The organism is Sphingomonas sp. DG1-23, from assembly GCF_030730875.1.
Lineage (GTDB): Bacteria > Pseudomonadota > Alphaproteobacteria > Sphingomonadales > Sphingomonadaceae > Sphingomonas.
The window spans coordinates 57,672-113,707 of the sequence record NZ_JAVAMA010000001.1 but is presented as its reverse complement, the minus strand read 5'-3'; the positions used below and the strand labels follow the sequence as shown (position 1 = coordinate 113,707).

The 56,036-nt window shown below is 67.0% G+C and carries 51 protein-coding genes and 1 tRNA gene (2 of these 52 cut by a window edge); 18 read left to right on the top strand and 34 right to left on the bottom strand.

The features are described 5' to 3' along the window. On the top strand, nt 1-195 hold the 3' portion of the coding sequence (locus Q9Q95_RS00465; RefSeq protein WP_306093100.1) for a hypothetical protein. 15 nt of this gene lie to the left of the window's left edge; only the last 195 of its 210 coding nucleotides appear in the window; the start codon falls outside the window, past its left edge; the stop codon is at nt 193-195. 34 nt (nt 196-229) lie between these two features. Next, on the top strand, nt 230-2,095 hold the full coding sequence (locus Q9Q95_RS00460; protein ID WP_306093099.1) for an ABC-F family ATP-binding cassette domain-containing protein: 1,866 nt from the start codon (nt 230-232) through the stop codon (nt 2,093-2,095). A 202-nt stretch (nt 2,096-2,297) separates the two neighbouring features. Here Q9Q95_RS00460 and Q9Q95_RS00455 read toward each other — a convergent pair whose 3' ends face one another. Next, a complete protein-coding gene (locus Q9Q95_RS00455; RefSeq protein ID WP_306093098.1) occupies nt 2,298-2,561 on the bottom strand; it encodes a DksA/TraR family C4-type zinc finger protein in 264 nt (87 codons plus the stop codon). 116 nt (nt 2,562-2,677) lie between these two features. On the opposite strand from Q9Q95_RS00455, the gene Q9Q95_RS00450 reads away from it, so the two are divergent. Continuing rightward, the gene (locus tag Q9Q95_RS00450; RefSeq protein WP_306093097.1) at nt 2,678-4,264 is read left to right on the top strand and encodes an MFS transporter; all 1,587 of its coding nucleotides are present in this window, start codon (nt 2,678-2,680) and stop codon (nt 4,262-4,264) included. A gap of 10 nt (nt 4,265-4,274) precedes the next feature. Beyond that, complete coding sequence (locus Q9Q95_RS00445; RefSeq protein ID WP_306093096.1) at nt 4,275-5,300, top strand: alanine racemase; 1,026 nt, start codon at nt 4,275-4,277, stop codon at nt 5,298-5,300. On the opposite strand, the gene Q9Q95_RS00440 is transcribed toward Q9Q95_RS00445, so the two are convergent. The 4 genes from Q9Q95_RS00440 to Q9Q95_RS00425 all read right to left on the bottom strand — a co-directional run bounded on the left by Q9Q95_RS00440 (nt 5,297) and on the right by Q9Q95_RS00425 (nt 12,121). Then, a complete protein-coding gene (locus Q9Q95_RS00440) occupies nt 5,297-6,280 on the bottom strand; it encodes a 2OG-Fe(II) oxygenase (RefSeq protein WP_306093095.1) in 984 nt (327 codons plus the stop codon). The two genes, Q9Q95_RS00445 and Q9Q95_RS00440, sit on opposite strands and share 4 nt — an antisense overlap. An 82-nt stretch (nt 6,281-6,362) precedes the next feature. Continuing rightward, a complete protein-coding gene (locus tag Q9Q95_RS00435; protein WP_306093094.1) occupies nt 6,363-9,596 on the bottom strand; it encodes a TonB-dependent receptor domain-containing protein in 3,234 nt (1,077 codons plus the stop codon). Nucleotides 9,597-9,849: 253 nt separating this feature from the next. Further along, nucleotides 9,850-11,022 carry an acetyl-CoA C-acetyltransferase gene (locus Q9Q95_RS00430; RefSeq protein WP_306093093.1) on the bottom strand — a complete coding sequence of 391 codons (1,173 nt, stop codon included), beginning with the start codon at nt 11,020-11,022 and terminating at the stop codon, nt 9,850-9,852. 34 nt (nt 11,023-11,056) lie between these two features. After that, entirely contained in the window at nt 11,057-12,121 is a 1,065-nt protein-coding gene (locus Q9Q95_RS00425; RefSeq protein WP_371876646.1) for an alpha/beta hydrolase, read from the bottom strand. A gap of 14 nt (nt 12,122-12,135) precedes the next feature. On the opposite strand from Q9Q95_RS00425, the gene phaR reads away from it, so the two are divergent. Next, nucleotides 12,136-12,702 (top strand): polyhydroxyalkanoate synthesis repressor PhaR, encoded by a 567-nt coding sequence (gene phaR / locus Q9Q95_RS00420; RefSeq protein WP_306093092.1) that lies wholly within the window; start codon nt 12,136-12,138, stop codon nt 12,700-12,702. A gap of 117 nt (nt 12,703-12,819) precedes the next feature. Here the strand turns inward: phaR and Q9Q95_RS00415 are convergent, their stop codons facing one another. Both Q9Q95_RS00415 and Q9Q95_RS00410 read right to left on the bottom strand, forming a co-directional pair. Continuing rightward, nucleotides 12,820-13,860, bottom strand: coding sequence for a methyl-accepting chemotaxis protein (locus Q9Q95_RS00415; RefSeq protein WP_306093091.1), 1,041 nt, complete (start codon nt 13,858-13,860; stop codon nt 12,820-12,822). Between the two features lie 88 nt (nt 13,861-13,948). Further along, the gene (locus Q9Q95_RS00410) at nt 13,949-14,764 is read right to left on the bottom strand and encodes a class I SAM-dependent methyltransferase (protein WP_306093090.1); all 816 of its coding nucleotides are present in this window, start codon (nt 14,762-14,764) and stop codon (nt 13,949-13,951) included. Between the two features lie 48 nt (nt 14,765-14,812). Between Q9Q95_RS00410 and Q9Q95_RS00405 the strand changes: the two genes are divergently transcribed. Together Q9Q95_RS00405 and Q9Q95_RS00400 are read left to right on the top strand one after the other, a co-directional pair. Then, nucleotides 14,813-15,001, top strand: a complete 189-nt coding sequence (locus tag Q9Q95_RS00405) for a hypothetical protein (protein WP_306093089.1) — start codon at nt 14,813-14,815, stop codon at nt 14,999-15,001. Between the two features lie 184 nt (nt 15,002-15,185). Continuing rightward, nucleotides 15,186-15,989 carry a DUF6454 family protein gene (locus Q9Q95_RS00400; protein ID WP_306093088.1) on the top strand — a complete coding sequence of 268 codons (804 nt, stop codon included), beginning with the start codon at nt 15,186-15,188 and terminating at the stop codon, nt 15,987-15,989. Nucleotides 15,990-16,042: 53 nt separating this feature from the next. On the opposite strand, the gene Q9Q95_RS00395 is transcribed toward Q9Q95_RS00400, so the two are convergent. Beyond that, nucleotides 16,043-17,185 carry an aspartyl protease family protein gene (locus Q9Q95_RS00395; protein ID WP_306093087.1) on the bottom strand — a complete coding sequence of 381 codons (1,143 nt, stop codon included), beginning with the start codon at nt 17,183-17,185 and terminating at the stop codon, nt 16,043-16,045. A 44-nt stretch (nt 17,186-17,229) separates the two neighbouring features. Further along, nucleotides 17,230-18,792: a CpaF family protein gene (locus tag Q9Q95_RS00390; RefSeq protein ID WP_306093086.1), complete on the bottom strand. Its 1,563-nt coding sequence runs from the start codon at nt 18,790-18,792 to the stop codon at nt 17,230-17,232. Between the two features lie 184 nt (nt 18,793-18,976). On the opposite strand from Q9Q95_RS00390, the gene Q9Q95_RS00385 reads away from it, so the two are divergent. After that, nucleotides 18,977-19,405 (top strand): DUF6265 family protein, encoded by a 429-nt coding sequence (locus Q9Q95_RS00385; protein ID WP_306093085.1) that lies wholly within the window; start codon nt 18,977-18,979, stop codon nt 19,403-19,405. A gap of 83 nt (nt 19,406-19,488) precedes the next feature. Here the strand turns inward: Q9Q95_RS00385 and Q9Q95_RS00380 are convergent, their stop codons facing one another. From Q9Q95_RS00380 to Q9Q95_RS00355, 6 genes are all read right to left on the bottom strand, one after another. Then, nucleotides 19,489-19,740: an ATP synthase F1 subunit epsilon gene (locus tag Q9Q95_RS00380; RefSeq protein ID WP_294817049.1), complete on the bottom strand. Its 252-nt coding sequence runs from the start codon at nt 19,738-19,740 to the stop codon at nt 19,489-19,491. A 161-nt stretch (nt 19,741-19,901) separates the two neighbouring features. Then, nucleotides 19,902-21,374, bottom strand: coding sequence for a F0F1 ATP synthase subunit beta (gene atpD, locus Q9Q95_RS00375; protein WP_371876645.1), 1,473 nt, complete (start codon nt 21,372-21,374; stop codon nt 19,902-19,904). Between the two features lie 19 nt (nt 21,375-21,393). Then, on the bottom strand, nt 21,394-21,963 hold the full coding sequence (locus Q9Q95_RS00370; RefSeq protein ID WP_306093084.1) for a hypothetical protein: 570 nt from the start codon (nt 21,961-21,963) through the stop codon (nt 21,394-21,396). Then, nucleotides 21,963-22,853, bottom strand: a complete 891-nt coding sequence (locus Q9Q95_RS00365; RefSeq protein WP_306093083.1) for a F0F1 ATP synthase subunit gamma — start codon at nt 22,851-22,853, stop codon at nt 21,963-21,965. The genes Q9Q95_RS00370 and Q9Q95_RS00365 overlap by 1 nt, the downstream gene beginning before the upstream one ends. A 100-nt stretch (nt 22,854-22,953) precedes the next feature. Further along, nucleotides 22,954-24,483, bottom strand: coding sequence for a F0F1 ATP synthase subunit alpha (gene atpA / locus Q9Q95_RS00360; RefSeq protein ID WP_306093082.1), 1,530 nt, complete (start codon nt 24,481-24,483; stop codon nt 22,954-22,956). An 11-nt stretch (nt 24,484-24,494) separates the two neighbouring features. Further along, nucleotides 24,495-25,049: a F0F1 ATP synthase subunit delta gene (locus Q9Q95_RS00355; protein ID WP_306093081.1), complete on the bottom strand. Its 555-nt coding sequence runs from the start codon at nt 25,047-25,049 to the stop codon at nt 24,495-24,497. A 185-nt stretch (nt 25,050-25,234) separates the two neighbouring features. Between Q9Q95_RS00355 and Q9Q95_RS00350 the strand changes: the two genes are divergently transcribed. After that, nucleotides 25,235-26,143 carry a hypothetical protein gene (locus Q9Q95_RS00350; protein WP_306093080.1) on the top strand — a complete coding sequence of 303 codons (909 nt, stop codon included), beginning with the start codon at nt 25,235-25,237 and terminating at the stop codon, nt 26,141-26,143. 146 nt (nt 26,144-26,289) lie between these two features. Here the strand turns inward: Q9Q95_RS00350 and Q9Q95_RS00345 are convergent, their stop codons facing one another. Then, on the bottom strand, nt 26,290-27,750 hold the full coding sequence (locus Q9Q95_RS00345; RefSeq protein ID WP_306093079.1) for a DEAD/DEAH box helicase: 1,461 nt from the start codon (nt 27,748-27,750) through the stop codon (nt 26,290-26,292). Between the two features lie 312 nt (nt 27,751-28,062). Here Q9Q95_RS00345 and Q9Q95_RS00340 point away from each other — a divergent pair, with 312 nt between their 5' ends. After that, nucleotides 28,063-28,545: a PilZ domain-containing protein gene (locus Q9Q95_RS00340; RefSeq protein ID WP_306093078.1), complete on the top strand. Its 483-nt coding sequence runs from the start codon at nt 28,063-28,065 to the stop codon at nt 28,543-28,545. Here Q9Q95_RS00340 and Q9Q95_RS00335 read toward each other — a convergent pair. After that, on the bottom strand, nt 28,542-30,173 hold the full coding sequence (locus Q9Q95_RS00335; protein WP_306093077.1) for a glycoside hydrolase family 43 protein: 1,632 nt from the start codon (nt 30,171-30,173) through the stop codon (nt 28,542-28,544). The two genes, Q9Q95_RS00340 and Q9Q95_RS00335, sit on opposite strands and share 4 nt — an antisense overlap. Next, nucleotides 30,170-31,660 (bottom strand): MFS transporter, encoded by a 1,491-nt coding sequence (locus Q9Q95_RS00330; RefSeq protein ID WP_306093076.1) that lies wholly within the window; start codon nt 31,658-31,660, stop codon nt 30,170-30,172. Before Q9Q95_RS00330 ends, Q9Q95_RS00335 begins: the two co-directional genes overlap by 4 nt. A 111-nt stretch (nt 31,661-31,771) precedes the next feature. On the opposite strand from Q9Q95_RS00330, the gene ada reads away from it, so the two are divergent. After that, nucleotides 31,772-32,812, top strand: coding sequence for a bifunctional DNA-binding transcriptional regulator/O6-methylguanine-DNA methyltransferase Ada (gene ada / locus Q9Q95_RS00325; RefSeq protein WP_306093075.1), 1,041 nt, complete (start codon nt 31,772-31,774; stop codon nt 32,810-32,812). Then, entirely contained in the window at nt 32,809-33,276 is a 468-nt protein-coding gene (locus Q9Q95_RS00320) for a DUF1203 domain-containing protein (protein ID WP_306093074.1), read from the top strand. The genes ada and Q9Q95_RS00320 overlap by 4 nt, the downstream gene beginning before the upstream one ends. 110 nt (nt 33,277-33,386) lie before the next feature. Here Q9Q95_RS00320 and Q9Q95_RS00315 read toward each other — a convergent pair whose 3' ends face one another. From Q9Q95_RS00315 to Q9Q95_RS00300, 4 genes are all read right to left on the bottom strand, one after another. Further along, complete coding sequence (locus Q9Q95_RS00315) at nt 33,387-34,928, bottom strand: S1C family serine protease (RefSeq protein ID WP_306093073.1); 1,542 nt, start codon at nt 34,926-34,928, stop codon at nt 33,387-33,389. Nucleotides 34,929-35,016: 88 nt separating this feature from the next. Next, nucleotides 35,017-36,570, bottom strand: a complete 1,554-nt coding sequence (locus tag Q9Q95_RS00310; RefSeq protein ID WP_306093072.1) for a hypothetical protein — start codon at nt 36,568-36,570, stop codon at nt 35,017-35,019. Between the two features lie 68 nt (nt 36,571-36,638). Beyond that, the gene (locus Q9Q95_RS00305; RefSeq protein WP_306093071.1) at nt 36,639-38,801 is read right to left on the bottom strand and encodes a primosomal protein N'; all 2,163 of its coding nucleotides are present in this window, start codon (nt 38,799-38,801) and stop codon (nt 36,639-36,641) included. A 313-nt stretch (nt 38,802-39,114) separates the two neighbouring features. Next, nucleotides 39,115-39,801, bottom strand: a complete 687-nt coding sequence (locus tag Q9Q95_RS00300) for a DUF2490 domain-containing protein (protein WP_306093070.1) — start codon at nt 39,799-39,801, stop codon at nt 39,115-39,117. Between the two features lie 165 nt (nt 39,802-39,966). On the opposite strand from Q9Q95_RS00300, the gene Q9Q95_RS00295 reads away from it, so the two are divergent. The 3 genes from Q9Q95_RS00295 to Q9Q95_RS00285 all read left to right on the top strand — a co-directional run bounded on the left by Q9Q95_RS00295 (nt 39,967) and on the right by Q9Q95_RS00285 (nt 42,091). Beyond that, nucleotides 39,967-40,362, top strand: a complete 396-nt coding sequence (locus tag Q9Q95_RS00295; protein ID WP_306093069.1) for a hypothetical protein — start codon at nt 39,967-39,969, stop codon at nt 40,360-40,362. A gap of 17 nt (nt 40,363-40,379) precedes the next feature. Next, nucleotides 40,380-41,036: a fructose-6-phosphate aldolase gene (gene fsa / locus Q9Q95_RS00290; protein ID WP_306093068.1), complete on the top strand. Its 657-nt coding sequence runs from the start codon at nt 40,380-40,382 to the stop codon at nt 41,034-41,036. Between the two features lie 161 nt (nt 41,037-41,197). Continuing rightward, nucleotides 41,198-42,091 (top strand): tyrosine recombinase XerC, encoded by an 894-nt coding sequence (locus Q9Q95_RS00285; protein ID WP_306093067.1) that lies wholly within the window; start codon nt 41,198-41,200, stop codon nt 42,089-42,091. Here Q9Q95_RS00285 and Q9Q95_RS00280 read toward each other — a convergent pair. From Q9Q95_RS00280 to Q9Q95_RS00270, 3 genes are read right to left on the bottom strand one after another with little or no spacing between them, the layout of a single operon-like run. Further along, nucleotides 42,088-42,678, bottom strand: coding sequence for a DedA family protein (locus Q9Q95_RS00280; protein WP_306093066.1), 591 nt, complete (start codon nt 42,676-42,678; stop codon nt 42,088-42,090). The two genes, Q9Q95_RS00285 and Q9Q95_RS00280, sit on opposite strands and share 4 nt — an antisense overlap. Continuing rightward, a complete protein-coding gene (gene gshB / locus Q9Q95_RS00275; RefSeq protein WP_306093065.1) occupies nt 42,678-43,637 on the bottom strand; it encodes a glutathione synthase in 960 nt (319 codons plus the stop codon). Before gshB ends, Q9Q95_RS00280 begins: the two co-directional genes overlap by 1 nt. Nucleotides 43,638-43,680: 43 nt before the next feature. Then, nucleotides 43,681-44,055 carry a YraN family protein gene (locus tag Q9Q95_RS00270; protein WP_306093064.1) on the bottom strand — a complete coding sequence of 125 codons (375 nt, stop codon included), beginning with the start codon at nt 44,053-44,055 and terminating at the stop codon, nt 43,681-43,683. A 111-nt stretch (nt 44,056-44,166) separates the two neighbouring features. On the opposite strand from Q9Q95_RS00270, the gene Q9Q95_RS00265 reads away from it, so the two are divergent. Continuing rightward, complete coding sequence (locus Q9Q95_RS00265; RefSeq protein WP_306093063.1) at nt 44,167-44,364, top strand: hypothetical protein; 198 nt, start codon at nt 44,167-44,169, stop codon at nt 44,362-44,364. Here Q9Q95_RS00265 and rsmI read toward each other — a convergent pair. Further along, nucleotides 44,361-45,197: a 16S rRNA (cytidine(1402)-2'-O)-methyltransferase gene (gene rsmI / locus Q9Q95_RS00260; RefSeq protein ID WP_306093062.1), complete on the bottom strand. Its 837-nt coding sequence runs from the start codon at nt 45,195-45,197 to the stop codon at nt 44,361-44,363. The genes Q9Q95_RS00265 and rsmI overlap by 4 nt on opposite strands. A gap of 11 nt (nt 45,198-45,208) precedes the next feature. Here rsmI and Q9Q95_RS00255 point away from each other — a divergent pair, with 11 nt between their 5' ends. Further along, entirely contained in the window at nt 45,209-46,420 is a 1,212-nt protein-coding gene (locus Q9Q95_RS00255; RefSeq protein WP_306093061.1) for a penicillin-binding protein activator, read from the top strand. A gap of 102 nt (nt 46,421-46,522) precedes the next feature. On the opposite strand, the gene hemW is transcribed toward Q9Q95_RS00255, so the two are convergent. The 4 genes from hemW to Q9Q95_RS00235 all read right to left on the bottom strand — a co-directional run bounded on the left by hemW (nt 46,523) and on the right by Q9Q95_RS00235 (nt 50,409). Next, on the bottom strand, nt 46,523-47,668 hold the full coding sequence (hemW, locus tag Q9Q95_RS00250) for a radical SAM family heme chaperone HemW (RefSeq protein ID WP_306093060.1): 1,146 nt from the start codon (nt 47,666-47,668) through the stop codon (nt 46,523-46,525). A 120-nt stretch (nt 47,669-47,788) separates the two neighbouring features. After that, nucleotides 47,789-47,862 (bottom strand) — tRNA-Gly (locus tag Q9Q95_RS00245). Nucleotides 47,863-47,893: 31 nt separating this feature from the next. Continuing rightward, nucleotides 47,894-48,877 carry a glycoside hydrolase family 43 gene (locus tag Q9Q95_RS00240; RefSeq protein ID WP_306093059.1) on the bottom strand — a complete coding sequence of 328 codons (984 nt, stop codon included), beginning with the start codon at nt 48,875-48,877 and terminating at the stop codon, nt 47,894-47,896. After that, the gene (locus tag Q9Q95_RS00235) at nt 48,877-50,409 is read right to left on the bottom strand and encodes an MFS transporter (RefSeq protein ID WP_306093058.1); all 1,533 of its coding nucleotides are present in this window, start codon (nt 50,407-50,409) and stop codon (nt 48,877-48,879) included. The genes Q9Q95_RS00240 and Q9Q95_RS00235 overlap by 1 nt, the downstream gene beginning before the upstream one ends. Before the next feature lie 101 nt (nt 50,410-50,510). On the opposite strand from Q9Q95_RS00235, the gene Q9Q95_RS00230 reads away from it, so the two are divergent. Further along, entirely contained in the window at nt 50,511-51,815 is a 1,305-nt protein-coding gene (locus tag Q9Q95_RS00230; RefSeq protein WP_306093057.1) for an oligogalacturonate lyase family protein, read from the top strand. 96 nt (nt 51,816-51,911) lie between these two features. Here Q9Q95_RS00230 and Q9Q95_RS00225 read toward each other — a convergent pair whose 3' ends face one another. The 4 genes in view from Q9Q95_RS00225 to Q9Q95_RS00210 are tightly spaced (at most 35 nt apart) and all read right to left on the bottom strand, a layout consistent with a single transcriptional unit that may run on beyond the window. After that, complete coding sequence (locus tag Q9Q95_RS00225) at nt 51,912-53,300, bottom strand: glycoside hydrolase family 28 protein (protein ID WP_306093056.1); 1,389 nt, start codon at nt 53,298-53,300, stop codon at nt 51,912-51,914. Continuing rightward, the gene (locus tag Q9Q95_RS00220) at nt 53,300-54,415 is read right to left on the bottom strand and encodes a glycoside hydrolase family 105 protein (protein ID WP_306093055.1); all 1,116 of its coding nucleotides are present in this window, start codon (nt 54,413-54,415) and stop codon (nt 53,300-53,302) included. The genes Q9Q95_RS00225 and Q9Q95_RS00220 overlap by 1 nt, the downstream gene beginning before the upstream one ends. Nucleotides 54,416-54,450: 35 nt before the next feature. After that, complete coding sequence (locus Q9Q95_RS00215) at nt 54,451-55,644, bottom strand: glycosyl hydrolase 53 family protein (protein ID WP_306093054.1); 1,194 nt, start codon at nt 55,642-55,644, stop codon at nt 54,451-54,453. Continuing rightward, on the bottom strand, nt 55,641-56,036 hold the 3' end of the coding sequence (locus Q9Q95_RS00210; RefSeq protein WP_306093053.1) for a beta-galactosidase. It continues 2,592 nt past the right edge of the window; only the last 396 of its 2,988 coding nucleotides appear in the window; its start codon lies beyond the right edge, outside the window; its stop codon occupies nt 55,641-55,643. Before Q9Q95_RS00210 ends, Q9Q95_RS00215 begins: the two co-directional genes overlap by 4 nt.

Here is a 56,036-nt window from a genome sequence, read left to right as displayed (position 1 = left end):
TTTTTTCGCGAGGTCTACGGATTCAAAGAGCACGAGCCGAGCGTCGCACGGCAAATCCTACATTGGAAGCCGCATGAGCGCATTCTCGTGCTTCGGCGCAGGCCGGAGCCATGGCCGCCGGGCGATGCACTCCAGCGCTCCGGCCTGCGCCGCACCATGGTTTCTTCCAATGCGGCGGCGCTGGGCGTGGGGTGACGCTCGGCGCGGAATAGGCTAGGCGGCCGCCATCATGCTCAATCTGACCGACATCACGGTGCGCCTCGGCGGGCGCACGATCATCGATAGCGCGACCGCCAAGCTGCCGCCCAAGGGCCGGATCGGGCTGATCGGGCGCAACGGCGCGGGCAAATCGACTCTGGTCAAGGTGATCGCCAGCCAGCTCGAGCCCGATACCGGCAGCGTCGAGATGCCGCGCGGCGCCAGGCTCGGCTATATCGCGCAGGAGGCGCCGCACGGCGACGCGACGCCGTTCGAGACGGTGCTCGCCGCCGACACCGAGCGCGCCGCGCTGCTCGCGGAAAGCGAGACCAGCCAGGATCCCGACCGGCTGGGCGAAGTCTATGAGCGGCTGATGGCGATCGACGCGTACACCGCGCCGAGCCGGGCGTCGCAGATCCTCGTCGGGCTCGGCTTCGACGAGGAGATGCAGCACCAGACGCTCGACAGCTTCTCGGGCGGGTGGAAGATGCGCGTGGCGCTGGCGTCGCTGCTGTTCTCGCAGCCCGACATGCTGCTGCTCGACGAGCCTTCGAACCATCTCGATCTCGAAGCGGTGCTGTGGCTCGAGGATTTCCTGAAGAGCTATCCGGCGACGATCCTGCTGGTCAGCCACGAACGCGACTTCCTCAACAATGTCGTCGATCACATCCTCCACCTCGATCGCGGCAAATTGACGCTCTATCCGGGCGGATACGACGCGTTCGAGCGCCAGCGCGCCGAGCGCCAGGCGCAGCTCGCGTCGGCGCGGGCCAAGCAGCAGGCGCAGCGCGAGCATCTCCAGGCCTATATCGCCAAGAATTCCGCGCGCGCCTCGACCGCCAAGCAGGCGCAGTCGCGCGTCAAGGCGCTCGCCAAGATGCAGCCGATCGCCGAACTGGTCGACGATCCGACGCTCAGCTTCGACTTCCCCAATCCCGACGAATTGCGCCCGCCGCTGATCACGCTCGATCTGGCGACGGTCGGCTATGGCGAGACGCCGATCCTCAAGCGGCTCAACCTGCGCATCGATCCGGACGACCGGGTCGCCTTGCTCGGGCGCAACGGCAACGGCAAGACCACGCTGGCGCGGCTGCTCGCGGCGCAGCTGACGCCGATGGAAGGCGCGATGAACGCCAGCGGCAAGATGCGGGTGGGCTATTTCACCCAATATCAGGTCGAGGAGCTCGACCGCGACGAGACGCCGCTCCAGCACATGACCGTGCTGATGAAGGGCGCGACGCAGGGCGCGGTGCGCGGCCAGCTCGGGCGGTTCGGCTTTTCGGGGCAGAAGGCGACGACCGAGGTCGGCAAGCTCTCGGGTGGCGAGCGCGCGCGGCTGGCGCTGGCGCTGATCACCCGCGACGCGCCACACATGCTGATCCTCGACGAGCCGACCAACCATCTCGACGTCGATGCGCGCGAGGCGCTGATCCAGGCGCTCAACAATTATACCGGCACGGTGGTGCTGGTCAGCCACGATCGCCACATGCTCGAAATGACCGCCGACCGGCTGGTGCTGGTCGATCAGGGCACCGCGAAGGAATTCGACGGGTCGCTCGACGATTATATCGCGTTCGTGCTGTCGAAGGACGGGCAGGGGCCCAAGCTGTCCAAGGCCGACAAGAAGGAGGCGCGCCGCCTCGCCGCCGAGGCGCGCGAGAAGGGCACCGAATTGCGCAAGGCCGCCAAGGCGGCCGAGACCGAGCTGGCGAAGCTGACCGAGCAACGCAGCGCATTGGAGCGCGCGATGTTCGATCCTTCGGCCGCGGATGCGGCGCTGACGAGGCTCAGCATGACCGAGCTGATGAAGCGCCGTGCGGAGCTAAACGACAGGATCGACACCGCCGAGGCGGCGTGGATGGAAGCGAGCGAGGCGCTGGAGGGGCTGGAGAGCTGAGCCTTCCGGGTCGGGCTGACCAGCTTTAGATGACGGCTGGCCTTGCCACATGCCACCCGTCACCCCGGCCTTGTGCCGGAGTCCACCGGGAGGCAAGTGCCGATGTAGATGGTCTTGTTCAGCGGGCGCGGCACTGTGACCCCGGCACAAGGCCGGGGTTACGGTGGCTTTGCCAAGCGTCGTCCAGGTCCGGGACGCAGAATTACCTGAGCTGGCTGTCCTTGCTGCCGCGGCGGTTGATTCCGGCGCTGCGGACATTGGCGTCGCGGTCCGACTGGCAGGGGACGCAGGTGCGCACGCCGGGCAGTGCGCGGCGCCGCGGTTCGGGGATGTCGTCGCCGCATATGGCGCAGTATCGCGCGCTCTCGCCCGAGGGCATGCGCGCCCGCGCGGCGCTGACCGCGTCCGATACCGTGTCGTCGATCTGATCCTGTACGGCGCCATCCTGCGCCCAGCCATTGGCCATTGCGGCTATCCCATTCACTTTAAACTAAAATAGATATCGAAGCCCGGGGTTCCAAGCCCGGCCTTGCCGCTCGGCGCCAGCGCGCTACACCAATCCGCAAAACAGGGAGGGTGACGATGGCCAGTGCGGCGGCCGAACCGAGCGCGAAGGACATGCGGCTGGTGATCAGCGCATCGTCGCTGGGCACGGTGTTCGAATGGTACGATTTCTTCATCTACGGCACCTTGGCCGCTTCGGGGATCATCGGGCGGACCTTCTTCCCCGCCGGCAACGAAGTGCTGCAGACCCTGCTGGCCTGGGCCGGCTTCGCGGTCGGGTTCGGCTTCCGGCCGTTGGGCGCGGTACTGTTCGGCTATCTCGGCGACAAGCTCGGCCGCAAATACACCTTCCTCGTCACGATCACGCTGATGGGCGTGGCGACCGCAGGAGTCGGGCTGGTGCCGAGCTATGCGGCGATCGGCATGGCCGCGCCGGTGCTGATCATCCTGTTGCGCATCTGCCAGGGCCTCGCGCTGGGTGGCGAATATGGCGGCGCGGCGATCTATGTCGCCGAGCATTCGCCGGCCGGGCGCGCCGGCTTCCACACCAGCTTCATCCAGGCCAGCGTGGTCGGCGGGTTCATCCTCAGCCTCGCCGTGGTGCTGGTCTCCAAATTCGCCCTGGCCGGCGTGTGGGACGGCTGGGGCTGGCGGGTGCCGTTCCTGTTCTCGATCGTGCTGCTCGGCATCTCGCTGTGGATGCGATTGAAGCTCTCCGAGAGCCCGGTGTTCAGGGCGATGAAGGAAGCGGGCGAGACCGCGGCCAATCCTTTCCTCGAGAGCTTCACCTATCCCGGCAACGGCAAGCGGCTGTTCGTCGCCTTGTTCGGCATCGCCGCGGGACTGACGGTGATCTGGTACACATCGATGTTCTCGGTGCTGTCGTTCCTGTCGGGGCCGATGCGACTCGATCCGACTGCGGCGCAATTGATCACCGGCGGCTCGGCGATCATCGGCATGGGCTTCTTCCTGTTCTTCGGCCATCTCTCCGACCGGATCGGGCGCAAGATCCCGATCGTCGCGGGCTATGCGCTGACCCTCGTGCTGCTCTTTCCCTTGTTCTGGGTGATCGGCAGCGCCGCCAATCCCGAGCTGGCCAAGGCCGCCCGCCGCGCGCCGGTGGTCGTCTCGGGCCCGCATTGCGGCTATGATCCGTTCGCGGCGAAGCAGGCCGACGAATGCGGCAAATTGCTCGACCATTTCTCGAAGAAGGGCGTCGCCTATACGACCGACCGGGCGCCGGCGGTGACCGTGTCGATCGGCGGCGTGCCGGTCACCGACACCGCCCCGGCGGGGCTCGACGCGGCGCTGGCGAGCGCGGGCTACGATCTGGAGCCGGCAGTGCCGCCGATCGGCAATATCGCGATCATCATGCTCGCGATCCTCGCGCTGATGGCGCTTTCGGGTGCGACCTATGGGCCGGTCGCGGCTTTACTGTCGGAAATGTTCCCGTCGAAGATCCGCTACAGCTCGATGTCGATCCCCTATCATATCGGCACCGGCTATTTCGGCGGATTCCTGCCGCTGATCAGCCAGTATATCGTCGCGCGGACCGGCGACCCCTATGCCGGGCTGTGGTACACCTTCGCCGTGGTGGCGATGGCGCTGGCGGTGACCGCCTGGGGTCTCAAGGAGACGGTGGCGCGCGCACCCGCCAGGCGCTAACCGCGCTGGCATGACCTGTTCCCCTCTGAGGCTGAAGCTCGACGGCGATGCGCTCGTCGGCAATTGGCACCTGCTGCGCGACCTGAGCGGCGGCGCTGCGTGCGGCGCGGCGGTCAAGGCCGATGGCTATGGACTGGGCGCGCGCGAAGTGGTGCGGCGGCTGGTCGAAGCGGGCTGCCGCGATTTCTTCGTCGCAGTGTGGAGCGAGGCGCGGGCGCTCGCCGATATCGGCGTGTCGGTGTCGGTACTCCACGGCGTGCGCGATGCGGACATGGCCGACCGCCCGGCCAATGCGCGCCCGGTGCTCGACACCGTCGAGCAGGTGCGGCGCTGGCGTGAGGCGGGGGGCGGGGCCTGCGACGTGATGGTCGATACCGGCATGAACCGGCTGGGCGTGGCGGCCGAGGATGTCGCGGCGGGGCTGCTCGACGGGCTCGCGATCGACACGCTGATGAGCCATCTCGCCTGCGCCGACGAGGATGTGCCGCTCAACGCGCAGCAGCGCGCGGCGTTCGCAGGATTGCGCGAACGAACCTCGGCGAAGCGGATGAGCCTCGCCAATTCGGCGGGGATCGCATTGGGGTCGGACTATGCCTTCGATCTGACCCGGCCGGGGATCGCGCTGTATGGCGGCCGCCAGCGCGCGGCGCATGACGGCATCCGGCAAGTGGCGACGCCCGAGGCACAGATCCTCCAGCGGCGCCGGGTGCGCGCGGGCGAGATCGTCGGCTACAACGCCACCTTCACGGCGCCCGCCCACATGGAAGTGGCGGTGCTCAACCTCGGCTATGCCGACGGCTATCTGCGCTGCTTCTCGGGCAGGGGACGCGCCCGGGCCGGCGATGCGGTGCTGCCGGTGATCGGGCGGGTATCGATGGATCTCACTGCGATCGCAGTCGATGCGGCGCCGGGCCTTGCCGAAGGCGATTGGGTAGCGATCGACTATGCGCTGCCCGAGACGGCGGCGCTGAGCGGCCTGTCGCAATATGAGTTGCTGACCGGGCTGGGCAGCCGTTTCGAGCGCGTCTGGAGCTAGTCGGCGCGGATCGTCCAGGGATCGACGGGCGCGGCGCGGATCCAGCGCGTAGCGAGCCATTTGGCGCCCGCGGTCACCGGCGCGCCGGCGTGCAGGGCACGGGTGTCGGGCGATCCGTCGGGAAGAACGGTGTCGAAGACGATCGCGTCGCCGCCGCGCGGACGGATCGTGAGCCCGGGCACGGGGAACAGCGTCTCGCCGCCGCCAAAGCCGTGATTGAGATAGACCAGCACGGTGCGGATCCGCTGGTTCGCGGCGCCCGCGATCGTGTCGAGATGGCGGCGATATTCCTGTCCCGGACGATAGCGCAGGACGGTGAGCGGCTCGCCCTGCTCGACCCGCGTGCCGCTCGCCGCCGCGATCCTCAGATTGAGCGCGCGGATCACCAGGTCCTCGCGCGTCGGCCCGATCGCGCCGCCGTCCGAAGTGCGGATGGGGTGCGGGACCAGACGGCCGGTCTGCGGGTCGATCACTTGCGCGGGTTCGAGCAATTCGGCGCCGACCGAGGCGACATGCGCGCATTCGCGTTCGCTGAACAATGCGGGAAAGTGGACCATTCGCGGCGCCGTGCAGATCACCTCGCCTTGCGGAAGCTGCAGCGGGGCGCCGTCGGCGGCGAGCGCCATCGCATCGACCAGCGCGCGCTGCGCCGCCGCGACCGGATCGCCGGCCGCGGCCTTGTCAAGCAACGCGATCGCGGCGGGCCAATCCGGCGCCCGCGCATTGCCGTTGCCGCTGGCGGTCAGCGCGACTTCCATCAGCGCGCCGTCGACATGGCCGATCGCGACGGCGCGGCGCAACGCCGTGCGGGCGGCGTCGAGATCGCGCGGCCCATGCGTGCCGACGAGATGCCAGACGGCGAGTTGCATCCACGCCTGTGCGTCGCCGGCCTCTCCGGCCGCCTCGAGCAGCGCGACTGCCGGCACCGTCTGGCCGCGCGAAGCCAGCAGATGCGCCTGCTCGATCGGATTGCTGGTCATGGCCCCCGTCTAGCGCGGATCGCGCGCAAAGAAAAAGGGCCGGGGAATGCACCCCGGCCCTTCATCGTCGGTCGTGTCGCTATCAGAACTTCGCGGTGACGCCCGCGTAGAAGAAGCGGCCACGGTTGTCGTAGATGCCCGAGCCCGCACCGACGCCGGTGAGGCCGTATTGCGGCTTGGTATCGCCGACGTTGGTGATGCCGCCGTAGAAGTTGAACTGGTCGTTCACTTCCAGATCGAAGCGCACGTCGTGATACGTGGTCGACGGATACATCTGGAGGTCGGCATAATCGATGTTCTGGGCCGGCTGGCCGTTCACAGCGTTATAGTCCTCCCACGTGTTGAGGTACATGCGGCCGATATAGCGGAAGCTGTGGCCCAGCGTCAGGATGCCGAGCTTCAGATCGGTGCTGACGTTGAAGTTGTCCTCGGGATCGCCAAGCTCGCCGGTGAGGACGTTCTTGAAGGTCGGACGTGCCGGATCGGTGAAGTTGTCGCGCTGGATGGTGTGCGTCCAGACGCCCTTCATGCTCAGGCGACCCCAACCGAAGTCACGATTGTACCCGATCTGCGTGTCGATGCCGCGTGCCTTGAACTGTGCGTAGTTCTGCGGCGAGTCCTGATACGAACCTTCGAGGATGCGGAAGGGCTGCTCGCCGCGGGGGCCGCCGGCGGCACCCGCACGCTGGAACAGTGCGCAGAACTGGTTGTTCAGATCGGGCGCGTCGTAGCAGGCGTTGAGGGCCGACTGCACGGCAGGCGAGGTGATCACGTCGTCCACGGTGATGTCGTAATAGTCGACCGAGATCGCCAGGCCGGGGATGAAGCTCGGCTGGTACACGCCACCGAGGGTGAGCGACTTGGAAGTCTCCGCCTTCAGGTTGGTGTTGCCGCCGCTGAGGATCTCGAGCGACGCCGTGTAGACATAGTCGTAACCATCGGGACGGCCGGCCGCCGCGCAGTTCGCCGCACGGGTTGCCGAACCGGTGTTGATGTTACGTGCCGAGCACGGATCGTTCGGAGCGGGGGTGAAGTTCTGGCCCGGAACCGAATAGAGATCGCCCAGATACGGCGCGCGCACCGACTTCGAGTAGGAACCGCGGAGCAGCAGGTCGCGGATGGGACGCCAGGTGGCGCCACCGCTGAACGCGTACACGGTGCCGGCACCGCCCTTGTAATCGGCGATACGGCCAGAGCCGTTGATCGTCAGTTCCTGGAGGAGCGTGACGTCCTTGATCAGCGGCAGCGAGATTTCGCCGAACACTTCCTTCACTTCGAACGACGGTGCCTCGAAGCTGGGGATCGCGTTGTAGAAGGCGTAACCGGCCTGGGTCAGATCGTCGAGATCGTAGGAGAGCGTCTCCTTGCGATACTCGGCGCCGAGCGAGACGCCGATGGCGCCGCCCGGAAGGTTGATCGGCAAGCTGCCCGACACGAAGCCGCTCGCGACGAACTGGCTGGACTTGCCGGTCGCCGTGGTCGGGGTGACGAGATAGTTGAGCGCGGCCTGGCTGACCGAGCCCTGGCCGAACGGATTGAGCGGAACGCAGGCCGCGACGTCGGCCGCGAGCTGCGCGGCGTTGCCGGCGACGTCGTCGCCCGCATAGGCCGCATCGACCTGCGAACGGCAGACGATCTGCCCTGCACCGTTGGTGGTCGTGTCCAGTGCCAGCAGATAGCGCTGGGTGTTCACGTTGCCGGTGATCACGCTCGATTCTTTGTGCTCGCTGTAATTGGCCGAGACTTCGTAGTTCCACTCGGAACCGAGGTCGCCCCGGACGCCGACGACGGCGCGGTACAGCTCGCGCTTCATCTGTTCGTCGCGCATGCCGAGATCGACCCAGTTGCGACGCAGCGAGAAGCGGTAGGTGCCGGCAGCGATTTGCGCGAGCGTCGTTGCCTGATTGGCGAGGCCCGCAGCGCTGGTGCCGTAGGCGGTGCCGGTGTTCGGGTTGACGCCCGAGTTGACCGCCGCGATCAGCTGTGCCCGGATCGTGTCGCGGGCCGCAGTCGACAAATACGGGTTGTCGAGGCGGATGCCTTCGCGGTTGACCACGCCACCCGCCGGGCCGCCGGTGGCCGAGGCGTAGGAGCGATCGTTGAAGCCCGCGATGGAGATGCCGTCGCCCAACGTCTGGCCCTGCGAGAAGAACGGACCGCTCTGCGAACCGAACGCTTCGGTGCGGACATACTTGGCTTCGAAGAACGGCACGAATGCCGGCGAGATCTCGAAGTGGCCGAGCGCGTTGAAGACGTAGCGCTTCAGGTCCGGCGAAAGCACGGTCAGCTTGCCTTCGCGGCTGCTGGTGCCGTTGCCGCCGACATAGTTGCCGTTCGGGCCGAGGCCGATGCGAAGACCGGTCTGCGAGACGAGGTTGCCGCCCGGCAGGAACTGGAAGCCGCAGGTATACGACGAGCCGACTGCGTCATTGCCGCAGGGCGCGCCCGGGGTGTTGGCATAGCGGAAGCCGAGCTGACCGCCGAGGCCGATCGTCGCGCTGCGGATGTCGCGATAATAGAGACGATCCGGAACGCTGTCGAACGAGGCGCCGGTGTCGGTGTCGACCACGACGAAGGCATTGTTCTGGCGCAGGTTCGGGCGGCCCGAGGCGTAATAATCGTCCTGGTGCGCGAATTCGGCGTTGAACGCGATGTTGCCGCGGCCTTCAGCGAAGTTCTTGCCCGCGACGAGCGAGACATATTGGTTGCCGGCGTCGCCATAGGTGCTGATGCCCGACTGCGCGCGGATCTGGATGCCGTCGTAGCTGTCCTTGAGGATGAAGTTGACGACGCCCGCGATCGCGTCCGAACCGTAGATCGACGAGTTGCCGCCGGTCACGATGTCGACGCGCTCGATCAGATCGGTCGGCAGCGTGTTGATGTCGATCGCGTTGCCGTTGTTGATGATGTCGGCCGAGGTCTGGCGGCGGCCGTTGATCAGCGCCAGCGTGCGCGCGCGGCCGAGGCCACGCAGATCGAGGAAGTTGACGCCGCGGGTGCCGAGACCCGAAGTCGAGTTCTGCGAGCCCATCGAGGTGCGCAGCTGCGGCAGGTCGTTGAGGACGTCACCGACCGACACGCGGCCGGTTTCGAAGATTTCCTCGCCGGTGACCGTGGTCACCGGAACCGGCGAATCGTCGTTCGGGCGGCGAATGCGCGAACCGGTCACGACGATCGTCGACTCGTCTTCGGTCGCCTGGGTGGTATCGGTCTGGGCTGCCTCGGCGGGCTCGCTGGATTGCGCCTGCGCAACGAGAGGAAACAGGAACGCGGCGCTCGCCAGGGCGGTGGCACCGAGAAGACGGCTGGTTTTCATGTTTAAGGCCCCTTCGGGCGTGATGCCCGATTGAAGCCATGAGTTCCCGTGCCGGGCCTTGCCGCGCAAGGCCGTTTGTGAACTACCGATTAATTACCGACGCCCCTGTTGCACATATGCTACAGCCTTTTTCCTATTATTGCGCCTTGTTGCAGCGCAACGCAATTTTGTAACATTAGTGACTAACTGTGCTACAACGGCATGTCACTTATGCTACGATTGCGATCAACGACGGGATTTGCGCGACCAGCGGTTACCGCTCGAGGCACATCGCGATCCCCATGCCGCCGCCGATGCACAAGGTGGCGAGGCCCTTCTTCGCGTCGCGCTTCTGCATTTCGTAGATCAAGGTGGTCAGCACGCGTGCGCCCGAGGCGCCGATCGGGTGGCCGATCGCGATCGCGCCGCCATTGACGTTGACCTTGTCGGCATCCCAGCCGAGCTCCTTGCCGACCGACAGCGCCTGCGCGGCAAAGGCTTCATTGGCTTCGATCAGGTCGAGATCGGCGATGGTCCAGCCGGCCTTTTCGAGCGCTTTCTTCGAGGCGGGGACGGGACCGATGCCCATGATCGAGGGATCGACGCCGGCCGATGCCCAGCTCTTGATCGTCGCGAGGATCGGGCTGCCGCGGCGCTCGGCCTCTTCGCGGCTCATGACCACCAGCGCCGCCGCGCCGTCGTTGAGGCCGGAGGCGTTGGCGGCAGTGACGGTGCCGTCCTTCTTGAAGGCGGGGCGCAGCCCGGCGACGCCTTCGACCGTCGCGCCCGCGCGGATATATTCGTCGTCTGAGACCACCGTGTCGCCCTTGCGGCCCTTAACCGTCACCGGCGCGATCTCGTCCTTGAACTTGCCCGCGGCGCGCGCCGCCTCGGCCTTGTTCTGGCTGGCGACGGCGAACGCGTCCTGCTCGCCGCGGGTGACCTGATATTGCTCGGCGAGATTCTCGGCAGTGATGCCCATGTGATAGCCGTTGAACACGTCGGTCAGGCCGTCCTTGATCATCGTGTCGACGAGGCTGAGATCGCCCATCTTGGTGCCGGGGCGGAGCGACTGGGCGTGGGTGCTCATCGACATGCTCTCCTGCCCGCCCGCGACGACGATGGTCGCGTCGCCGGTCTTGATCGCCTGATAGGCCAGCGCCACCGCGCGAAGGCCCGAGCCGCAGACCTGCTGGACGCCCCAGGCGGGGACTTCCTTGGGGACGCCGGCCGCCATCGATGCCTGGCGGGCCGGGTTCTGGCCCTGCGCCGCGGTGAGCACCTGGCCGAGAATGACTTCGCTGACCTCTTCGCTCTTCACGCCCGCCTGCTCGAGTGCCGCCGCGATGGCGACCCGGCCGAGTTCGTGCGCCGGCGTTGCGGCGAACGCGCCGAGGAAGCTGCCGACGGGCGTGCGCTTGGCGGCGGTGATGACGATGTCGGTCATGGAGGACTCCTGCGGATGTCTTGGCGTTTGACGGCTATCTAGGGGCGGGAAGGGCGCTTAGCCAGTCCGCAAGCGGTTGCCACAGCGCGTCGCGCGCACGGCTGCCGACGATCATCCCGACATGGCCCATCGCCAGCTCGCGGACTTCGCCGATCCGCGCGGCGCTGGCGGCGGGGACGATGCGGTCGGTGGTCGAGACGAAGGAGAGCGCGGGCAGATCGAGCGCACCTGGATCGACGTTGCGCCCGCAAATTTCCCAACGTGCGTTCCCCGGCAGATCGGCGACGAAGAAATCGTCGAACAATTGGCGGCCGGCGGCGAAGGGAAGCGGCGCGCCGCCATTGGCCCAATCCTCGAGCCGGACGAAGGCGCGCGCTTCCGGACCGGCGGGATCGAGCCGGGCGAAACGCTCGAACTTGGCGACGGTGCGCTTCGGGTCGAGCTGCCAGAAGCCTGCCTGCAACACTTCCATGGGGACGAGGCCGAGCTGTCCGCAGGTGGCGTGCGCCTCGTCCCACAGCGCCGAGATCGGTTCGAGCGCGTCGCCATAGCCGGCGAAGCGCCACGGCGCGGCGATGGTGACGAGGCCGGCGGCGCTGCTCGCCGCCGCTGCGGCGATCGCCATGGTGCCGCCGAGGCAATAGCCGGCGAGCACCGGCGGACGATCGAGCGTGGCGAGTAGCGGCAGGAGCAAATGCTCGACATGCGCAGTGACATGCTGCGCGCGATCCTCGGGCGTCGGGGTGCCCCAATCGACGAGCAACGGACGCACGCCTCGCCCGGCGAGCCAGCCGAGCAGCGAATTATCCTCGGCCAGATCGAGCACGAGCGGCGGATTGATCAGCGACGGCACGAACACCACCGGCACGCCGCTGCCGCCATAATCGCGCAGCATGGCGCGGCCGGCCTGCGCAATCACCGGCCGCGCCGGACGCGGGGCGGGGCGGGGCGCGTCCTGATAGGCGCGCAGCCCGGCAAGTGCTGCGGCGCGTCGTTCGGGCGATGCTGCAGTTTCGCTGCGCAGCAGCGCCAGGAACAGCGGCAGCGGTCGAGGCCCTTGTTGCGATGCGGCAAAGGATGTTAGGGTATCAGCATTCACGCGCGGGGGTGTCCATGAAGAAGGCTGCTGCGGGCTCGGGTCCGGTGATCATCAAGAAATACGCCAACCGCCGACTCTACAATACCGAAACCTCGTCCTACATCACGCTCGATCATCTCGCCGCGATGACGCGCGAGGGCCGCGACTTCAAGGTCGTCGACGCCAAGACCGACGAGGACATCACCCACAATGTCCTCACCCAGATCATCATGGAAGAGGAAGCGCGCGGCACTTCGATGCTGCCGGTCAATTTCCTGCGCCAGCTGATCTCGCTCTACGGCGATTCGATGCAGGCGATGGTGCCGGGCTATCTCGAGGCGTCGATGGACAGCTTCCGGCGCAATCAGGAGCAGTTCAAGTCGGCGGTCGAGGGTGCGTTCGCCAACTCGCCCTTCGCCGAGATCGCCAAGCGCAACATGGCGATGTTCGAGGCGGCGGCGGAAGCGTTCAAGCCGGGCGCCGCCGGGGTCGCCGCGCCGACGCCAACGCCTGCCGCACCGGCGGAGGGGGGCGACGACGTTTCGGCGCTCAAGGCCGAACTGGCCCGGCTGCAGGACAAGATCGAGAAATTGGGGAAGTAGCACCGGCCGTCCCCCTCCCTGCAAGGAAGGGGCCAGGGGTGGGTAAGAAAAGGTCCGGCTCGATGCCCGGCTTTTTCGTTATTTCGCATGGGTCGCCTCCCTTGCAGGGAGGGGAGTCTAGAGCGACTTGCGTTTGCCGAATCCGCCCAGCGCGGTCTGGATCTCCTCGGCGCTGATCATCTTCTGCTCGATCACGCAGCGCAGGCCGAGCCCGTCGAAGCCGTGATAGCTCGCCGCGGTGGCGAAGGCGATCGTGGTGTCGGCGCGCGCCTCGGCGCCGCGAACCGCCTTTGCCGGCAATGCGATCGTCTCGCCAAAGCGCGTGCCCGACGAATCGGCGACGATCCGCGCCGCCTGATCGACGATCGAGATGCGCGTGCGCGCCCATTCCTTCTCGCCGAACAGCGAGCGGTCCGAGATGATCGCCGGGATGCGTTCTTCCCAGTCGAATTCGACATAGAAGACCCCCGCCGGCCGGCCCTCGGCGCCGCGCGGGCGGATGCCGGTGACGAAGACGAGCACCGCGCGGTGATCGGACCACGGATTTTGCCAGACTTCGTCGGTGAACCATTGATCGTGGTGCGCGCTGCCCATCGCCTTGAGGAACTGCGCGGCGTTGGCGACATTGGTCTGGCGGACGCGGGCGTTCGGATCCGACGAGATGATGATCCGGCCGTCGCGATCGGCGACGAAGGCGTTGAGATAGAAAGGCGAGGTCTGGGTGAAGCTGGCGAGCCGCGCCTGCGCCGCCGCGAGCTTTTCGGGAGTCGGGTCCAAAGTCGCGGCGATCACTTCGGCGTCGGATGCCAGCAGCCGCAAGTCGATGCTGCGGCCGTAGAGATGGCGTGCGACGTTCTGGATCAGCGCCTGGGCGAGCTCGACCAGCCGCGTGCCCTCGATCTCGCCGACCATCTCGTCGGCGATGCCCGCGCCCATTGCGAGGCGCTCGCGAACTTCGGAGCGGAATTCGAGACTGGCGTGGCGGGCCTGTTGCGCGAGCGCCTTCACTTCCTGCGCGACCACCGAGAAGCCGCGGCCGGCCTCGCCCGAGCGGGCCGCCTCGATCGCGGCATTGAGCGCGAGGAGATTGGTGCGCGCGGCGATTTCCTCGCTCGTGCTGGCGAAAGTGTCGACCTCGTCGCGGAGGACGGACAGCAAGGAGCGGATCCGGCGTGGCACGGATCCAATTGCTATCGCCGATTGGTTAACGGAGCGTGGCGGATTTCGCTATCGAAACAAAAATGTTTCAGGGTTTCCTGAACTTTAGCGTCATCCGGTCGCTCTCGCCGATCGCTTCGTATTTGGCGCGATCGACCTCCTTGAGGCGATAGGAGGGCGGCAGCGTCCAGACGCCGTCCTTCCAGTCGGCGGTGTCCTTCGGATTGGCGTTGACTTCGGAGGCGGCGACAAACTTGAAGCCCGCCTGCTCGGCGAGGCGCCGGACCGTCGACACCTTGATATAGCCGCTGTTCTTCTCGCGCTCGTCGCTGGCGCTCTCGGGCAGGCGATGATCCTCGATGCCGAGAATCCCCCCGGGCTTGAGCATCGCGAACATCTGCGCGAACGCCTCGGGCGCATAATCCTGACCGTCGCGCTGATAGCCCATCCGCCAGTTGTGGACGTTGCGGAAGGTGAGGACCGCATCCGCACTGCCGTCGGGCACCTTGGGCTGCCCCTCGGTCCAGGGGAAAGCGGCGAATTTGAGATGGCCATAGGCCTTCGCGTCCTTCGCCTGCAGCGTCTGCGCGCTCTTGACGCCGTTCGGCCACGGCGCGGCGGCGTAGAGCGTGCCCTTGCCGGCGGTGAGCGGCCCGAGGATCTCGGTATACCAGCCGCCGCCGGGCCAGATCTCGACCACGGTGTCGCCCGGCTTGACCCCGAAGAAGCTCAACGTCTCGAGCGGATGGCGATATTTGTCGCGCGCCACGTTGGTCGGGGTTCGCGTGGTCGCGGAAACCGCATCCCGAAGCGCGTGGCGCTGGGTTTGCGGCTCGCCCGCAGCGACGCTGGCGACTGCAATCGCAGTCGTCAGAAGGCCGAGCACGGTCAGGGTCTGGCGCATGACATTTCCTTGCCTAGATGCATCGCCATGTGGGAGTTTTTCGGATCGATGCAACAACAATTATGGGGCGGCGCGGCGGCCGCGGTGGTAATCGCGATTACCAGCGCTTTCGGCGAGCGCCGCCGCAGTCGCCGGCGCGATATGGATCAGGTCGGCTTCATGCCGTGGACGCTGATCCAGGTGCTGGCGATGCTGCTCGCCGTGGTCCTCGCGAGCGTGGCGCTCAACCTGCGCTAGGTCGTGAATCCCTGAACCATCGTGGCGTGCCGGCAGACGGATTTTGACGAAATCGACCGGAAAAATGCCCCGGACGGTTCCATCCGGGCGCGCGCAGCTTTTCTGACACACGAGTTTGCCATGGGGCGCGGAGACGCAGGCTCGAGGGGCAAGCCAGATGATCCGCAAGACCATGCGATCCGGTTTGACTGCACTTTTCCTGGTGCTGTCGTGCATATCGGTGGCGGCCGCGCCGGACCAGATCGACAGCGCGATCGAACATGCCCGCCTCATGGGCAGCGTCAAGCTCGAGGGCGAATTGTTCCATGTCCAGGGTCTCGAGCTCGACAGCTGGCGTATCTGGGTGACCTCGGTCGATCAGACGAACCGCAAAGGCTATATCCATGAGTTCGACCGGCGCACCGGCAAGCTCCGGCGGCGGCTGGAACTGACCGACGGTGCGAAATACCATCCGGGCGGGATATCGATTTCCGGCGATTCGATCTGGATTCCGGTGGCGGAATTGAAGCCGAAAAGTGCCTCGGTGCTTGTGGAGCTCGATGCCGACAGCCTGCAGATACGCCGGAAAATTCACGTCGCGGACCACCTCGGATGCGTAGCGGCATCGGGCCGCAACCTCGTGGCGGGCAATTGGGACAGCGAGTTGCTCTACATATTCGATCTGGGCGACAATGGGCGGGTGCGGATCGTGCCGAACCCGTCCCGGACCCGCTATCAGGACATGAAGTTCGTCGGCGGGCAGCTCGTAGCCGGTGGATCCCTGACATTGTGGAGCGGCGCCGTCGACTGGATCGACTGGCCGTCGATGAAGCTCAGACGGACCTTGCGCGCCGGCGCGATCGGACCCGTCAGGCCCTTGGGCCGCGGCGGGCCCTATACCGGCGAAGGAATGGCGATCGAGGGCCGCGATCTGTACGTCGTTCCCGAAGACGGTCCCAGTCGCCTGTTTCATTTCCGGCTCGACGAGCGAGACGGCCGGGCGGCATGAGCTGCACGCTATCGGGGTCGGCGAACCCGACGGTGCGGTAGCGCGCCCTTGGCCTAGTAGAAGCCGGCGAGGGTGAGACTGCGCTCGGTACCGTCGCACAGCTTGAGCCGGACAATTCGGCCGGGCGCGCCGACCGTCCATTCGACGGCGCCGTCCTTGACGTCTTCCGCCACCGGCACGCCGTCGGCCGCGCAGATCTGGTCGCCTGCCTGCCACCCCCCGGCCGCCGCCGGCGAGCCGCGCATGACATGGACGACACGGAGCGCGGTCCCTTTGAGCTCGATCAACAATCCGCTGGTCGAACGCGGGAAGGGGACGGCGACCATCTTGCCGGGCTGGAGGACCATCCGGCCGGCGCGCGGATCGAGCAGCACGCGGTAGCGCTGCAGCATTCCCGTGCCGAGCCGACCTGCCGCGCCGACCGAAGCCGAGAAGCCGCCTTCGCCTTCGATCCGTACCTCGGCCTCGCGTGGGGGCATGCCGGCGAGCGAGAATGCCGGGACCACCAGGGTGTCGGTGACCACGGCCCCGCCCATCCCCCAGCCGAGGCTGGTGGTGATCCGGGCGCCCTGATAGTCCGCCGATGTCCATGCGGCGCGGCTGAGGGTCAGGGCGCCGCCGTCGCCGGTGTCGACGATGATCGGCTTGAGCAATTTGCCGGCGACGCTGACTTCGGACTGATAGACTCCGTTGGGGCTGCGGCGGCGCAGCGGTGCGGTGCTGCCGGCGAACGGCATCCGGCCGCTGGAGAGGATGCGGAAGCGGCGCGCGTCATAGTCGATATCGATCGCGCAGCAGCTGAGGATGTCGGCGCCGACCAGTACGTCAGCGCCGAAGCGGATTTCGCCCGCGGGGTCGGCGATGCCGACGCGGCCGTGCGTTCGGGTCAGGCCACCGAAGCGGACCGATGCCGCCTCGGCCCAACCGACCTCGACGCCGCCGCCGATCGCGAGCGCCCGTTGGCGCCGGGTCGGCGTCAGGCCGGCGGTGCGGGCGAAGCGGCTGGTGACGATCGTGTCGCTGAGGCCGGTGTCGAGGATGGCCCAGCTGACATGGCCGTCGAGCTCGATCGGAAAGCGGATCTGGTTATAGGCGGTGAGCTCGAAATCGATCCAGTGCGCCTCGGTATCGGGCGCCAAGGTGGTCGCGGGCTGAAGCTGGGCGAGCGCGACGACGGGGGCGAGAAGGGCGAGCACGCGCCAGCCTTACCGCCGAAACGCCTCCGCCCGCCAGCCGTGCCTCAGAGGCACGCCTCGAGCATCGCCTGATCGAAGCCGTATTGCCGGGCCTTGTCGAGCGTGTAGGGGCGCAGGCCCATCGAGCGATACTCGCCGATGATCTTGCCGTCGGCGCTCTCGTCGAGATACTCGAACTTGAACAGCTCCTGGGTGACGATCACCGGGCCTTCCATGCCGATCACTTCGGTGATGTTGGTGACGCGGCGCGAGCCATCGCGCAGGCGCTTCACCTGCACGATCATGTCGACCGAATCGGCGATCTGGCGGCTGATCGCTTCCTTGGGCATCTTGATGTCGCCCATCATCACCATGTTCTCCATACGCCCGAGGCATTCGCGCGGGGAGTTGGAGTGGAGCGTGCACATCGAGCCGTCATGGCCGGTGTTCATCGCCGAGAGCAGATCGAAACATTCGGAGCCGCGGATTTCGCCGAGGATGATGCGATCGGGACGCATACGCAGTGAGTTCTTGACGAGGTCGCGGATGGTGATCTCGCCCTGGCCTTCGAGGTTGGGCGGACGCGTTTCGAGCGGCAGCCAGTGCGGCTGCTGCAGCCGGAGTTCGGCCGCGTCCTCGATGGTCAGCACGCGCTCGCCCGGGTCGATCATCTTCGACAAGGCGTTGAGCATCGTCGTCTTGCCCGAGCCGGTACCGCCCGAGATGACGATGTTGAAGCGGCTGGCGCCGGCGATCTTGAGCGCGGTGGCCATCTTCTGGCTCATCGAGCCGCCGTTCGCCATCATGTCGAGCGTGATCGGCTTGGCCGAGAATTTACGAATCGAGATCGCGGTGCCGCGCAAGGAGAGCGGCGGCACGATCACGTTGACGCGGCTGCCGTCCTTGAGGCGGGCGTCGGCGAGCGGGGTGGTCTGGTCGACGCGGCGGCCGACCGAGTTGCAGATCCGCTGGGCGATCTGGAACAGATGCTCCTCGTCGCGGAACTGGATGTTGGCGAGTTCGAGCCTGCCCTTGCGTTCGATGAAGGTCTGCTCGGGGCCGTTGACCATGATGTCCGAGATCGCCGGATCGGAAAGCAATTCCTCGAGCGGCCCGAGCCCGAGCAACTCGTCGACCAGCACCTTTTCGAGCGCGAACTGCTCGCGGCGATTGAGGGTGAGCTTCAGCTCGGCGAGCACTTCGCCGATGATCGGACGGAATTCCTCGGCCAGCTCGTCCTTGGAGAGCGTCGCGGCGGCTTCGGGATCGACGCGTTCGAGCAGGCGCGGCAGCACCTGTTCCTTGATCCGGTGGATCGAGGCTTCGAAGCCCTCGACGCGCGAATTGCCGGCATCGCCCGAGGCGGCCTGACGATCGGCGAGCCGCTGGAGCGCATCGCTATTGGCGAGGCTGCCCGCGGAGGGATCGCGCTCCTCCATCGGATCGGGCGCGGCGGCGCCGGGAAGGGGAACGCTGTTCAGCGGCGGGAATTGCTCGCCGCCGACCGGCATCGGATCGGAGGGGCGCGGCGCGGGCCCGGGGCCCTGCATCGGCCGCGCGACACCGAAAGCCGGCCGTCCGCCTGCTGTCCCGCCACCCATTCCGTTGCGTCGTCCGAAAGCGCTCATCGGTTAACCTGTAATCCCCGCGATTGGGCAGGCTTAGCGGTCAAGCCTTTAGAATTGCCTAACCAAATCGGGGGGCTTCCCTTCTTCGTCCTCCTCGCCTGCGCGGGGCCGGCGGAGGTGACGGTTGCGCGGCCGTCGTTCGTGTGTGACGTTGCCGTCTCCTTTCTCTAAAGGAGGTCCTGCCATGCTGCTGCTTCTGGCTCCGCTGCTGCTCGACGCGCAGCAACCCGATCTCGGCTGGCTGGCCGGGCATTGGTGCGCCGAACCGAAGAGCGGCAAGGTCACGTGCGAGGACTGGGGGCCGCTGGACAAGGGGGTGATGCGCGGTACCGGCACCACCCGTACAGGGGAGCGCGTCACCACCAACGAGGCGATGCGGATCACGGTCGACGAATCGGGGATGGTCTTCCACGCCGAGCCGGCGAACCAGCAGCCGGCGGATTTCCGCGCAGTGAAGATCGACGCGAAGGCGCGATCGGTGACGTTCGAGGATGCAACGCACGACTACCCGCAGCGCGTGCGCTACTGGCGCGAGGGCGAGACCTTGCTTGCCGAAATATCGCTGGCGGATGGCAGCAAGGCGATGCGGTGGCTGTTCCACCGCGCGAAATAATCATCATCCGACAGACGCCGGGATCCTGCGCTCCTCTTGTCGCGCACATGGCCTGAGATCCCGGCTTTCGCCGGGATGACGGTTCAGTCGGCCTTCTCGGCGAGCACGGTCAGGCCGCGTTCGTTGACCTCGGCGAAGCCGCCTTCGATACGGATCGTCTCGGGCGTGGTGGCGCCGGTCTTGTAGATTTCGAGATTGCCGTCGCGGATCGTCGACATCAACGGCGCATGCCCTTCGAGCACGCCGAAATCGCCCTCGGTGCCGGGGACGACGACCATGTGCACGTCCTCGGAGCGGACGAGACGTTCGGGCGTGACGAGTTCGAAGTGCAGCATTTCTTCTTCCTTGGCCCCTCCCTGCAAGGGAGAGGTTTGGGGTGGGTAGCTGCGGCGGGGGCTCGATGCCCCGTCGGAGCCAATCGGGAGTACGGTGGAGGGCTCGCTGCCGCTCCCACCCACCCCCAGCCCCTCCCTTGCAGGGAGGGGAGCAGTCAGTCTTACGCCTCGGCGGCCAGCTTCTGGGCCTTGGCGATCGCGTCGTCGATGCCGCCGACCATGTAGAAGGCCGCCTCCGGCAGATGGTCGTATTCGCCGTTCACCACGGCCTTGAACGACTTGATGGTGTCCTCGATCTGCACGAACGCGCCGGGGATGCCGGTGAACACTTCGGCGACGTGGAACGGCTGGCTGAGGAAGCGCTGGATTTTGCGCGCACGGCTGACCGTCAGCTTATCTTCTTCCGAAAGCTCGTCCATGCCGAGGATCGCGATGATGTCCTGCAGCGACTTGTACTTCTGGAGGATCGACTGGACGGCGCGGGCCGTCTCGTAATGCTCCTGGCCGACGACGCGCGGCTCGAGCACGCGGCTGGTCGAGTCGAGCGGATCCACCGCCGGGTAGATGCCGAGCTCGGAGATCGCGCGATTGAGCACGGTGGTCGCGTCGAGATGGGCGAACGACGTGGCCGGGGCCGGATCGGTAAGATCGTCGGCGGGGACGTACACGGCCTGCACCGAAGTGATCGAGCCCTTGTTGGTCGAGGTGATGCGCTCCTGCAGCGCGCCCATGTCGGTCGACAGGGTCGGCTGATAGCCCACTGCCGACGGGATGCGGCCGAGCAGTGCCGACACTTCGGCGCCGGCCTGGGTGAAGCGGAAGATGTTGTCGACGAAGAACAAAACGTCCTGGCCTTCGACGTCGCGGAAATATTCGGCGATGGTCAGACCCGAAAGCGCGACGCGGGCACGCGCCCCGGGCGGCTCGTTCATCTGGCCGTATACGAGGGCGACCTTCGAGCCCTCCGAGATGGCGTTGCCGTCGGCGTCCTTGGCGATGACGCCGGCGTCGAGGAACTCGTGATAGAGATCGTTGCCCTCACGGGTACGCTCGCCGACGCCCGCGAACACCGAGGTGCCGCCATGGCCCTTGGCGATGTTGTTGATCAGTTCCTGGATGAGCACGGTCTTGCCGACGCCAGCGCCGCCGAACAGGCCGATCTTGCCGCCCTTTGCGTAGGGCGCGAGCAAGTCGATCACCTTGATGCCGGTGACGAGGATCGCGCTCTCGGTCGACTGGTCGACGAACAGCGGCGCGGCGGCGTGGATCGGCGAGGTCTGCTCGGCCTCGACCGGACCGCGCTCGTCGATCGGCTCGCCGATGACGTTGAGGATGCGGCCGAGCGTCTTGGGGCCGACGGGGACGCGGATCTGCGAACCGGTATCAGTGACTTGCTGGCCGCGGGTCAGACCCTCGGTCGCGTCCATCGCGATCGTGCGGACGGTGTTCTCGCCGAGATGCTGGGCGACCTCGAGAACGAGGCGGTTGCCGTTATTGTCGGTCTCGAGCGCCGAGAGAATGGCGGGCAGCACGCCGCCATCGAACGACACGTCGACGACCGCGCCGATCACCTGGCTGATGCGGCCGACATTGTTGGTGGTACCCGGGCGGGTGATTTCAGCGGCGGTTGCCATCGTCTCTTCCTTGCGGCTTCTAGCTGTTGGCGGGGGCACTAGCCCCGGTGCGGTGGAAAGTCACGGTGAGGCGGTCGGCCGCCTTCTCGATTGCATAATCGATGCCGGCAAGCTGGCCCTTGCCGGCCTCGCCCTTGGCGAGCTTGTCGTGGACCGATTTGGCGTCGATCTTCGACTGGAACAGGAAATCGCGGACGATGTCGGCGAAGCGCGTGCGCGCCAGCCCGGCGCTCGGCGCGTCGGTCAGCGCGAGCTGGAAGCGCAGCGCGTCGACACGTTCGGCGGCCTTGCCGGTCGCGTCGAAGGCGACGCTGTTGGGCTTCTTCGCGGCGGTATCGGTGACCATCACCGGCGTGCCCACGCTGGCGAAGCCGTTCTCCGCGGGGCCGTAAGCCGGGGCGTGGAAGCCGAACTGGTTGGCGGCGCCTACCGCGACATCCGGCTGGAACGCACGATCCCAGCCATTGACCTTGGCGAGATCGGCCGCGCGCGTCTGTTCCTGCTTCTGCAGCGCGACGCCGTCGGACGACGCGCCGCCGCAGCCGGCGAGCGCCAGCGAAGCAAGGACAAAGGCGGCGGCCGTCCGCATCAGAGCGCCTCGGCGCCTGAGATGATCTCGACCAGCTCGGTGGTGATCGCGGCCTGACGGGCGCGGTTATACTGGATCGACAGGCGCTTGATCAGGTCGCCGGCGTTGCGCGTGGCGTTATCCATCGCCGTCATCTTGCTGCCCTGCTCTGACGCGGCATTCTCGCGGATCGCGCGATAGAGCTGGATCGCGACGTTGCGCGGCAGCAGGTCGGCGAGGATCGCTTCCTCGTCGGGCTCGTAGATCACGGCGGCGGGCGCTGCGGTGCTGGGCGCCGCGCCTTCGGGGACCGAAGACGGTGCGACCGGGATGATCTGCTGCTCGGTCGGCTCCTGGGTCAGCACCGACTTGAAGTGCGAATAAAAGAGATGCGCGACGTCGAACTCGCCCGCTTCGTAGCGCGCGACCAGATCGTCGGCATAGCCGCGGGCATCGCCGAAGCCGAGCTTGCCGAGATCGCCCGGCTCGATCGAATGGACGAACTGCTTCGGGAACAGCCGGTTGAGCACCGCGCGGCCCTTGCGACCGATCGTGTAGAACTTGACCGTCTTGCCCTCGGCGATCAGCTCCTGCGCGCGGCGGCGGGCGAGACGGGCGATGTTGGTGTTGAACGCGCCGGCGAGACCCTTGTCCGAGGTCGCGACGACGAACAGATGGACCTGATCCTTGCCGGTGCCGGCGAGCAGCTTGGGCGAGGATTCGCTCACCGTCACCTTGGAGGCGAGGCTCGCGACCACGCTCTCGAGGCGCTGGGCATAGGGACGCCCGGCCTCCGCCGCCTCCTGCGCGCGGCGCAGCTTGGCGGCGGCGACCATCTTCATCGCCTTGGTGATCTTCTGGGTCGACTTGACCGAGTTGATCCGGACCTTGAGTGCCTTGAGAGAGGCCAACGCTTTCTTCCTTCTCGTGCCTCTGCGGAAGCAGGGGCCCAGGGTGTTCGAGCGAGTCGCTTGCGACTCTGGGCTCCTGCTTTCGCAGGAGCACTAGAGGTTAGGCGAACGTCTTGCCGAACTCGGTCAGCGCGGCCTTGAGCTGGTCGCGGACGTCGTCCTTCAGATCCTTGCTGTCGCGAATCGCGCTCAGCACGCCGGCGTGCTTGCTGCGCATCTCGGCGAGCATCGCCGCTTCGTAGCGCACCACGTCCTGTGCCGCGATGCCGTCGAGGAAGCCCTGCGTGCCGGCGAAGATCGACACGGTCTGCTCCTCGAAGGGCAGCGGGCTGAACTGCGGCTGCTTGAGCAGTTCGGTCAGGCGCGCGCCGCGGTTGAGCAATTTCTGGGTCGATGCGTCGAGGTCCGAGCCGAACTGCGCGAACGCCGCCATCTCGCGATACTGGGCGAGCTCGAGCTTGATCGAGCCGGCGACCTTCTTCATCGCCTTGGTCTGCGCGGCCGAGCCGACGCGGCTGACCGACAGGCCGACGTTGATCGCCGGGCGGATGCCTGCGAAGAACAGGTCGGTCTCGAGGAAGATCTGGCCGTCGGTGATCGAGATCACGTTGGTCGGGATATAGGCCGAAACGTCGCCGGCCTGGGTCTCGATGATCGGCAGCGCGGTCAGCGAGCCGCCGCCCTTGGCGTCCGACATCTTCGCCGCGCGCTCCAGAAGGCGCGAGTGGAGATAGAAGACGTCGCCGGGATAGGCTTCGCGGCCCGGCGGGCGGCGCAGCAGCAGCGACATCTGACGATATGCCACGGCCTGCTTCGAGAGATCGTCGAACACGATCAGCGCGTGCATGCCGTTGTCGCGGAAATATTCGCCCATCGCAGTGCCGGTGTAGGGCGCGAGGAACTGCAGCGGGGCGGGCTCCGAAGCGGTCGCGGCGACGACGATCGAATATTCCATCGCGCCATTCTCTTCGAGCGTCTTGACGAGCTGCGCGACGGTCGAGCGCTTCTGGCCGACTGCGACATAGACGCAATAGAGCTTCTTCGACTCGTCGTCGCCGGCGTTGACGCCCTTCTGGTTGATGAAGGCGTCGACCGCGACGGCCGACTTGCCGGTCTGGCGATCGCCGATGATCAGCTCGCGCTGGCCGCGGCCGACGGGAACGAGCGCGTCGATCGCCTTGAGGCCGGTCTGCATCGGCTCGCTGACCGACTGGCGCGGGATGATGCCCGGCGCCTTGACCTCGACGCGGCTGCGCGTTTCCGAAACGATCGGGCCCTTGCCGTCGATCGGGTTGCCGAGGCCATCGACGACGCGACCGAGCAGGCCCTTGCCGACGGGGACGTCGACGATCGTGCCGGTGCGCTTGACGGTGTCGCCTTCCTTGATCTCGGCGTCCGAGCCGAAGATCACGACGCCGACATTGTCGGCCTCGAGGTTGAGCGCCATGCCCTGCACGCCGTTGGCGAACTCGACCATCTCGCCGGCCTGGACATTGTCCAGTCCGTGGATGCGCGCGATGCCGTCGCCGACGCTCAGCACCTGGCCGGTCTCGGAGACCTCGGCGTCGGTGCCGAAGCTGGCGATCTGGTCCTTGATGACCTTGGAGATTTCTGCGGCGCGGATATCCATGGTGTTAGCCTTCAGCCTTTCATCGCGTGCGCGAGGGAGTTCAGACGGGTCTTGATCGACGAATCGATCATCTGGCTGCCGATCTTCACGACCAGCCCGCCAAGGAGCGAGGGATCAACCGAAAGGTCGACATTGACGTCACGGCCGAGCCGGGTGCGCAGCTGCGCCTTGAGCGCGTCGACCTGTTCGGCGTCGAGCGGATGCGCCGAGATCACTTCTGCCGTGGTCTCGCCGCGATGCGCCGCCGCCAGCTGGCGGAACGCGCGGATGATCGCGGGCAGCTGGTTGAGCCGGCGGTTCTGCGCGACCACGCCGAGGAAATTGGCAGTGGTTGCGTCGAGCATGAGCGCAGCCGCGGTCGCCGCGACCGCTTTGGCGGCGGCGCCGCGCGCGATCAGCGGGCTGTTGGTCAGCGCCTTGAAGTCTGCCGATTCGTCGAGCGCCTGCTGCACCGTGGCGAGGCTGGCCTCGACCTTGGGCAGGGACTTCGAATCACGCGCAAGCTCGAACAGGGCGGTTGCATAACGCCCGCTGAGACTGGCCTGGATACCGCCGGAATTCTCCACGCGTGTCGGTTCCTCTTGGAGGGTTCGGAATTGGCCCCATGCAAAAAAGGGGCACGCCGGACGGGCGCCCCGATGGGTCGCGGCGCGGTTAGCATCGGTGTCACGGGGATGCAACCCGACTCCTCTGGACAAGCGCGCGCAGAGATGTTGGTCTGTGTCCGGGGAACGGCAAACAGGGGGAAGAAATGAAGCGGAAGGCGTTGCTCGTGGCGTCGGCGCTGGCATGGGCCGGCGCGGCGCAGGCCGAGGTGCTGGAGATCACCGGCGAATTTCCCGCGAACAATCGCGAGGCGAGCTTTCTCGAATCGGTATCGGTCGATCGCTTCGGCGGCAGCGACGGCACCGCGCTCCAGATCGCGATCGAGCGCGCGCTCGGCGGCAGCCAGTTCGAATTGCTCGCGGGGCGCACCGGGCGCGACACCGCCGAGGGATCGATCTCGGGCAGCGTCTCGTCCGGCGTGGACGAAAGCAGCTTCACCAGGAAGGAGAAGCAGTGCGTCCAGAAGGACGACAAGGGCAAATGCACCAGGGAGGAGCAGGTCGAGGTGCGCTGCAAGCGCCGGATCATCGACATCAAGGCCGATATCCGCATCGTCCGCAACACCGACGGGCGGATCCTCTATTCGCAGCCCAAGCCGTTCCGCGAGGAAGTCGAATGGTGCCGCGGCGGCAATGCCAGCCGCACCGTCGAGGAAGTGGTCGAGAATGCGATCCGCGACATTGCCGGGTCGCTGCGCGGCGACCTCGTCCCGCATGTCGACACCTACAAGATCCGCGTGCGCGAGAACACCAAGGGGCTCTCGAAGGAGGCCGCGAACCGGTTCAAGGAACTGGTCAAGCTGACCAAGCGCGACGCGCGCGGCGCCTGCGCGGGCTGGGACGCGATGAAGACCGAGGCGGCGGGGCATCCCTCCTTGTTGTTCAACCTCGGCCTCTGCGCCGAGCAGCGCGGCGCCTATGAGGATGCCCTCGGCCTGTACCAGGACGCGGCGCTCGCCGGCGCGAACGAAGGCCGCGAGGGCTTCACCCGGGCGACGCGGCTTGTCGAGGGCCGCGCCGACGCGCAGGAGCGCGCGAAACGGCGGCGGGGGTAATTCCTGCAATCCTCCTCCGCTTCGCAAGGGAGGATTTGCCATTCCCACCCCGGCGAAGGCCGGGGGCAGAGATAACAGATGCGTAAAACGAAAAGGGGCGGCGACACCTGATCGTGTCGCCGCCCCTCTTTTTCGCTGCAGCCGGCTTAGCGCCCGCGGCCGCCGGCACCCGCCGGGCGCGCCGGGCGAGCGTGGAATTTGCCCTTGGGGCGTGCATAGTTGCGCGGCTTCTCGGCGCGCTGCTCGCCCTGCGGCGCGTCGAAGCGGCGCGGACGGGCCTCGCCGGTCTCGGTGCGGGGCGCATCGTGGCGGCGCTGCTGATCGCCGCGCGGACGATCGTCGCGGCGCTGGCCCTGGCCCTGACCGGGGCGCTGGCCGCCACGGCCATGCTGCATCGCGCGGCCGTTGCGGCCGTTCTGCTCGTCGCGGCTCACCGGCATCGGCGAGCGCGTCGACTTGATCTTGTTCGATTCGTTGATGAAGTCGGCCGGCAGCGGCTGGACGGTCAGCTTCTGGCGCGTGAGCTTCTCGATGTCCTTGAGGTACGGACGCTCGTCATCGGCGCAATAGCTGATCGCGAGGCCGGTCGCCCCGGCGCGCGCGGTGCGGCCGATGCGGTGGACATATTGATCGGGCACGTTGGGCAGCTCGAAGTTGAACACATGGCTGACGCCCGAAACGTCGATGCCGCGCGCCGCGATGTCGGTCGCGACGAGGATCTTGACCTTGCCGCTGCGGAACTCGCCGAGCGCGCGCTCGCGCTGCGGCTGGCTCTTGTTGCCGTGGATCGCGTTCGCGGCGATGCCGTTGCCGCCGAGCAGGCGGACGACGCGGTCGGCGCCGTGCTTGGTGCGGGTGAACACCAAAGCGCGATCGATGCCCGGGTCGCGCAGCGCAATCGTCAGCAGCGCCTGCTTCTCGGCCTGCGCGACATAAGTGACGTGCTGCTCGACCCGCTCGGCGGTGGTTGCCTCGGGGGTGACCTTGACCTCGACCGGGTTCTTGATGAACTGGCCGGCGAGCTCGCGGATCGTCTTCGGCATCGTCGCCGAGAAGAACAAAGTCTGACGCTTGATCGGCAAGTCGCGGACGATCCGCTTCAGGGCGTGAATGAAGCCGAGATCCATCATCTGGTCGGCCTCGTCGAGCACGAGGATCTCGATGCCCATCAGGATCGCATAATGCTGGTCCATCAGGTCGACGAGGCGGCCCGGGGTGGCGACGACGATGTCGACGCCGCGGGCGAGATCGGTCTTGTTCTTATGAATCGAGGTGCCGCCGAAGATGGTGGCGACCGAAAGCCGGGTGCCCTTGGCGTAGTGCCGGGCATTGTCGGCGATCTGGCTGGCGAGCTCGCGCGTCGGTGCGAGGACGAGCATGCGGCAGCCGCGCGGCTGGGGGCGCTTGCCCGATTCGATCAGCCGATCGATCGAGGGAAGCATGAACGCGGCGGTCTTGCCGGTGCCGGTCTGGGCGATGCCGAGCAGGTCGCGGCCTTCGAGCAGCGACGGGATCGACTGCGCCTGAATCGGCGTCGCCTCGCTATAGCCCTTGGCGGCAAGCGCGGCGAGAACGGTCTCCGAGAGACCGAGTTGGTTGAATTGCATTATGGACCTTATGGATACGGCCGGCGCGCGCGCACGGAAAATGGGCGCACGAAGGCGGGGTCAAAAAATTGACGACCCGCGTGACTAGGGAAGCCGTGGAACAACCGAGACAGAGCCGGGACGGGGGCCATCAAAGGCTTCGTCCGATCACGCTGCATGATGCCTCGCTGGGCGCCATATGGTAGCAAAGCTGCCCTAAGTCAATGCGGCGCGATTTGGCCACGGCTTCGCGCCCGTCCACCTTTTCTGGAAAGACTTTCTTAACCAATTGCCGCGTAGCCCGGATGCTCCTGTCGTTTTGGGGAATGCGTCGTGCTCGTCGCGCGTCTGGAAGTTCTTGGCGAAGTCGATCCGCGCGGCGCGATCCGCTTCCATGTCGCGAGCGAGAGCACCTTGCGCGGCGCCGACGGCCGGCCGATCGAGGTACTGGTCGACAATTTCTCGCGCACCGGCTTCCTGTTCGTCTCGGAGGAGGAGTTTCCGCCGGGCACGCTGATCGCGATCGGGCTTTCGGGCGCGGGCTCGCGCGAGGCGCAGGTAGTGTGGCGCGAAGGGCAGCGCCACGGCTGCGAGTTTCTGGTGCCGCTGCCGCAGTCCAAGATGGCGCGCGCGTTCGAGGGGCAGGCGGATGTGCTCGCCAATCTCGAGTCCGAGCTTCGCAAGCGGCTGGCCTTCCCGAAGGCGGCCCCCGCCCAGGCACCCGAGGCGCTGCGGCCGAAGCCCGAGACCCCGCCGGCACGCCATGCGCGCAAGCAGAAATTGGTCGACGCGATCCGGCAGTTCCTCGACAACTAGTCCTGCGTCGGGTCCGCTCGATACGGCCGCTCGCGATAGTCGAACCAGTCGAAATCGGCGTGCCTGCCGGTCCCCGCCATGTCCTGGCATGCCATTCCCACGAACGCCCCGGTGAAATTGGGCAGGCCGGGCTGGGTCGCCTCGTCGGAGAGGATGCTCGCATCGAACTGCTCGGGGAGCCAGGCCCAGTCCGCGCCGTCGAGGCGATAGGCGAAACGCAGCCGCTCATAATCGACTTCGGCGCGAAGTTCGATCGGCCCCTCGGGGATCGCGATCGGCGTGGTGAAGGCATCGGCCTGGGGGGAATCGGGCAGCGCGGACATCACCCTGATGTGCCGGCCCACTTCGTCGTCGTGGCCGACATGGAGATAATGGAACTTGCTGCCGTTATAATAAGCGACCAGCCCCGCGGCCTGCTGGAAATGCTCGGGGGCGAAGTCCAGCGCGCAGCGCGCCGAATAGCAGAAATCCTGCTGGCGCCGCGCGACCAACGCCTGGGTGAACAGGCTGCCGATCGTCTCGCGGCCGTAAAGCCGGAGGTGCCCCGGGCGCGCGGTGAGGCTGAAGATGCGGTCGGACTCGGGCGTGCGCAGCCATTGCAGGTCGAGCGCGAGGTTGGGGCGATCGAAATCGTAGCGAATCTCGGTCTCTCGGGGCGGGGATGCCGGGCGGTCGAGCGCCGGAGCCTCCAGCACCGGCATGCCGCTCTTGTCCCCGGTGTAGAGCCACGCGTCCTCGCCCCAGACCATCGGCTGGATCGCCGTCTCGCGACCGAGCACGCAGCGGCCGCGATTGGGCAGCGGACGGCCGCAGAGATAGACCATGTAGGTCCGCCCGTCGGGGGTCTCGACCAGATCGGCATGCCCGGCGCGCTGGAGCGGGGCGTCGGGGCGGGTACGGCTGCTGAGGATCTGGCCATCCGGGTGCAATTCGTACGGGCCGCGCAGGTCGCGTGATCGGGCCATGGTCACGGCGTGGTTCCAGCCGGTGCCGCCCTCGGCGACGAGCAGATAGTACCAGCCGTTCCTTTTGTAGAGATGCGGCGCCTCGGTGAGGCCGAGCGCGGTGCCGGGGAAGATGTTGGTCCGCGCGCCGATCAGCCTTTGCTCGGCGGGCGAATATTCCTGGAGCACGATCCCGGCGAAGCGGGTGCGGCCGGGGCGGTGGTCCCAGAGCTGGTTGACCAGATATTTGCGGCCGTCGTCGTCATGGAACAGCCCGGGATCGAAGCCGCTCGAATTGAGGTGGACGGGATCGGACCAGTCGCCGTCGATCGTCTCGCAGGTGACGAGGTAATTGTGGAAGTCGCGCAGGCTCGCCCCCGATGCGCCGCCGACGGTGGTGCGGCCATAGCGCTTCACGTCGGTGTAGATCAGCCAGAAGCGTTCCCCGTCATGGCTGATGTCGGGCGCCCAGACGCCGCAACTGTCGGGATCGCCGCGCATGTCGAGCTGGCCGGCACGGACCAGCGGGCGCGCGATCAGCCGCCAATTGGCGAGATCGCGCGAATGATGGATCTGGACCCCGGGAAACCATTCGAAGGTCGAGGTGGCAATGTAATAATCCTCGCCGACCCGGCAGATCGACGGATCGGGGTTGAAGCCCGGCAGGATCGGATTGCGGATCATGCGGCGGGGTTCCTCCGTGCGCGGATTTCGATGAAGATGCCGAGCAAGGCGAGCGCGAGCCCGAAGCCCCAGATGCCGCGCATCGCGATCGGCACGTCGCATGCGCTGAAGCTGGTGAACAGGTCGCACGGCGCCGGCGCGACGCCGCTCATGTAGAATAGCGTCAGGCCGCCCGACAGGATCGCGCCCAGCACGATCGGGATCCAGCCGCTCTCGCGGCCCTGATCCTCTCCAGGTTTGCGGACGAGGGTCCACAGCAAGGCGGCGGCGATCAGATCGAGCACGCCTAGAGCGATGAAGAACGGATCATAGCCGATGCGGACGACCAGCGCGCCGATCAGCAGCGTGAAGATCAGCACGCCGAGATTGGCCATCGTCCCCGCCATGCCGGCAACGGTGCCGACTTCGTTCTTGCGGAACAGGTCGCTCGCCATGGTGATGCAGGTGACCGACAGGGTCTGGTGCGCGAACGCGCCGATGCTGAGCAGCGCCACCGCCATGTACGGGCTGGTGACGCCGCCGACGAAGATCATGCTGGTCATCAGCAGCGCGCCGAGGGTGAAGGTCCAGCGCCGCGCGTCGATCAGGGCGATGCCGCGGCGTTCGAACCACAGCACCAGCGCCGGGCCGAACAGGCAGCCGATGTCCGCAGCGACGAAGGGGAGGACCACCGCGACCGCCAGTTCGCTCAGATTGAAGCCGCGGACCTCGCTGAGATAGAGCGGCAGCCAGAAGGTCAGGGTCGCCCAGGTCGGATCGGCGAGGAAGCGGGGCAGCGCAATGCCCCAGAAATTGGTTCGGCCGAGCAGCGAGAGAATCGCCGGCTTCGCGCCGACCGCCGCCTGGACATGCGCCTCCTGCCCCGATTCGATCAGCGCGCGTTCTTCGGCGGAGATATGGGGATGGTCTTCGGGGCTGCGGTAATACAGCAGCCACAGCGCCACCCAGAGCAAGGCGAGCCCGCCGGCGACGTAAAACGCGGCGCGCCAGTTCCACCAGACGATCGCGATCGCGACCATCGGCCCGGCAATGGCGATGCCTGCCGAGGCGCCGAGATTGTAGATTCCGCCGGCAAGGCCGCGCTCTCTGGCCGGAAACCATTCCGAGACCACCTTGAGCCCTGCGGTGTGCGACGTGCCTTCGGCAAAGCCCAATGCGCCGCGCAGCACGGCGAGCCATTGCCAGCTCGTCACCCAGCCATGCGCGAAGGTGAGCAGCCCCCAGGCGGTGGCGAACACCGCCATGCCGGTGCGCAGGCCGATGCGATCGAGGATGTATCCCACCACCGGCTGGAGCATGATGAATGCCTGGAACACCCCGGTGACCCAGCTGTACTGCTCCTTGGTCATCGGCACATCGGCCTGGAATTCAGGAGTCGCGACCACCACGCCCAGAGTCTGGCGGACGAGATAGTTGATGATCGTGCCGAGCATTACGATCGCGATGATCCACCAGCGCAGCGCACGCGTATTCTGCCAGAAGCGCATCGACTCTCCTCGCGCCCATATTCGGCGCTGTTAGCGCTAACGGTGCCGGGGTTTCGCTTTGAGCGCAAGCCGCGGGATGTAGCGCTCTCACGGCGGGTCTATATCGGCTGCATGAGCAATCAGCAGACCATCAGCGACGAAACCGCCTGGGCGGCTTTCGACGCGCGCGACCGCGCCTATGACGGCCGCTTCATCGTCGCGGTGACCACCACGCGGATCTATTGCAAGCCGACTTGCCCGGCGCGGCGGCCGAAACGCGAGAACGTCCTGTTCTATCCCGATGCGGATGCCGCGCGCGCCGCCGGCTTTCGCGCGTGCCTGCGCTGCAAGCCCGACGAAGTGGGCCGCGACCGCATCGCAGTGGCCGAGGCAGTGGCGCTGATCGAGGCGGCCGAGGAACCGCTGGGGCTCGAGGAACTGGCCGGCCGGGTCGGCTATGCCCCGCATCATTTCCAGCGGCTGTTCAAGCGCGCCACCGGCGTGACTCCCGCCGCTTATGCCCGGGGGCTGCGCGCGGGCCGCGCCGCCGCGGCGCTGACGGCGGAAGATCGGGTGACCGACGCGATCTACGAAGCCGGCTATTCGGCGCCGAGCCGTTTTTACGAGACCGCCAACGCCCGGCTCGGCATGACCCCGAGCGTGTGGAAGCGCGGCGGCGCGGGGGTTACGATCCGTTGGACGCGTGCCGAGACCAGCCTCGGGCCGCTGCTGATCGCTGCGACCGACAAGGGGCTGTGCCGGGTCGCCTTCGACGAGGATCAGTTCGCGCTCGCGCGGCGCTTTCCCGCCGCGGAGATCGTCTCGGGCGGCGCCGCACTGGCGGAGCTGGCGGCGCGGGTGGTGCGTGAGGTCGAGATGCCGGGACGCGACACGGACCTGCCGCTCGACGTGCAGGGCACTGCGTTTCAGGAAGCGGTGTGGCAGGCGCTCCGTGCGATCCCGGCGGGCGAGACGCGCAGCTATGCCCAGCTCGCCGCCGAAGCAGGCAATCCCCGGGCGGTGCGCGCGGCGGGGACGGCGTGTGGCGCCAATCATGTCGCGGTGCTGATCCCGTGCCACCGTGCCCAGCGCGCCGATGGGAGCATGGGCGGCTATGCCTATGGCGTGGACCGCAAGCGGGTGCTGCTCAGGCGCGAAGGCGTGGACGAATGAGCTACGTCATCGCCGGGCTCGATCCCGAACCCTTTCGCCGCCTTTACGGACTGTCCGACCACGCGCTCGCCGCCGAGCATGTCGTGCGGATGACCGCGGACGGCAAACCCGGCTTTCCGTGTCGCGTCACGCTGGAGGACGCGGAGCCGGGTGAGGCATTGTTGCTGCTCAACTATGAGTATCTCCCCGATGCCGGCCCCTATCGCGCGCGTCACGCGATCTTCGTGCGCGAGGGCGCCGAGACGCCAGCGCGCTATGCCGACGCGATACCGGAGCAACTCGCGACCCGATTGCTGTCGGTCAGGGCGTTCGATCGTGATGCGATGATGACGGACGCGGACGTGGTGGACGGAAGCGTGCTCGCGCCGCTGATCGAAACGATGTTCGCCGATCCGGCCGTGGCCTATCTGCATATTCACAATGCAAAGCGCGGCTGTTTCGCGGCGCGGGTCGATCGGGGCTGAGTCTGGTTGCTCAAACTTCGTCATCCCGCACTGCAAGGCTTTCCAGCGTAGAACCTGCGGTTTTCCGGGAAAGCCTAACATCCGGGATGACGGGAATGGCTAGGTGGGTTTTATTTCGCCGCCGCCGCCGGCGGCCCCGAGGTCGCCGGGCTGCAGGCGTAGACCAGCTTCTCGTTATACACCGGCGGCAGCGTTGCGCGCAGCGCCTGTTGCTGGGTGGCGAGATTGGCCCGCGCCGCCTGATCGCTCGAGCAGGATTTGAGCGGCACGCCGGTGCGCAGCTGGCGCGCCTTCGCCATCTGCGCCGATGACAGCAGATAGCGCGTGTTGGTGTAGGTCCGCGACGCCGGATCATAGTCGAGCAGCGAAACCGACTGCTCCTGCTCGGGGACGAGGACGCGCTGCCAATGCGTGCCCGATTCGGCATATTGGGTACGGCCGTTGATGCAGCCGTCGGCACCCACGTCGAGATCGACCTTGTCGATCGCCGTGACGGTGACGCGGCTGCGTTCGGGGACGAGGGTGCAGACCATCCTGCCGAGCGCGGCCTGGCTGGGCACCGCCGCGCCGGCGCTGGCCTGCGGCACCGGGACGATCCGCGACTGATCGAAATCGGGGCGGCTGAGGAACAATACGATCGCGCCCAGCATCAGCACGCCGCCGCCCGCCGCCACCCAGATCGCCTCGCGCTGGCGATCGCGCGACAGCAAGAGCCCGGCGCCGCCCAGCGCCAGCGCGCCGAGGACGAGCAGCACCGCCGCCCCCGCCATATAGTTTTCGCGTGCGACGACGTTGCGCGCGCGCGCCTGCGAGATCGCATCCTCGCGCTCGCCCGCGCTCCTGGCGGCGTCGCTGCGCGCGCGCGCCTCGGCATCGAGCCGGGCCTTTTCGTCGGCGTTGCGCTCCTGCGCCATCTGCTCCTCGACGCTGGTGCAGGCGATCCCCACCGAGGCGAAGGGCTGCTTCGCCCCCTGGAGGAAGGCGGCGAGCTCGTTGCCGGCGATTGCGAAGGCAAAGGTCGAATCGCCCTCGTCGCCGCGGGTGATCGCCGAATTGACGCCGAGAACGCGGCCGCAGCGATCGAGCAACGGGCCGCCCGAATTGCCGCGCGCGATGCTGGCAGTGTGAAGCAACACGTTGACGCCCTGCAGCGCGCGATTGCCGGCGAAGCCGCCTTGCGAGCGCACCGGCGATTGCGGCGTGATGAAGTCCGCCGCCGAGCGCGCGGTGGCGAGGTCGACATTGCCGGGATAGCCCAAAGCGACCAGCGACTCGCCGTCGCCGGGCGATCCGGTGAACAGGGTCAGCGGCGCGAGCCGGACGCCGCTGAACTCGATCAGCGCGAGATCGCGCTGCTGGTCGATCGCGATCAATTTGCCCTGGTACGATTTGTCGCCCTCGGACGGGACGATGCCGATCACGACATTGCCCGGATAGCGATCGGCGAGCTCGACGACATGCGCGTTGGTGACGATCCGGTTGGGGGCCACCGCGAAGCCGCTGCCATGGCCGAAGCCGACGACCTCGTCGTCGACCACCGCGATGGTGACGATCCGCACCACCCCGCGCGCCGAGGCCGAAATGTCGTCGGCACGCGCCGGCGCGGCCCAGACCAGCGCCAGCAATATCATCATCAGCACGCGCCGAGCCATCAGCCACCCAGATCCTTTGTGCCGAGCTTTCGGGCAAAAGCGCCGCCGGTTCAAGCGTGGCCCACGCGCTTTCCGCTGGCGCAGCGCATCAATTCGTGCCGGCTTTCGTGTCGTCGCCGTCGCCGTCTTCGTCTTCGGGCGCCTCGGGCGCGTCGGCCGCCTTCAGCGCCTCCTTGTCGTCGCCCTTGTCGAGAATCGCGATCAGCGCGGCGGCCTGCTGCGCCAGTCCCTTGCCGTGCGGGCTATAGGCGAGCGGGGCGAGCATCGTGCGGGCTTCGGCCTTGTTGCCGACGCGCAGGAACATCTTCGCGGCGTTGAAGCGCAGCCGTCCGTCGTGCGGCGCCAGATCGAAGGCGCGGGCAAGGCCCTGCCTGGCATTCTCGCTCGGCGCCGCGCCGAAATCGACGAAGCTGCGATAATAGAGGATCAGCAATTTGGGATCGTCGGGCTGGAGCTTGTTGCCCTGCGCGATGATCTTGCGGATCGCGCTCAACGTCTCCTTGCTGCGGTCGTTCGCCTTGTGCGCCAGCGCCATGCGAGTCATCGCCTTGTAGAGCCACGCGTCGCTTGCTTGCGGGTTCGCCGCGATCGCGCGGTCCGCCGCGGCTTCGGCGGCGGCGAGATCGCGCGCGTCATAGGCGGCTTCGGCGAGGACGAGTTGCGCGCCGGCATCGTCCGGGAAGCGTTCGGCCGCCTCGCGCGCATCGGCATAGACGCCGGGCGCGGTCCGTGCGTTGACACCGTTCTTCGATCGGATGCGCACGTCCATCGTTGCCGCTTCGCCCGGAGTCAGCTTGCGCAGCGTCACCTCGACCTTGGTCGCCTCGGTCGGCGCCACCAGATAGCCCGCGATCTTGCCGCGTTTGTAGCGCTCGAGCTCATTATCGAGCGCCCGCAGATCGCCGAACGCCTGTGCCGCCTCCAGCGAGGATTTGCCGGCGTTCAGCGCCGCGAGATAGGCGGCGAGCTGGCCGTTGCGCTGCCGCGCGATCAGGAAATAATGGGTGAGCAGCCAGCCGCGGCCATAGAGCCCGTCGCGTTGCTCGGGAGTCAGCTTGAGCGAATCGGCGCGCAGCATCTTCTCGATCGGAAGATTGTTGCCGGTCATCAGGCCGCGCGCGCGATATTGCGGCGGCATGCCGAAGGCGACCGCGCCGCCCTGCTTGAAGTCGGCGGTGGCGAAGAGCTCGGCGAATCCCTCGATGAACCAGGCCGGATATACTGCGTGGGGCGAGATGCTCCACATCAGGTGATGGGCATATTCGTGGAGCAGGATCGACTGGGCGTCGAGATCGGTCTCGACGCCCGAACCCGAGCGGCGCGGCACCACCGCCAGCGTGGCGCCCGCGCGCGGCTTGTAGAAGCCGGCGACGAAGCGGTGGCGCGCCAATTTGGCCACGGCGTCGCGGCTCGCCACGACATAGACGGTGACGCGATTCGGCACCGAGACCGGATCGTCGCGCCATCCGCCGAGCCGCCGGACCGCCTTGTCGAACCGCTCGAGATTCGCCGCGAATTCCCTGAGCCGCTCCGGCCGTTGGTCGGCAAAGACCGTGAAATGCTCGGTGCTGGCTTCGTGCCAATCCGCCTGGGCGATGCCGGGCAGCAACAGAACTACCAACGGCAACAGCTTGCGAAGCATCGCGAATCCCCCGATTTCGAGGAATGCTAATCAGCCTTTGTGACAGCGGATAGGAAAGAATCGACGCGTCAGAGGAAGCTGTAGGGATCCACGTCGACCGCCACGCGCACCTTGGCGCTCCATTCGAGCGCGCCCAGCCAATCGCGGATCATGTCCTGCACGTCGAATGCGCGGCGGGCGTGGACGAGCAGGCGGAAGCGGTGGCGGCCGCGCAGCATCGCCAGCGGGGCGGGCGCGGGGCCATAGACCTGCATCTCGTCGCGCTTCGGCGCGGTGCGGCCGATCATCCGGGCAGTTTCCTCCGCGGCGGCCTTGTCCTCGCTCGACACGATGATCGCGGCATAGCGGCCATAAGGCGGGGCGCCGGCGTCGCGCCGCGCCTCGGTCTCGGCGGCGTAGAAGGCGGCGCTGTCGCCCGAGACCAAAGCCTGCATCACGCGTGCTTCGGGGTCATGGGTCTGGATGAACACGCTGCCCGGCTTCTCGCCGCGCCCGGCACGCCCGGAAACCTGCATGATCTGCTGGAAGGTGCGCTCGGCGGCGCGCAGGTCGCCGCCGTCGAGCCCGAGATCGGCGTCGACCACGCCGACCACGGTGAGGTTGGGAAAGTGATAGCCCTTGGTCACCAATTGGGTGCCGACGACGATGTCGATATCCTTGTGCTCCATCCGCTGGACGAACTCGGCGGCCTTGGCCGGAGACCACATCGTGTCCGAGGTGACGATCGCGATCTTGGCGTCGGGCCAGAGCAAGGCCGCCTCGTCGGCGATGCGCTCGACTCCCGGGCCGCAGGCGACGAGGCTGTCGGCCTCTTCGCATTCGGGGCAGATCTCCGGCGTCGGGACGGTATGGCCGCAATGGTGGCAGGCGAGCCGCCGAATCAGCCGGTGCTCGACCATCCATGCGGTGCAGTTCGGGCACTGGAAGCGATGCCCGCAATGCCGGCACAGGGTCAGCGGCGCATAGCCGCGGCGGTTAAGGAACAGCAGCGACTGCTCGCCGCGCCCCAATGCCGCGTCGACCGCGAGGATCAGCCGCGGGCTCAGCCAGCGGCCGCGATCGGGCGGTTCCCGGATCAGGTCGATCGCAGCGATGTCGGGCAGCTCGGCGAGGCCGTAGCGGCCGGGCAGCTTCAATTCCTCGTAGCGGCCGAGCTCGACCTGATGGCGCGTCTCGATCGCCGGCGTCGCCGAGGCGAGGACCACCGGGCAATCCTCGAATTTGCCGCGCATCACCGCGACGTCGCGGGCATGGTAGTGGACGCCTTCCTCTTGCTTGAAGCTGGTCTCGTGCGCCTCGTCGACGACGATCAGCCCGAGATTGGGATAGGGCAGGAACAAGGCCGAGCGCGCGCCGACGGTGACCAGCGCCTCGCCGCTGGCGATCGCCCGCCACGCCCGGCGGCGCTGCGAAGTGCGCAGCCCCGAATGCCACGCCACCGGCTCGCAGCCGAAGCGCTGGGCGAAGCGGGTGAGGAAGGGCTCGGTGAGCGCAATCTCGGGGAGCAGGACGACGGTCTGTTTGCCCGAGGCGATCGCGGCGGCAATCGCCTCGAAATAGACTTCGGTCTTGCCCGATCCGGTGACTCCGTCGAGCAGGAAGGGCTGGAAGCTGGCCGCGCCCACCGCTTGCCGCAGGATGCTCGCGACATCGGCCTGCTCGCTGCTCAGTTCCGGCGGGCCGAAAGCAGGGTCGGGAAGCGGGTAGGGGCTGTCGGTGTCGACCGTCACCGCCTCGATCGCGCCGACCTTGCATAGCCCGCGGATCACGCCTTCGGAGACGTCGGCGATCGTGGCGAGCTCGCGCACCAGCCCCTGCCGCTCGCCGATCCGCTCGAGCGCCTGCGCGCGTTGCGGCGTGAGGCGATCGGGCACCATGCCGGTCGCGCGATATTCGACGATCGTCGGCGCACGCTCGAACGCCGCCGAGGTGCGCACCGCCATCGCGAGCACCGCCGAGGGCGGGCTCAGATAATAGTCCGCGGTCCATTCGACGAGGCGGCGCACCGGCTCGGGGATCGGCGGCGCGTCGGCGACTGCGATCAAATTGCGCAGGCGGTTGTCGCCGATCTCTTGCGTGGGCAGCCGCTCGGGCTCCCAGACCACGCCGGCATATTGGCGCGGGCCGATCGGCACCACGACGATCGACCCGGGCTCGACCGTCATGCCCTGTGGCACGCGATAGTCGAGGGGCCCGAGCGCCGGGTGGAGGACGAGAATGCGGGCGCGCATGGCGCCTCATATGGGGTTTTGCCCGCGAAACGGAATCCCCAATCCGCGCCGATGCGGCACTGCGGCGTATCGCCATTCAGCCTCAACCTACCTCTCCCCTGGCTAGGGGAGAGGATAGCGAAGCTTGGCAGCTTGCTGCCTGGCGTAGCTTGGAGAGGGGTAGTGCGGCGCTTTGCGCCGCGCGGCTTCCAGGAAGCCGCACCCCCTCACCCAGCTCCGACCAGGGCCCGCTGGAGAAGCGGACCCAAGTCTCCGCAACCCTCTCCCCCCTTTCAGGGGGCGAGGGAAGCTAAAGGCTGAACGGTGATACAGCCTAATCCCCGCTGCTGCCGAAGCTGGCGACGTTGAACGACAAAGTGAAGGTTGCGGCATGGTCCATCTGGTCGCGCCGCCCGCCGCGGCCGAAGCGATATTGGTTGAGATAGCTGACTTCGCCGCGCAGCTTGCCGCCGAGCCCGAACGACAGGCCCGCCGCGTTGCGCATCCGCTCATAGCCGCCTTGCTGGCCCCAGCCGGTGGTGTTGAGGTTGAGGAAATGCTCCTGCGTGACGAAGAGCTTGAGACCCTTTTCGTTCAGCGGCGTATCGAAGCCGAGCCGAGGGCGCAGCCGCACGCCGATCCCGCCGCCGCTGCTGTTGAAGCGCTCCTCGAGCCGCAACCTGCCCGAAAAGCCGCTGCCGAACGGCACCAGCACCATCTGACGCAGGCGTTCTTCGTTGGGCAGCGCCACGCCGCGATTCCAGTCCTCGACATGCCGATAGCCGATCGAGAGCTCGACCCCGCCTTCGATGGTATGGGTGAACAGCACACCGGCCTCGGCGTGCGAGAAGCCCTCGGCGCGATCGCTGAAGCGCCCGATGCCTTCGAGCGTCACTTTCTCGCGATCGCCGATCGTCACCGTGCCGTTGGTCTGCAGCCACAACTGGCTGTCGACCTGCTGGGCCTGGGCGACGGCTGGCGCGAGCAGCAATGCGGCCGGGAGAAGGAGAAGGCGCGGCACGATAAATATCCTCGGATAGGGCCGGTCCGGCTCCGGATGGCTCCTAGCAATAGTCTGGCAACAATGTCACGAATTCGTCGCACGGGCTGCTGTTGCGGCTTGAGCGCGCCTGTGCCTATTATGTTCCGCCCGGCACCGGCCGGCCGCAAAAGGGGGGGAAGGGCTATGTTGCTGACTGCGCTCGCACTCACGCTCGCTGTGCCTCAGCAGTGCCGAAGCTATGATACCCGGCTGCCGCGCACGCTCGCCGGGTGGACCCGCGCGGGGCGTGGGCTCGATACCGGACACTCGGTCACCCTGAACGCGGGGCGCGACGGCACCCTCGCGACCACGGTCCGCATCCGCAAGGCCGGGACTTTCGGCATCGCGCTCAGCGAGCCGGGCTGGATCGACGTCGCGCCCGCGCGCGGCAAGCCGCTCGAATCCGTGGCGCATGGTCACGGCCCCGATTGCTCGACGATCCGCAAGATCGTGCGCTACAGACTGCGCCCGGGGACCTATCGCGTCACGGTCAACAAGCTTAAGGCGACCCGCGCACGGCTGATGCTGGTGCGCTACTGATTCGCCTGGGGACCGCCATGAAATTCTTCGCCGACACCGCCGACACCGCCGACATCCGCGACCTTGCCGATACCGGGCTGCTCGACGGCGTCACCACCAATCCGTCGCTGATCCACAAGGCAGGCCGCGACTTCCTCGAAGTGGTGGCGGAGATCTGCCAGATCGTCCCCGGCAAGCCGGTATCGGCCGAAGTCGTCGCGCTCGATCACGAAGGCATGATGCGCGAGGCCGAAGTGGTCCGGAAGATCGCCGACAACATCGCGGTCAAGGTGCCGCTGACGATCGACGGGCTCAAGACCTGCAAGGCGCTCGCTGACGACGGCACGATGGTCAACGTCACTTTGTGCTTCTCGGCGAACCAGGCGTTGCTCGCCGCCAAGGCCGGCGCGACCTTCATCTCGCCCTTCGTCGGCCGTCACGACGACAACGGTTTCGATGGCATGCAGCTGATCAGCGACATCCGGCTGATCTACGACAATTACGATTTCTCGACCGAGATCCTCGTCGCCAGCGTGCGTCATCCGATCCACGTGCTCGAGGCCGCGCGGATCGGCGCCGACGTGATGACCGCGCCGCCCGCGGTGATCCGCCAATTGGTCAAGCACCCGCTGACCGACAAGGGCATCGAAGGCTTCCTCGCCGACTGGGCGAAGACCGGGCAGAAGATCGGGTGACATAATCCCTCTCCCCTTGTGGGAGAGGGAGGGAGCCGACGCAGTCGGCGGAAGGGTGAGGGGGAGTGTGTCTTGAGGGAAGTCCCCCTCATCCTTCCCACTGCTTCGCAGCGGGCCCCTTCCTTCTCCCACAAGGGGAGAAGGAGCGTTATGCTGTCCCCATGACCGAACCCGCGCTCCCGCTTCTCTACGGCCAGCACCTCGCCCGCGACCGGCGGCGCTCGGCGCATACCGTGCGCGCCTATGAGGCGACCGCGGTGCGGTTGATCGCTTTCCTCCAGTCGCATTGGGGCGACGCCGTGACCCGCGAGCGGCTGGCGCGGGCCGAGACCGCCGACCTGCGCGCCTTCCTCGCGCATCGTCGGGGCGACGGGCTGTCCAACGCTTCCGCCGCGCGCGAGCTCTCGGCAGTCCGCGGTTTCCTCAAATTCGCCGCGGGCGACGGCGCCGAGCTGCCGCGGCTGCGCGGGCCCCGCGTCAAGAAGGGCCTGCCGCGCCCGATCGCCCCGCACGAGGCGGTGGCGCTGGCCGAGACCGTCTCCGAAGAAGCCCGCGAGCCGTGGATCGGCGCGCGCGACTGGGCGGTGCTGCTTTTGCTCTACGGCGCGGGGTTGCGCATCGGCGAGGCAGTCGGGCTGACCGGTGCGGTACTGCCGCTCGGCACGACGATGCGCGTCACCGGCAAGCGCGCCAAAACGCGGACCGTGCCGCTGCTGCCGCAGGTCCGCGCCGCGATCGAGGAATATGCCAGGCTGTGCCCCTATGGCGTGTCGCGCGACGCGCCCTTGTTCCGCGGCGCCAAGGGCGGGCCGTTGCCGCCGGGGATGATTCGCAAGGCGGTGCGTTCGGCGCGGGCGGGGCTGGGGCTATCCGAGCGGACGACCCCGCACGCGCTGCGCCACAGCTTCGCGACCCATCTGCTCGGCCGCGGCGCAGATCTGCGCGCGCTGCAGGAATTGCTCGGCCATGCCAGTTTGAGTTCGACCCAGATCTACACCGCGGTCGACGCCGCGCATCTGCTCGACGTCTATCGCAACGCCCATCCGCGCGCCTAGCGCTCGGCGCGCGGCTTCCATGTCGCGACCCGCCAGACATAGCCGGCGAGCGCGACCACGACGAGCGCAGTGACCCCGGGGGCGATCCAGTGATCGATCGTCTCGAAGGTGGTGCCGAGCCAGAAGCCGACGCCGACGAGGATCGCGTTCCAGACGAGGCTTCCCGCGGTGGTGAAGAGCACGAAGCGCCAGAACGGCATGTGCATCAGCCCGGCGGGGATCGAGATCACCGTCCGGCCGAGCGGCATGAAGCGGAACACGAACACGGTGATCCCGCCCCAGCGATCGAAGAAGCGGCGCAGCCGCTCGACATCCTCCCATTCGAGCGTCAACCAGCGGCCCCAGCGATCGACCATCGGCTTCAACCGCTCATAGCCGTAGCGCCGGCCGATCTCCCACCAGAACAGATTGCCGATCGCGCAGCCCAGCGTTCCGACCAGCACCAGCAGGACGAAGTTCATCTTGCCCTGGCCCGCGGCGATGCCGCCCACGCCCATGATCACTTCGGAGGGCACCGGAGGAATCACATTCTCCAGCACCATCAACAGGAAGACCCCGAGATAGCCCCAGTCGAGCCAGTTGGACATCAGCCGGCGCGTTCGGCGACGCGGCGTTCGATCGCCTGCCAGATCAGCGCGCCGGTATCGCTGCCGTTGAACCGGTCGATCGCGACGATCCCGGTGGGCGAGGTCACGTTGATCTCGGTGAGCCATTCGCCGCCGATCACGTCGATCCCGACGAAGAGCAGCCCGCGCTTCTTGAGCTCGGGCCCGAGCTTCGCGCAGATTTCCTGCTCGCGGGGCGTCAGTTCGGTCTTCGCCGCCGAGCCGCCGACCGCGAGGTTCGAGCGGATCTCGCCTTCGCCCGGGATGCGGTTGATCGCCCCGGCGACTTCGCCGTCGACCAGCACGATGCGCTTGTCGCCCGCCGCTACCGAGGGAAGGAATGCCTGCACCATGTGCGGCTCGCGCCACGCAGTGTTGAACACCTCGATCAGCGCCGAGAGGTTGGCGCCGTCGCTGCCGACCTTGAAGATCGCCTTGCCGCCATTGCCGTGGAGCGGCTTGATCACGATTTCGCCGTGCTGCGCGAGGAACGCCCGCGCCTCGTCGAGGCTGCGCGTGATCAAGGTCGGCGGCATGAACTCGGCATAATCGAGCACGAACACCTTCTCGGGCGCATTGCGGACATTCGCCGGGTCGTTGACCACCAATGTGCGGTCGGCGATCCGCTCGAGCAGATGCGTCGCGGTGATATAGCCGAGGTCGAACGGCGGATCCTGCCGCATCAGCACGACATCGGCCTCCTCGCCGAGATCGAGCCGCACCGCATCCTCGAAGCGGAAATGATCGCCCGCGACGCGCTGGACGGTGACCGGATGCGCCCGCGTCCACACCCGGCCGTCGGCATAATTGAGGTCCTCGGCGGCATAATGGAACAGCCGGTGCCCGCGCGCCTGCGCCGAGAGCATCAGCGCGAAGGTCGAATCGCCGGCGATGTTGATCGCATCGAGCGGGTCCATCTGCACGGCAATAACGAGCGACATTCGGCCTCCTTCGGAAACGCTGTAGGTGACTTATTCGAATAAGTCACCCCATCCAGGCGTTCTCGATATGGCGAGGCAGCGTGCGCGGAGCAATGAGGATCACGTCGACACGGATATCGTCGCCCGGCCCGGCGTAACGCGGCATCAGATACTCCGCGGCGGCGGCGACCCGCGAGAGCCGCCGCTCGTCGATCGCAAAATCGAGTTCGGCACCGGTGGCGCGGGTCTTCACTTCGACGAAGGCGACCAGATTGCCCTTGCGCACGATCAGATCGACTTCGCCCGCCGGTGTCCGCACCCGGCGGTCGAGGATTCGCCAGCCGCGCAGCCACAGCCACCACGCCGCTCGCCTTTCGCCCGCGCGGCCGCGATTTTCCGCGGCTTTCCGGTCACTTGTCGCGCGTCGAGGCCGTTTCATCTGCAAGCTCCGCTATAGGGCTTGGCGCCTGTGGATAACTTTGGTTAGTCTGCACCATTCCGACTCAGAAGAAGCCGGGTCGCCAATCGTCACCGGGGGGTGCCGAAGATTATGGAATCGAACGAAAGCTATTACCGGCGTCGCGCCACCCAAGAAATCGTCGCCGCGCGTAATGCGATCACGGCCGATGCCAAAGCGCGCCGACGGCTGCTTGCCGAGAGCTATGTCCGGCGCCTTTCGGAACTGACCGGCGCCGATGAGAGCTTCATGCTCGACGCGAATCCGGCGCGGTTGCAAGAAGTCGCCTAGGTCTTGAGCGACAGGGCACGGGCGTACAGGGCCTTGCGGTCCAGCCCGAGCCGTTTGGCGACTTCGCCCGCGGCCTTGGCGGGCGGCAACCGGGTGAGCGCTTCGGCCAGCGCCGCGTCGCCATCCGCTTCGCTCGCCGGCGGCGCTTCGCCGGGCGGGGCCACGACCACGACGATCTCGCCTTTGGGGGGCGCATCCCCATAGCGCGCCGCCAGCTCGAGCAGCGTTCCCGTCACGCATTCCTCGAACCGCTTGGTGATCTCGCGTGCGACCGCCGCTTCGCGATTCCCCAAGCCCTCGGCGAGCGCCGCGAGGCAGGCGGCGAGGCGCGGGCCCGATTCGTACAGCACCAATGTCGCGCGGATCGCCGCGACTTCGGCCACGGCTTCGGCGCGCGCCTGCTGCTTCGCCGGAAGGAAACCGAGGAAGAAGAAGCGATCGGTCGGCAGCCCGGCGAGGGTGAGCGCGGCGATCGCCGCGCACGGGCCGGGGATTGTCGTCACGACATGCCCGGCCGCGCGCGCGTCGCGGACCAGCTTGAAGCCGGGATCCGAGATCAACGGCGTGCCTGCGTCGGAGACCAAAGCCACCGCCTCGCTCGCCATCCGCGCGATCAGTCCCGGCCGCACCGCGTCGGCATTGTGATCATGATAGGGCAGCATCTTGCCTTTGGTGCCGAGGTGGCGAAACAAACCCGCTGTCACACGCGAGTCCTCAACCGCCACCACATCGGCATGCGTAAGTATCTGCGCGGCGCGCGGACCGAGATCGCCGAGATTGCCGATCGGCGTCGCGACGATGTAGAGGCCGGGCGAGAGTATCAGATCATCCATCGGGGAGAGTCATGGCAGACGCCAGAGCAACAGCGCAACCGGGACTGAAGAACATGCTGCGCGCCGCCGCGATCGGCGTGTCTCTGTTCCTCGCGGCCTGCGCCAGCGGTCCGCGGATCGTTCCCGAGGCCGAGCGCCCCGCGCCGACCACCCGGCCGACTCCGGTCGCGCCGCGCCCGATCCAGCCGGGGTTGCCGCAGGACGTTCAGCGCCACCGCATCGCCTTGCTGGTGCCGCTGAGCGGGCCGAACGCGGGCGTCGGACGCTCGCTCCAGAACGCGACCCAGCTCGCGGTGCTCGACACCAAAAGCGACGCGCTGCGGATCACCACCTACGACACTGCCGCAGCCGGCGGCGCGGCGGCCGCGGCGGCGCAGGCGATCAGCGACGGCAATCGGCTGATTCTCGGGCCCTTGCTCGCCGAGGAAGCCCGCGAGGTCGCGCCGATCGCGCGGCGCGCGCGCGTGCCGGTGCTCAGCTTCTCGAACGACGCCGGCGTGGCGGGCAACGGCACGTTCATCCTCGGCTATGTGCCGGCCCAGTCGATCGAGCGCGTGGTCAATTATGCCAAGCGTTCGGGAATCACCGAATTCGCCGGGCTGATCCCCAGCGGGCTCTACGGCGAGCGCGCGTCGACGGCGTTCCTGCGCTCGGTCGAGGAGGCCGGCGGCAAGGTCAACACGCTCGAAACCTATGACGGCCGGCCCGGATCGATGGCGACCGCGGTGGCCAGGATCGGCCGCTCGCCGTTCCAAGCGATCCTCGTCGCCGGGAGCGCCGATGGCGCGGTCAGCGCCGCACCGCTGATCCGCCGTCAGCCGAGCGGCAAGACCGCACGGCTGCTCGGCCCCGAATTGTGGAACACCGATTCGGCGATCGGCAGCAGGGCCGCGCTGAGCGGGGCGTGGTTCGCCAGCGTGCCCGACAATTATTACCGCCAATATGCGAGCAAATATCGCGCCCGCTTCGGGACCGCGCCCTATCGGCTGTCGACTTTGGGCTATGACGCGGTGCTTTTGACCGTGCGGATCGCCCGCGAATGGCGCCCGGGCGACGAATTCCCCGCGGCGCGGCTGACCGAGCGCGAAGGCTTTGCCGGCCTCGACGGCGCGTTCCGCTTCGGCCGCGACGGCGTCGCCGAGCGTGCGCTCGAAGTGCAGGAGATCCGCGGCGGGACGACCGCGACGGTGTCGCCCGCACCGCCGAACTTCAACGGGAATTGAGCCCTTCGCGCTGGAGAATAACCTTGTGCTCCTGCGAAAGCAGGAGCCCAAGGTAGCGAAGTACACCGTCATCCTTGGTTCCTGCTTTCGCAGGAGCACGGGTCAAGCGATCACCAGCGCGCGCAGGATCGCCTCGAGCACCGGCATGCCCGCATCGGTGACTTGCAGTCGCCCGTCATCGGCCCCGATCAATCCCTGATCGCGCAGCCGCGCCAGCGCGCGCCGGTCGAGCGGCGCCGTGCCCCCGGCAAGCGCATCCACCCGGGCAAGCGCGACGCCCTCGCCCAGCCGCAACCCCATCACCAGCGCCTCGACCGCGCGTTCGTGATCGCTCAGCGCATCCTCGATCTGGGTGCCATGGCCGTTGCGTGCCACGGCGTTCATCCAGTTCTCGGGCTTCTTGTGCCGCATCGTCGCGAAGCCGCCGCGCCGGCCGTGCGCGCCGGGGCCCACGCCGGCATAGTCGCCATAGCGCCAATAGATCAGGTTGTGCCGGCTCTCGGCGCCGGATCTTGCGTGGTTGGAGATTTCGTAGGCGGGCAGGCCGGCGGAAGCGGTGATCGCCCGCGTCGCCTCGAACAGATCGGCCGCGGCGTCGGGATCGAACGCGGCCAATTCGCCCTTCTCGAACAAGGTTGCGAAGCGCGTGCCCGGCTCGATGGTCAGCTGATAGAGCGAGAGATGCTCGGTGCCGAAGCCGATCGCGCGGCGAAGCTCGGCCTCCCACGCGGCGAGATCCTGACCGGGTCGGGCATAGATCAGGTCGAAGCTCACCCGGCTGAACACCGATTGCGCGGTGTCGAGCGCGGCGAGCCCCTCGGCGACGCCATGCGCGCGGCCGAGGAAACGCAGCGAATCGTCGTCGAGTGCCTGTAGTCCCAGCGAGGCGCGATTCACGCCCGCCGCGGCGAGATCGGCGAAGCGCGCCGCTTCGACCGAGGAGGGATTGGCCTCGAGCGTGATCTCGATGCCGGGTTCGAATCCCCAATGCCGCGCAGCCGCGTCGATCACCGCGGCGACGGTCTCGGGCGGCATCAGCGACGGAGTGCCGCCGCCGAAGAAGATCGAGCCGAGCGTGCGGCCGGGAAGCTGGGCTGCCTCGTGCGCCAGATCGGCGAGCATGGCGCTGCGCCACGCATCCTGATCGACGCGCTCGCGGACATGGCTGTTGAAGTCGCAATAGGGGCATTTCGACACGCAGAACGGCCAATGCACATAGAGTGCGAGCGGGGTGGTGTCGGTGGTCATGCTTTTCGCGAAACGCCGGGAATCGAACCATGCGCGCAGCCCGGCAGGGCGGAGCGCCACAAAGACTCACGGGTTCGCGCGATCGCCTCGTAGCGGCCGCGCCCTCACCACGGGAGGGCGTGGAGCGGGTAACGGGAATCGAACCCGTGTATTCAGCTTGGAAGGCTGCTGCACTACCATTGTGCTATACCCGCGCGCCGCCGGGGCGACTGCCACAGTCTGCGGCTATCGGTCAACCTTCTCGCGCACGGCGCGCGGCGGTTTGAGCCGGATTTGCACCGGCGTGCTGCGATCGATCGTGATCACCCCATCCTTCTCCAGCAACTCCGCCACCTGCAGCACGGTGCGGCGGCCCCAATCGGGATCCGTCTTCGCCTCGGGCTCGCCCGACTGGTGGACGAAATAGATCAGATACGTCCGGTCGCCCGATACGATAACGTCGGGATGCTGGACCTTGGCGCGGTCGGTCGGCCGTGTGCCCGGTTCGCCGCCGAGATGCCCGGGCTGCGCGGTCCAGTGCGCGCCGTCGGACGAATGCTGGACCAGCAGGCCTTTCCACGCATCGCTGATCAGCCACCAGCGCCCGCGCCAGCGAAACGCCTTGGGGCCTTCACCGGGCGTGGCCACCGCGGTGCCGCGCACGGTCCAATGCTCGAGGTCGGTGCTGTCGGCCCAGCGAATCGCCTTGCCCATCCGCTCGTCGTTGAACCACATCCGGTAGCCGCCCTGCGGCGGCGCCAGCACGCTCGCGTCGATGATTCGGTCCGAGCCCAATTCGACTCGCTTGCCGCACTCCCAGCGCTTCAGGTCGGGGCTGGTCAGATGGACGAGGAAGCGCGGCGCGTTCCAATCCTTGAACACGCCCGGCACCACCGTCAGCCACATGTGCCATTTGCCGCCGAAACGCTGGACCTCGGGCGCCCACAGGGTCGCGCCGGTACAGCTTTCGGGGATCGCCGCGGTGCCCGAATAGCGCCATTTCGCGCCGTCCTTCGATCGCGCGACCCCGATCGCGGTGCCGTGGACCCAGCTGACGTCCTTCGGATCGGCGAGTTTCAGGTCGGCGCGGCGATTGGTGTAGAACATCACCCATTCACCGGTCCTGGGATCGTGGACGGTCGAGGCGTCGGCGGCGCCGTCATGCACCGGATCGCGGAACAGAGGCACCGGCGCGGTCTGGCCCAACAGTGCCAGCGCCGCGAGCAGCATCAGCGCCGGACTCCGGCGACCGGGTTGTTGCCCCAGAGCTGCTCGTATTTCCAGCCGGTGAGGTCCTCGACGATCGCGCGGGTCTCCGGCGTCGGCGGATTGGTGTCGCCCGCTTTCAAGCGGTCGATCTCGGCCATCAGCACGTCGTGCGTCGCCGAATTGAGCTTGAAGCGCAGCGAAACGAGGATCCCGCATGCCAGCACGGCGATCGTGCCGATCCCGAGCACCATCGCCAGCGTGTGGATCGCCTCCGGGCTCTGCGTCTTGGCCTTGGAGACGAAGCCGCCCCAGCTCATGATGCTGGTGACGCCGAACACCGCTGCCGATTGAGTCATTTTCCGGACGAAGGTCATCACCCCGGCGAACGCGCCCTCGCGGCGGCGGCCGGTGACGATCTCGTCGACATCGGCCATGTAATTATAGGTCGCCCACGGGATGTAGTTGAGCGCGCCGCGGCCGAGTCCGGCGAGGACGATGGGCACCCAGATCAGGGCGTCGGTCGAACGCACGCCGGCGTTCCACAGCACCAGCAAGGCGACCACGCCGATCGCGAAGCTGATCGCGGCGAGCTGATAGGCGCGCGACGGCGATTTGCGCAGCGCGACATAGCTGGCGATCGCCACCGCAACGAACTGGACGATGTACATCGTGCCGAGCAGCGACGAGGCGATGCTGATCGATCCGGCGAGCGCGAACACCACGAAGAAGGTGAAGGCGGCGTTGAATACGTCCTGGCTGATATAGCCGCCCAGATACATGCCGAGATGCAGCCGAAAGGCGCGGATCCGGAAGGTCGAGAACAGGTTGCGGTACAGCGCCTTCACCGCCGATCCGACGCTCGGCTGCTGGTCGCCGGTCGGGCGCAGTGCCGCGACTTCGGAGGCGGGGCGCTCCCAGCTGAACAGGAAGAGCAGGCCGGCCGCGAGCATGAACAAGGCGGTGAACAATATGCCCATATAGAGGAAGGTGTCGGCGCTGTCCTTGCCCAGCGCCTCGATCAGCCAGCCGGGCAGGAAGCCGGCGAGGATCGCGCTCGCCTGGGCGAACAGGATGCGGGTGGTGGCGAACTTGGCCTTGGTCTTGAAGTCCTTGCCCATCTCGGCGGCGAGGGTCTCGTACGGGATGATCTCCATCGCGTAGACCAGCTCGAACAGGACGTAGGTGACCAGATAATACCAGAAGCCCTGGCCGGCGATCCACATGATCGCGAAGCTGGGGAGCAGGGGGATCGCTGCGAGGATGAAGAAGCGCCGCCGCCCGAACCGGCGGCCGAGCGGGGTCTCGCCCATATTGTCGGAGATGTGGCCGATGATCGGCGAGGCGATCGCGTCGAGCACCCGCGCGACGAGGAAGATCAGCCCTGCCTGCCACGCATCGAGCCCGCAGAAACTGGTGTAGAAGAACAGGACCCAGCCCGAGATCACCGCCATCGAGCCCGCGCCGAGCACGTCGTTCGAGCCGTAGGCGAGATAGTTGATCAGGCGGACGGGGCGCTGGGCGGAAGGGCTGGGCGCGGGTGCGCTGGTGGCCATCAAGGTTCCTCTCGGGCGACAGGCCAAGCCTGTTCTTTACTCCATATTTTGAACGGCTATCATGATATGTGGAACAACATCAAGTCGGCGGGAGACAGAGGATGCGGCGGGGACGCCTGATTTGCCAGAGCCTCGCGGCGGCGGCCTTGCTGCTGGCGGGCGCGGCGCACGCCGATCCGGCGGCGGAATGGGTCGACAAGCTCACCGGGCACAAGGTGATCCGGATCAGCCGCGAGGCGGGGACGGCGAGCCTCTATTTCCATCAGAACAGTTACACCCCGCAGGGCGACAAGATGGTGGTGTCGGTCCCCGGGGGCATTTCGGTGGTCGATCTGAAGACCTGGGAAATGACGCCGCTGGTTAAGGCGCAGGGCGCGATCCTGCTGTTCACCGGGCGCAAGACGCGGACGGCATATTACCAGCGGCGCGGACCCGATGGCGGGCCCTCGACGATCTTCGCGGTCGACGTGGACAGCGGCAAGGTGCGGAAGATCGCCGAGATCGCGCAAGGCTTTATCGGCTCGATCAACGCCGACGAGACCCTGCTGCTCGGTCAATGGGCCGAGACCGACCGGCCGCTCCAGCCCGGCGCGAAGCCCGGCGACAACAAGCGCTTCGATCAGGCGCAATACGCCGCCAACTGGCCCGATGGCCGGCCGATGACCTATGCCGAGGCCAAGGAGGTCCGGCTCAACGAGCGGCTCGAGGCGAGGATCCCGATGGAGATCTTCACGATCGACGTGAAGACCGGCGTGCGCAAGGTGGTCACCGCCTCGACCGACTGGCTCAACCATATCCAGTTCTCGCCGACCGACCCGCAGCAGATTCTGTATTGCCACGAAGGCCCGTGGCACAAGGTCGACCGGATCTGGACGATCCGCGCCGACGGCACCGGCAAGCGCCTCGTCCACACCCGCACGATGAACATGGAGATTGCCGGGCACGAATTCTTCGCGCCCGACGGCAAGACGATCTGGTACGATCTCCAGACTCCGCGCGGGCAGGTGTTCTGGCTCGCCGGCTACGACCTGACCAGCGGCAAGCGCCGCTGGTACAATGTCGAGCGCAACCATTGGTCGGTGCATTTCAACCAGTCGCCCGACGGCAAATTATTCTCCGGCGACGGCGGCGACAGCGAGATGGTCGCGCACGCCCCCGACGGCAAGTATCTCTATCTGTTCACGCCCAGGGACATTCCCGACGTCGCCGGCATCCACGCGCCGGGGGCGGAGACCTTGATCGCACCGGGGACGTTCGACACCGAGAAGCTGGTCGACATGCGCAAGCACGATTACCGGCTCGAGCCCAACATGACCTTCACCCCCGACGGCAAATGGATCGTCTTCCGCGCCAATTTCGAGGGGGCGAACCACGTCTATGCGGTGGAGGTGGCGAAGACGAAATAGCCTCAATTCCTCCCCCAGCTTGCTGGGGGAGGGGGATCAGCGAAGCTGGTGGACCTGCGGCTGGTCCCCCTCCCGAGACTACTCGGGAAGGAGTTTTCAGTCCTCCACCCGCATCCCCACGACATGCTCGCCGGACACCGGCGTTCCGGTCACCTTGGCCACCTTCACGCGCTTCAAGCTAACGTCACGCACCGGGCGTCCGGCCTGGCCCTTGATCTCCGCGATGAACCTGGCCTCCGCCACGCGCACGTCGCTGACGTGCAACCCCGCGATCGGCGTCAGCCGCCGGTCATAGGTCGGCGTCAGCGTCCGCCACTGATACAGCACGTCGGTGTCGACGCTGAGCACGCCGCCGGCGACCGCAGTCGCGCTGACGTTGGACAGATGCACGTTGCGCACATAGCCGCCGCGGCGTTCGTTGGTCTTGACGAACAGGATGTTCTGGATGCTGCTCTTCGCGCCCGATTCCGTCGCATCGAAATGGCAATCGTCGACGAAGACATTCTCGATCCCGCCCGAAAGCTCGCTGCCGATCGCCATCAATTGATGGCCGTTCTTCACCCGGCAATTGCGCATCACCACGTTGCGCGCGGGCGTCTTCAGCCGCCAGCCGTCATGGTCGCGGCCCGATTTTACCGAGACGGCATCGTCGCCCTGATCGAACACGCAGCCTTCGATCAGCACATTCTGGCTCATCTCGGGATCGACGCCGTCATTGTTGTGGCCGTGCGCTTCGATGCGCACTCCGCGGATCACCACGTCGCGGCAGAGATAGGGGTGGATCGTCCAGAACGGGCTGTTCCGGATCTGCACGCCTTCGATCAGCACGTGCCGGCAGCGATTGAACTGGATGAAATGCGGGCGGAGATTGGCCTCGCCTGTGGTCATGTCGCGTTGCGACACCGGCACGCCCTTGCGCGCCATCTGATAGAGTTCGACCAGCGCATCCATGTGCGGCTTGGGCCGCGCATACCACACCGCCCAGATGTCGAGCCGCGCGAGCAGAACGCCTTCGCCGGTGATCGCGACATTGTCGCAATCATAGGCATAGACCAGAGGTGAATAATTGAGGCACTCCACGCCTTCCCAGCTCGTCGGCACCGCGGGGAGGTAATCGGCGGGGTGAGGCGAGAATGCGAGCGTCGCGCCCTTTTCGAGATGCAGCTCGATATTGCTGCGCAGGTGGATCGGCCCCGTTGCCCAGATCCCCGTCGGTACCACCACCCGGCCGCCGCCCGCGGCAGAGGCCGCGGCGATCGCATCGCCGATCGCGCGCTGGTTGGCGCGCTGGTCGTCCGGCTTCGCGCCATATTCGGTGATCGGAAAGCCGCGCGCCGCCCCGAAATCGGGGATCTCGATCGCCGGCATGTCGAACGGGGCGGTCACCCGCACGCTCCAGTGCCGCACGATCCCCGCCCGGACGGGGGACGCGGCGAGCAACGGCAGCGCGACTCCGCCGGCGAGCAGGTCGCGCCGTCCCAGCATCAGATATAGGTCCGCAGGAACTCGCCCAGCGCGCAGATCGCGAGGCTCTGGCCATAGGGCATCGAGGTCAGGCGGATATCCTTGTAGAATTGCATGCTGTCGCCCATCGCAGTGCCGAAGCTGACCTGCTGGAGCTCGCCCGCCGGGTCGATATTCGCCAGCACGCCGCGCACTGCCTTGATCCCGACCTGCTCATATTCGCGCGGCAGATAGCCCTTCCGCACGCCCTTCAGAATGCCATAAGCGAAGCCGGCGGTGGCCGAGGCTTCGAGGTACGACGTCGGATCCATGATCAGCGTGTGCCACAACCCGCTTTCGGCATCCTGCGTCCCGGCGAGCGTCTTCACTTGCGCGGCGAGCGTGTCGATCAGGAAGGTGCGGAAGGCGTCGCCCTCGGAAAGATCGAGGATCTCGATGATCTCGGGGATCGCGATCGTCACCCAGCAATTGCCGCGCGCCCAAAGCGCCTCGGCGAAATTGTGCCGGCCGTTGAAGTCCCAGCCGTGGAACCACAGCCCGGTCTTGCGGTCGAACAGATATTTGATGTGGACGAGGAACTGGCGCTTCGCCTCCTCGACATAATGCGGCCGATTGAGCAGCAGCCCGATCTTGGCAAGCGGCAGCACCGACATCATCAACGTGTCGTCCCATAATTCGCCGGGATTCTCGTCGTTGAAGACGATGTGCTGAAACCCGCCTTCCTCGGTCTTGGGCAGCCCGTCGGGCGCCATCAGCCATTCGGCCCAGGTGTCGAGATAGGGCAGATAGCGCGGATCAGGCTCGTGCTCATAGAGGTAGGCGAGCGTGATGAACGGCGCCATCGTATTGATGTTCTTGGTCGGCGTGCCCTCCGCGAAGCGGTCCTCGAACCATTGCTTGACGATGTGCAGCGCTTTGTCGTCGCCGGTCTGCTCGTAATAGCGCCACATCCCGAACAGGCCGACGCCGTGCGTCCATTCCCAGCCGGCCCAGCCCTTGGTGTCGATGATCCGGCCGTCCTCGAGATGAAGCAGGAACTCGCCGGTCTCGTCCTTGATGTTGACGAGATTGTCCATCAGCAGGTCGATCTTCGACGTGATCTCGCTGCGCGGAACGTCGTGGGTGAGGGCGGCCAATTAATGTCTCCTGCGTTCGATAGGGTGGGGGCGAGTCACTTCATGACCCCATAGTCCTTCGCCATCTTTTGGTAGAGGCGAATGAAGGTCGGATCGGCGTCATAGCGCCCGCCATGGTCGCGGGGCTTGCGCGGTGCCGGCGGGGCAGGCGCGGCGCCCGGCGCCTCGGCGCCGTTGATGCCTTGCGAGAGCAGGTTCGGCCGCGGGCCCTCTCCCGCACTGACTCCGTCTTTCAGGAAGATCGCTTCCTGATGCCGGGTCGGCTCCCAGATATAGCTGCCCCATCCGTTCGGATGCGCATGGACGAGATCGTTGACGTAGCGTTTGCGCGACGAATATTCGATCGCGAAGAAGCCCTTGTCGGGATAGCGCCGCGTGAATTCGGCAAAGCTGCGTTCCCAATCGCCTTCCGCGGCCTGCTGGTAGCAGGAGAAGCCGAGCGCATCGAAATCCACCCCGCGCTCCAGCAGGCTGTCGGTCCAGTGGCGGACGATCGGCCAGTGCCGGCCGAGATGGTTGTGCAGCGCGAGCGGCACGCCGGGCAGCGCGTCGCGCGTCGCCGAGACCCCGGCCTTGAGCAAAGCCGCGAACCGGTCATAGCCGCCCGCACCGGCCACGTTCATGTGCACCGCATCGGTCTGCGGATTGCCGGTCGCAATGGTCAGCGGCACGCGGCCCTCGGGCCAGAGCATGCCGAACGTGGTCTCGTTGCCGAGGATCGCCAGATCGGGCGCGGCGCCTGCCGCCTTCAGTGCGGCGAAGGTATCGGCGGTGTAGCGATGGACAGTGTCGACCAGCTTGGCGAACGGAAGATCGGCCCAGGCCGCCGGCTTCTCCTGATGCTGCGGATCGGCCCAGGTATCCGAATAATGCAGCGTCGTCGAAAGGTGGAAGCCGGCCGCCTTGATCCGCTTCGAGAAGTCGATGATCTGGTCGAGCCCGCACCACGGCCCGCCGGGATTGCCTTTCGAATAGCCCTTGGCGGGATCGACGAAGAGCCGCAGCTTGAGCGCGTTGAAGCCGGCCTCGCGGAAGATCTCAAGCGGGTCCTTGCGCGTCCCGTCCAGATAGTAGGTCGCGCCCGCCGCCTCGTCCTCGGGCACCCACGAAATGTCGGCGCCGATCAGATAGGGCCAGGGCCGTGCGCCGGACTTTGCCTGCGCCGGCGCAGCCAGACTCGCCACGCCGAACGCGCCGGCACCGATCGTCTCCCGACGGCTCAGCTTCACTTGAGTTCCGCCGGAGTAGCAGGCGCCGGCACCGTCCGCACCGGCAGCCCGCCGCGCACGTTGCGCAACGTCACCAATTTGACTGCCTCCAGCGCATTGCCGGGCGCGCCGTCGCTGGTCACCGCCAGCGCGATATGATTGCGGCCGCGATGGTTGAGTATGCCTTCGGGGATCGGGAAGACACGCTGCGGGCCGACATGCGCGATGAACTGCCCCATGTTCCAGCCATTGACGAAGATCAGCACCCGATAGGCGACGCTCGAACGCGGCTTGCCGGTGTCGCCAAAGGCGAGACCGATCGTGGCGTCCTGCCCCTTGGGCACCGCGAGGTCGAAGCCGGTGCGATACCAGCTGGTGCCCGCCACGGCCTGTGCGGCGGGAATGCGCGCCGA

Excerpts from the sequence above, each read along its gene's own strand:
- Q9Q95_RS00460 (WP_306093099.1), top strand. The coding sequence starts at position 230 with ATGCTCAATCTGACCGACATCACGGTGCGCCTCGGCGGGCGCACGATC.
- Q9Q95_RS00455 (WP_306093098.1), bottom strand. The coding sequence starts at position 2,561 with ATGGCCAATGGCTGGGCGCAGGATGGCGCCGTACAGGATCAGATCGAC.
- Q9Q95_RS00450 (WP_306093097.1), top strand. The coding sequence starts at position 2,678 with ATGGCCAGTGCGGCGGCCGAACCGAGCGCGAAGGACATGCGGCTGGTG.
- Q9Q95_RS00445 (WP_306093096.1), top strand. The coding sequence starts at position 4,275 with ATGACCTGTTCCCCTCTGAGGCTGAAGCTCGACGGCGATGCGCTCGTC.
- Q9Q95_RS00440 (WP_306093095.1), bottom strand. The coding sequence starts at position 6,280 with ATGACCAGCAATCCGATCGAGCAGGCGCATCTGCTGGCTTCGCGCGGC.
- Q9Q95_RS00435 (WP_306093094.1), bottom strand. The coding sequence starts at position 9,596 with ATGAAAACCAGCCGTCTTCTCGGTGCCACCGCCCTGGCGAGCGCCGCG.
- Q9Q95_RS00430 (WP_306093093.1), bottom strand. The coding sequence starts at position 11,022 with ATGACCGACATCGTCATCACCGCCGCCAAGCGCACGCCCGTCGGCAGC.
- phaR (WP_306093092.1), top strand. The coding sequence starts at position 12,136 with ATGAAGAAGGCTGCTGCGGGCTCGGGTCCGGTGATCATCAAGAAATAC.
- Q9Q95_RS00410 (WP_306093090.1), bottom strand. The coding sequence starts at position 14,764 with ATGCGCCAGACCCTGACCGTGCTCGGCCTTCTGACGACTGCGATTGCA.
- Q9Q95_RS00405 (WP_306093089.1), top strand. The coding sequence starts at position 14,813 with ATGCAACAACAATTATGGGGCGGCGCGGCGGCCGCGGTGGTAATCGCG.
- Q9Q95_RS00390 (WP_306093086.1), bottom strand. The coding sequence starts at position 18,792 with ATGAGCGCTTTCGGACGACGCAACGGAATGGGTGGCGGGACAGCAGGC.
- Q9Q95_RS00385 (WP_306093085.1), top strand. The coding sequence starts at position 18,977 with ATGCTGCTGCTTCTGGCTCCGCTGCTGCTCGACGCGCAGCAACCCGAT.
- Q9Q95_RS00380 (WP_294817049.1), bottom strand. The coding sequence starts at position 19,740 with ATGCTGCACTTCGAACTCGTCACGCCCGAACGTCTCGTCCGCTCCGAG.
- atpD (WP_371876645.1), bottom strand. The coding sequence starts at position 21,374 with ATGGCAACCGCCGCTGAAATCACCCGCCCGGGTACCACCAACAATGTC.
- Q9Q95_RS00370 (WP_306093084.1), bottom strand. The coding sequence starts at position 21,963 with ATGCGGACGGCCGCCGCCTTTGTCCTTGCTTCGCTGGCGCTCGCCGGC.
- atpA (WP_306093082.1), bottom strand. The coding sequence starts at position 24,483 with ATGGATATCCGCGCCGCAGAAATCTCCAAGGTCATCAAGGACCAGATC.
- Q9Q95_RS00350 (WP_306093080.1), top strand. The coding sequence starts at position 25,235 with ATGAAGCGGAAGGCGTTGCTCGTGGCGTCGGCGCTGGCATGGGCCGGC.
- Q9Q95_RS00345 (WP_306093079.1), bottom strand. The coding sequence starts at position 27,750 with ATGCAATTCAACCAACTCGGTCTCTCGGAGACCGTTCTCGCCGCGCTT.
- Q9Q95_RS00335 (WP_306093077.1), bottom strand. The coding sequence starts at position 30,173 with ATGATCCGCAATCCGATCCTGCCGGGCTTCAACCCCGATCCGTCGATC.
- Q9Q95_RS00330 (WP_306093076.1), bottom strand. The coding sequence starts at position 31,660 with ATGCGCTTCTGGCAGAATACGCGTGCGCTGCGCTGGTGGATCATCGCG.
- ada (WP_306093075.1), top strand. The coding sequence starts at position 31,772 with ATGAGCAATCAGCAGACCATCAGCGACGAAACCGCCTGGGCGGCTTTC.
- Q9Q95_RS00320 (WP_306093074.1), top strand. The coding sequence starts at position 32,809 with ATGAGCTACGTCATCGCCGGGCTCGATCCCGAACCCTTTCGCCGCCTT.
- Q9Q95_RS00315 (WP_306093073.1), bottom strand. The coding sequence starts at position 34,928 with ATGGCTCGGCGCGTGCTGATGATGATATTGCTGGCGCTGGTCTGGGCC.
- Q9Q95_RS00310 (WP_306093072.1), bottom strand. The coding sequence starts at position 36,570 with ATGCTTCGCAAGCTGTTGCCGTTGGTAGTTCTGTTGCTGCCCGGCATC.
- Q9Q95_RS00305 (WP_306093071.1), bottom strand. The coding sequence starts at position 38,801 with ATGCGCGCCCGCATTCTCGTCCTCCACCCGGCGCTCGGGCCCCTCGAC.
- Q9Q95_RS00295 (WP_306093069.1), top strand. The coding sequence starts at position 39,967 with ATGTTGCTGACTGCGCTCGCACTCACGCTCGCTGTGCCTCAGCAGTGC.
- fsa (WP_306093068.1), top strand. The coding sequence starts at position 40,380 with ATGAAATTCTTCGCCGACACCGCCGACACCGCCGACATCCGCGACCTT.
- Q9Q95_RS00285 (WP_306093067.1), top strand. The coding sequence starts at position 41,198 with ATGACCGAACCCGCGCTCCCGCTTCTCTACGGCCAGCACCTCGCCCGC.
- Q9Q95_RS00280 (WP_306093066.1), bottom strand. The coding sequence starts at position 42,678 with ATGTCCAACTGGCTCGACTGGGGCTATCTCGGGGTCTTCCTGTTGATG.
- gshB (WP_306093065.1), bottom strand. The coding sequence starts at position 43,637 with ATGTCGCTCGTTATTGCCGTGCAGATGGACCCGCTCGATGCGATCAAC.
- Q9Q95_RS00270 (WP_306093064.1), bottom strand. The coding sequence starts at position 44,055 with ATGAAACGGCCTCGACGCGCGACAAGTGACCGGAAAGCCGCGGAAAAT.
- Q9Q95_RS00265 (WP_306093063.1), top strand. The coding sequence starts at position 44,167 with ATGGAATCGAACGAAAGCTATTACCGGCGTCGCGCCACCCAAGAAATC.
- rsmI (WP_306093062.1), bottom strand. The coding sequence starts at position 45,197 with ATGGATGATCTGATACTCTCGCCCGGCCTCTACATCGTCGCGACGCCG.
- Q9Q95_RS00255 (WP_306093061.1), top strand. The coding sequence starts at position 45,209 with ATGGCAGACGCCAGAGCAACAGCGCAACCGGGACTGAAGAACATGCTG.
- hemW (WP_306093060.1), bottom strand. The coding sequence starts at position 47,668 with ATGACCACCGACACCACCCCGCTCGCACTCTATGTGCATTGGCCGTTC.
- Q9Q95_RS00240 (WP_306093059.1), bottom strand. The coding sequence starts at position 48,877 with ATGCTGCTCGCGGCGCTGGCACTGTTGGGCCAGACCGCGCCGGTGCCT.
- Q9Q95_RS00235 (WP_306093058.1), bottom strand. The coding sequence starts at position 50,409 with ATGGCCACCAGCGCACCCGCGCCCAGCCCTTCCGCCCAGCGCCCCGTC.
- Q9Q95_RS00230 (WP_306093057.1), top strand. The coding sequence starts at position 50,511 with ATGCGGCGGGGACGCCTGATTTGCCAGAGCCTCGCGGCGGCGGCCTTG.
- Q9Q95_RS00225 (WP_306093056.1), bottom strand. The coding sequence starts at position 53,300 with ATGCTGGGACGGCGCGACCTGCTCGCCGGCGGAGTCGCGCTGCCGTTG.